Genomic DNA, 41,740 nt, shown 5'->3' on the forward strand with positions numbered 1-41,740 from the left:
CGTCAGTTCCCTGTTCATCATCGGCCAACGTCCCAGCGCCTCGGATGGCGTCTCGATCGCGCTGATCCTGCTGGCGCTTGCCGTCGGCATGAAGAAGGGCCGCATCCTGCCGGCAAGGCAGCCCGTTTAGCGCTGGCCCCTTGAAAGCCGAGTCGCAATGAGGGAGCCTTGAGCGGCGCCGACCCGGCCCGGAACGCGCTCGGATCTTTTGACTTCCGAGGTCTGAAATGCGCTATGCGCATTGGCAAGTTCCAGTTGCCTTGCATCGCGATGTGCGTCAGTTTACAGGACATTGTCATCCAGCATACTGGACACCCATGGACATCAACAATCTCATCGCCCGGCGCGTGCGAACGCTGCGCGACGCCCAGGGCTTCTCGCTGGCCGCCCTGGCTGAGCGCAGCGGCGTGAGCCGCTCCAACATCTCCTTGATCGAGCGCGGCCAGAGCAGCGCCACGGCCACGGTGCTCGACAAGCTGTCCGCTGCGCTGGGCGTCACCGTGGCGTCGCTGTTCGAGGACAGCACGCCGCAGGCCGAGCCGTCGCCCATGGCCCGTGCGGCGGAGCAGCCGGTGTGGACCGATCCCGCCTCCGGCTATATCCGTCGCAACCTCTCCCCGGCGGCACCCTCGCCGATCCAGCTGGTCGACGTGGTCTTCCCGGCAGGCAAGCGCGTGGCTTATGAAACCGCCGCGCGCGAAGCCGATATCCAGCAGCAGGTCTGGATGATCGACGGGGTCATGGAAATGACGGTTGGCGACCAGCACTGGCGCCTGGAAACCGGCGACTGCCTGTCCATGCGGCTGGACCGCCCCATCGTCTACAAGAATCCCACCCGCAAGCCCGCGCGCTACGTCGTGGCGCTGGCCGCAATGCCCTTCACGCCAACCAGGAGAAACGCATGACCGGGAGCACCGGGATGACCGAAGCTATCACCGTGCGGCGCGTCGGCGCCGGCGAAGCCGCCGCTTGCATCGAGCCGCTGGCCGATGTGCTGATCGATTGCGTGGAGGGGGGCGCGTCGGTGAGCTTCATGCTGCCGCTGCCGCGCGAGAAGGCCGTGAAGTTCTGGCGCGGCGTGGCCGATGGCGTCGCGCGCGGCGAGCGCGTGCTGCTGATCGCGCAGGACGGCCAAGGGCAGATCCTTGGCACCGTCCAGATCATCCTGTCGATGCCTGACAACCAGCCCCACCGGGGCGACGTGGCCAAGATGCTGGTGCACCGCAAGGCCCGCCGCCGCGGCGTGGCGCAGCGGCTGCTGGCGGCCCTGGATGATGCCGCGCGCGAGGCGGGCAAGTCGGTGCTGGTGCTGGACACGGTGACCGGCGGCGATGCCGAGCGCCTGTACCAGCGCGCGGGATGGCAGCGCGCCGGCGTGGTGCCGAAGTACGCGCTGATGCCGGATGGCGCGTTCTGCGGGACGACGTTCTTCTACAAGCACCTCTGAGCGCGTCGGCGCCATCCGCACGACCGGCGCTTCAGATCATGACCTTGGCTGGCGGCGCCACCGCCCGCATGGCCTGCGCCGCGATCTCGAAGGAGCGCAGGCGGGCCTCGTGATCGTGGATCTGCGCGGTGAGCATCAGCTCATCCGGCTGCAGGTCCTCGATGAAGGCGCGCAGGCCGTTGCGCACGCCGTCCGGATCGCCCACCACCGAGCACGCCAGCGAGCGCCGGATATGCGTGGCCTCGGTCTCCGTCCACATCAGCTCGATGCTATCCACCGGGGGCCGGATCGGGCCGGGGTTGCCGCGCACCAGCGCCAGGAACTGCTGCTGCAGCGAGCTGAACAACCGGCGCGCCTGCGCGTCCGAATCCGCTGCGAACACGTTGAGCCCCAGCATCACATGCGGCTTGGAGAGCTGCGCCGACGGCTGGAAGGTCGTGCGGTACAGGTCCACCGCCTGGCGCATGAAGCCCGGCGCGAAGTGCGAGGCAAACGCGAAGGGCAGGCCCATCGCCGCCGACAACTGCGCGCTGAACAAGCTGGAGCCGAGCAGCCACAGCGGCACCTTCAGGCCTGCGCCGGGCACCGCCCGCAGGCGCTGGCCGGGACGCGGGTCGTCGAAGTAGGCCTGCAGCTCTTCCACATCCTGCGGGAAGGCATCGGCGGCGTCTTGCGTGGCGCTGCGGCGCAGCGCGCGGGCGGTGGACTGGTCCGTGCCGGGCGCACGGCCCAGGCCAAGGTCGATACGGCCCGGGAAAAGCGAGGCCAGCGTGCCGAACTGCTCGGCCACCACCAGCGGCGAATGGTTGGGCAGCATGATGCCGCCAGAGCCCACGCGGATGGTGGACGTGCCGTTGGCAACGTAGCCGATCAGCACCGCCGTGGCAGCGCTGGCGATGCCAGGCATATTGTGATGCTCGGCCAGCCAGAAGCGCTGGTAGCCCAGCCGCTCGGCGTGCTGGGCAAGCGCGAGCGAATTGCGCATGGCCTGGCCGGCGTCACCGCCTTCCACGATGGGCGACAGGTCAAGCAGGGAATAGGGGATCATGGCGAGCGACTGCGGCGCAGCAATTTATTGAACGATCACTATACTAATCACCACTGGCGTCACTGGCAACGGAAAAATATAATGACCACTATGAAAAAGAGTGTTTCCGGTGCGGGCCGCGGGCGGCCCAGGCAGTTCGATCGCGACGAGGCGCTGGGCCAGGCCCTGTCGCTGTTCTGGCGCTATGGCTATAGCTCCACTTCGATCTCCGCGCTCACCGAGGCCATGGCCATCACCGCGCCCAGCCTGTACGCCGCGTTCGGCAGCAAGGAGCAATTGTTCTACGAAGCCGTGGACCGCTATGCGGATACCCACGGCGCGCTGCTCTACGCGCCGCTGCAAGGCGCTGGCAGCGCGCATGACGCCGTGCAGGGCCTGCTTGCCGGCGCGGCCGCCTTGTTCAGCGCCAAGGGCAACCCCGCCGGTTGCTTCCTGATGACGGGCACCAGCTGCTCGGCCGACTGCGCCTATATCGAAGACACGCTGCGCCAGCGCCGCAAGGACAAGGAGCAAGCCCTGCAGGCCTGCATCCAGCAGGGCATCCGGCGCGGCGAACTGCCGGCCGGCACCGACGCACCAGCACTGGCCAAGTTCTTCAACACGGTCATGCAGGGGATGTCGATGCAGGCGCGCGATGGCGCGTCGCGCGCCGCGCTCGAAGCGCTGGCCGCTACCGCGATGCTGGCGTGGCCAGCGAAGGCGGCAAAGAAGGCCAGGCCGCGGGAAACCCAGGCGGCGTAGCTTGCGGGTGCGGCATCAGGGCGCCGGTTCGGGCCGGCGCCACAGCCACGCCAGCACGCACGCCATGCAGGCAATTGCCCCATGGGCCAGCCAGGGCCGATGCATGCCGAACAGCAGCACGGCGCTGCAGATGCTCATGGCCGCCGTGGCGCTCCACTTGGCGCGGCGGCTCACCATGCGGCCGTTGTGCCAGTTGTAGAGCATCGGGCCAAACACGCGATGGCCAAGCAGCCACGCATGCAGGCGCGGCGAGCCCTTGGCCGCGGCCCAGGCGGACAGCAGGATGAACTCGGTGCTAGGCAGGCCGGGCACGAACAGCCCGAGGATGGCCACCCCCAGGCTCAGCAACGCCAGCGCGGTCAGCAGCGCGCGTGCCGTGCGGGTACGCGCCAGCCGCAGCGGCGGATCGCTCGGGTTGGCGCCCGGCATCGGCGAAGCCGTATCGGCATCATCCAAGACTGGTCACCACGAATGTCGCAGTTGGCGCACAGCGGAAGCGGCGCCGCGGCAGCGAAAGCCTGCAGGCGGCGGCAACCGCTACAGCAACGGCAGAAGGCATGTGGCAGTTCTCTAGGTTCTGGCAAAGGGCACGACTGGCCCCATTGTCCACGTGGGAGACGCGGGTGGTCAACGCCTCTCATAGCGGGACGAACCGGAAGACTTGCCAGGTACCGGACAGCGGGCAAGACCCGGCCGCTTGCAAGGTCATCGTCCCTTCGCCGGCAGACAATATATACTCCCCCATACTATATTTGGGGCGAAGCCGTGAGCCACACAATCCGCGAGAAACAGAAGTTGCTGAACCGGGTGCGCCGCATCCGGGGTCAGATTGATGCCATCGAACGCGCACTCGAGGAGGAGCAAGGCTGCGTGGGCGTGCTGCAGCAAATCACGAGTTGCCGTGGGGCCATGAACGGCCTGCTGGCGGTGGTACTGGAAGACCACATCCGCACGCACCTTGTTGAAGCCGAGCCAGCCCATGGCGAGTCCGAAGGCGACGCCAGGGAGCAGCTCATCGAGGTCGTGCACAGCTACTTCAAATGAGTAGCCTGGCTCACTCAGTTTTTTGCCCGCTTCACGCTCGAATCGCCACGAAACTGCTCAAGCCTGCGGCTATTTKGGCAACAACCAAGCAGATCGACCATGCATACACATGACATCACCCCGTGGACTCATACCCACGTATTCGACTCAGGCAACAAGGCCGCCGAGCGAGGAACGCGCCTTGTCATGCTGATCACCGCTGCGATGATGGTTGTGGAAATCGCCGCTGGCCTCTGGTTCAACTCGATGGCGCTGCTGGCTGACGGCTGGCATATGAGTTCCCACGCGCTTGCCATCGGATTGAGCGCCTTTGCCTATGTTGCAGCGCGGCGCTATGCGCATGACCAGCGGTTCGCGTTCGGCACCTGGAAGATTGAAATCCTGGCGGGATTCGCCAGTGCGATTTTTCTTCTCGGCATCGCAGCCTTGATGGTCTTCGGGTCCGTTGAACGGATCTTCAGTCCGCAGGCAATTCACTACAAGGAGGCCATGGCAGTCACGGTCATCGGGCTTCTTGTCAATATAGGATGCGCGCTGATACTGGGCGATGCGCATGACCTCGGCCACGAACATGGGCACCAACATGGGCACGAGCATGGCCATGGCCGCCATCACCAGCATGACCTGAATTTGCGCTCGGCATACGTCCATGTGCTGGCAGATGCCGCGACATCGGTGCTTGCCATTCTGGCACTCGCCGGAGGCTGGCTGCTCGGGTGGCGTTGGCTCGACCCGGTGATGGGCATCGTTGGCGCCGGGCTGGTCGGCACATGGGCCTTCGGCCTGCTGAAACAAACCGGCGTCGTTTTGCTCGATCGCGAAATGGACCATCCGGTCGTCGATGAGGTGCGCGAAGTGTTGCAGGCTTTCGATCATGGCGACGAGGGTACCCGTGTCGCCGACCTTCATGTCTGGCGAGTGGGCAAGGAGAAATTCTCCTGCCTTGTCAGCCTGGTGACTCACGACCCTGCCCTGACGGCAGCGCGCGTCAGGAGCGCCCTTGCAGTGCATGAAGAGCTCGTGCATATCACGGTGGAAATCCACCGGTGCGCGGATTAAGCCGAAACGGACGAGACGGACAAAGCGGATTGCGCGCGCATTCAACGTTCGCGCCCCCCGCATCTGACGGTCCTTGCAGTGCCGCGTCGATGGGCCACCGCGGCGTCCCGGCATGAAGCCCGCGAGGGGCCGTGCACGCGCAAAAAACCCGCCGCGCGCGGCCCCACTCGGTATACTCTGAGGCACGTTTATCTCATGCCTGCAGACCGCCCATCGTGCCCAACTCCTCCGCGCGCAAGACCGCCGCGCAAAAACCCGCCGCCGCCGACTACGATTTCACCGAGCAAGTCGGGCACCTGCTGCGGCGCGCCTACCAGCGCCATGTGGCGATCTTCCAGCAGACCATTGCCGACTCGCAGCTGACCGCGGCGCAGTTCGTGGTGATGTGTGCGGTCAACGAGCGCGGCTCGTGCTCGCTCAGCGAAATCGTGCGGGCCACCGCCATCGACCAGGCCACCGTGCKCGGCATCATCGAGCGCCTCAAGGCGCGCGAGCTGGTGGCCGTCTCGCACGACACCAACGACCGCCGCAAGGTAGTGGTCACGGTGACCCCGGCCGGCCATGCCCTGATCGAGGAAACCGTGCCGTTCGCGCACAAGATCTCCGAGCAGACTTTCGGCGACCTCAATCCCGCCGAGCGGGTGGCGATCACCTACCTGTTGCGCAAGATGAGCGAGTTCGACGACCGCGACGAGCGCGGCAACGCACCGGACGGCGAGCCGGAGTAAGCCCGCCTCAGGCGGGCTGGCCGGCCAGCGCCGCGAGCACCGTCTCCGGCGTGAAGGGCGCGCGCCGCAGCCGCACCCCGGTGGCATCGAACAGCGCATTGGCAATGGCCGGCGCGCCGGGCAGCGACGCGGATTCGCCCGCGCCCATCGGCGCTTCCTCCTGGCGCGGCATCAGCAGCACTTCGATGGGCGGCAGCTCGGGAAAGGTCAGCAGCGGATAGCTGCCCCATTCGCGGCTGGCGACCCCGTTGGCGTCAAAGCGCACCTGTTCCTTGAGCACGCGGCCAAGCGCCTGCACCACATTGCCCTGCACCTGGTGGCGCACGCCGTCGGGGTTKACCATCAATCCGGTGTCMTGCGCCACCACCAGCCGCTCCACCACGATCTGGCCGGTATCGGGCGCGACCGTCAGGTCCACCACCCAGGCGGCCCATGCGGCGCCGAAGCCCGGGAATTTGCTGTGAATATAGCGGGCATAGGCCACGCCGCGCCCACGCAACAGCCCATCCACGCCCGGCTGGCCACGCGTGCCGCGTGCGCCTTCGCGCCAGCCGGCATGCGCCGCCAGCGCGCGCAGCAGGTCCGTGGCGCGCGCGTCGGGCAGGTGGCGCAGGCGGAAGGTCAGCGGATCGGCGCCGGCCTCATGCGCGAGCTCGTCGATAAAAGACTCGTGCGCGAACACGTTCGGCAGCGCGGACACGCCGCGCAGCCAGGAGGCGCGCACGATGGCTGGCGTGTCGTCGCAACCGATGCGCGTGGCGGCGTACTGGTAAGGCGGCACCGCGGTGCGGTCGCCCATCTGCAGCATGCGCGGCGCGTTGTCGACCACGCCGGTCAGCAGCAGCGCCAGCGTGGGCGCGTCGTTGGACGGATAGCGGCTGACGAAATCGTAGGCCAGCAACTCGCCGTCGGGGCCGATGGCGCCGCGCACGTCCATCAGCTGCGCCGCGCCCTTGGGCTCCCAGAGATGTTCCTGCTCGCGGCTGAGCTGTACCCGCACCGGGCGCCCCACCGCGCGCGACAGCAGCACCGCATCGGCGCAAACGTCATCGGCGCAGTTGCGGCCATAGCAGCCGGCGGCTTCCATCCGCACGATCTCGATGCGGCCCTCGTCCAGGCCGGTCAGGCGCGCCAGGTCGATACGCAACACATGCGGGTTTTGCGTGCCGGTCCAGACCGTGAGGCCATCCTCGCGGTAGTCCGCCACGGCGCAGGACGGGCCGATGGAGCCGTGCATCTGGTAGGGCCACGCGTAGCCGCGCGACAGTATCCGGTCCGCGGAGTCAAAAGCGCCTTGCGCATCGCCCTCTTCCACCAGCGTGCGGCGTGTCGCGGGATTGGCGCGCAGCGCGGCCTCGGTGTCTTCCGGCTCGCTGAGCGGGGGCAACGGCGGTGCCGGCTTCCAGTCCACGCGCAGGCGGCGCGCCGCCTGCATGGCCTGCTCCTCGCGCTGCGCCACCACGCCGATGAAATCGCCCTGCACCACCACGTCAATGACACCGCGCACATCGCGGATCGACGCGCGGTCGACGCTGTGCAGGCTGGTGCCGACAAAGCCGCCGCTATCGCGCCCGGCGTAGGGCGGGCGCACCACGCGGCCGTGCAGCATGCCGGGCACGCGCACATCATGCACAAAGGTGAGCTGCGCCGTGGCCTTGGCGGGAATGTCCACACGTGGCGCGGCACGCCCGACCACGCGGTATGCGCTGACCGGCTTGGTGGCAATAACGTCGGCCAGCGGCAGCTCGATATGCTCGCCGGCCAGCAGGTCGCCGTAGGCCAGGCCTTCGGCGTTCTCATTGCCTTCGCCGCGCAAGCGCAGGCGGCCATCTTCGGCGATCAGCGCTTCGGGCGCCACGCCAAGGCGCTGCGCCGCGCGCTCGCGCAGCCAGGCCATGGCCTGCGCCGCCGCGCGGCGCAGCGGCAGCGCCGAGATCTGGATGGTGGCGCTGGCAATGGTGGGGCCCTGGTTGGGCGTTGCCTCGGTATGGCCCAGCGTCATCGCCACGCGCGCCGCCGGCACCTCCAGCTCCTCGGCCACGATCTGCGCCAGCGAGGTGCGGATGCCGGTGCCCAGGTCAACATGCCCGTTGAAGGCCAGGATCTCGCCGGTGTCGCGCACCGCCACGAAGATGTCGGGCTGCGCGGCGATGTAGTCGGAGGCCGCGCCGGGCTGGCCGGGCGCGGGCCGCGGCGCGGCTTGCGGTGCGCGCGTCACCAGCAGCACGCCGCGCGCCTGCAGCAGGGCGTCGCGCTGCGCGCCCGGGGACATCGGCGCCGATGCGGGAAGAGAGGCGGACCGGGGTCCGGTGCCGGGTGTCGTTTCCATTCGTTCCATGTCTCAGGTAGGCACGCTGGCGGCCTGCCGGATTCCGGCGCCGCCCGCCCTGGCCGTTATACTGCCAGGCTCGAACAAGCAATACGTATCAAACATATGAGCACCCCGACCGCTAAGAAAAGCGCGGCAGCCGGAACCCGGGCCCGGCAAGCTCAGGACACCCGAGCCAAGATCCTCAAGGCCGCCATCAAGGTCTTCGCCTTGCGCGGCTACGAAGGCGGGCGCGTGGAGAAGATCTCTTCGCTGGCCAAGACCTACGACCGGATGATCTATTACTACTTCGGCAGCAAGGAAAAGCTGTTCGTCGAAGTGCTCGAAACCATCTACATCCAGCTCAACGAGGCCGAGCAGGCGCTCAAGCTCGACCCCGAGGATCCGGTGCGCGCGCTGACCCAGCTGATCGACTTCGTCTGGGGCTACTACCTCGATCACCCCGAGTTCGTCGCCATCCTGTCCAGCGAGAACATGAGCCAGGGCAAGCATGCCAAGAAGTCGAGCCGGCTCAGGGAGATCTCCAGCTACGCCCTGTCTGTGCTGGACGGCATCCTGGCGCGCGGCAAGGCTGCCGGGCTGTTCCAACCCGATGTGCTGGCCCGCGATATCTACCTGGTGATCGCGTCGCTGGGCTACTTCTACAACTCGAACCATCATACGCTCAGCGCTTTCCTGGGCGAGCCCATGATGAGCAAGCCGGCGCTGGAGCACTGGCGCGATGTGATCCAGCGTACGGTGCTGAGTACGGTTTGCGTGCCGGGCACCGGCATCTCCCCGGCTGGCGAAACGCCGAGCGAGACGAATGCGGCGGCACCCGCCGCCCGCAAGAAGCCGGCACGCGCCAAGCGCGCGTGAGCCTCGCATCCGGCGGTCATCGCGCATCGCCGGATGCCTTTCCCTTAAGCCGTGGCCGTGGCCGTGGCCCGCGCCAGCATCGCGAGCGCTTCGTCGCGCGGCATCACGGTGGCGTTCTTCTGCGCCATGTCGAACAGGTTGGCATCGTGCGGCCCGATGGCGCGGTCGCCCACGCAATCGGACAGCACCAGCGGGCGGAAGCCGTACGACATGGCATCGACCACGCTGGCGCGCACGCAGCCGCTGGTCACGCAGCCTGCCACCAGCAGCGTCTGCACGCCGCGCTGATTCAGCCACGCGGCCAGCGAGGTGCCGAAAAAGGCAGATGGCACGGTCTTGCGCACCACCAGTTCACCCGGGCGCGGCGCCAGCTGCGCGACGATGGCGCTGTTATGGCTGTCTTCCTTCAGGCCCAGCAGGCCGGGCACTTTCAGCGTGAAGATATTCTCATCGCTGTCGTCGTCGGCAAACACGATGCGGCTGTGCGCCACCGGCCAGCCCTGCTCGCGCGCCGTGGCCAGCAGGGGCACGGTGTTGGCGATGGCCTGGGGGATATTGCCGCCACCAAAGACGGCCGGGTCGGCGAAGCCGTTGACGAAGTCGATGATCAGCAGGCCGTAGGGTGCCTTGGGTTCCAGCGCGGCGCCGAAACCCTGGCGCTGGTAGGTCTTCACTTCGTCATGCATGGATGGCTCCCTTGGCGTCTCGTTGCTGCCTTTGCTGCTCTTGCTGCTCTTGCTGGTACTCGTGATCCAGCACCTTTCCTTGTTCGACCACCGCCTCGCCGTCCAGCCGCACCGTGCAGTGGCGCACGGGAATATCGATATGGCAGGCCGTGGCGCGGCTGCCGCCGGCTTCGTTGTTCGGGCCGAAGGAGCACAGGAAGTTGCCCTCGAACGCGCGCGCATCCATGCCGATGGTGGCCTCGCGGTCATACATGGCGAGCGTGGACCAGCGCGCGCGCGGCTGCAGGCCCCAGCCGATATGCGACATGGCGTAGGCCTCGGGGTCGTTGAACGAGGCCATGTAGTCGCTCAGCAGCTCGGCATCCAGGCCGCCTTCGATGCTGGTGACGTAGCCCTTGCTGACCGTGATGTCGATCGGCTCCTGCACATAGGACTTCATCGGCAGCAGGATGTCGCCGCGATCGAGCACGATGCGCCCGTTGGTACCGCCCTCGTCCGGCCAGGTCAGCACGAAGCCGCTTGGCCAGTGGTCCCAGCGGCCCGGCTCATCGACGAAGCCATACTCGCTGATGGCGGGAAACTCGCCCAGCGCGCAGCGCAGGTCKGTGCCGGCATCGGACGTGATGTGCATCTCCCGCGCGCGCGCCAGCCGCGCCGTGGCGGCTTTCACCCGGGTGCGGTCCCCTTCGGTGGGCACCAGCCGCACCAGCACCTCGGGCGGCTCCACCGCCAGCAGGATCTTGGTGCCGCCGGAAAGGATCTCGTGCTGCTCGGGCGAGAACAGCAGCGTCATCAGGTCCAGCACCAGGTCGCTGGCCTTGAGCGCGGCGATGGCGGCCGGGTTGCCCGTGAGCGGCGTGGTGCCGAGATACGCCAGCGCGTCTCGGCTCAGCGCCGTGAGCACCTGGCGCCAGGCCTGGGTCAGGTCGTGATCGCTTACTGGCATGTTCTCTCCTTTTCGGGTGAAGCAGGCGGATCAGCCGGGTCAGGCCGCAGCCTGGTCCTGCAGCAGCGGCGCACCGAGGAAATCGCCGAAGGCGCGGTAGAAACCCGCCTCGTCGTCCCACGGGATCATGTGGCCGGCATCCGGCACGCGCGCAACCTGCACGGCAGGCAGCAAACCGCGAATCTCCTCGATGTCTTCGGCGCAGATCACGTCGCCGCGGCCGGCCACGATCAGCAGCGTGGGAACCCGTACCGACGGCATGTCGGCATGCACGTCATCGCGGTGGAAATCCTCGAAGCTCGTCACGATGGCGCGCTCGTCACAGGTGTGCAGCCACTCGGCGCGCAGGCGCAGTTGCTCATCCGTCCACGTGGGGCAGAAGCGGCGCATGCCCTCGGCGTCGATACCGTGCCGCGCCAGCCGGATCGAATCCACATACCAGGGCAGTTGCGACGGATAGGCGCGCCGTCCCGGGCCCGACACGGGCGGGTCCACCATCACCAGCCGGGTCAGCCCGGCGGGATTGCCGCGCGCGGCGCGAACGCCGATACGCGCGCCCATCGAATGGCCGACGATGGCATAGCGCGCCAGGCCGAGCGCCTGCGCAAAGGCGGCCACATCCGCCGCCTGCGCGTCCAGGCCGTAGTCCAGCGCATCGCCGGCCTCGGACAGGCCGCGTCCACGCACATCCAGGATGTAAGTATCGAAGTGCTTGCCGAACTGCTCGCCGACAAAGCCCCAGGTGACCGCCGGGCTGGTGATGCCGGGCACGATCACCACGGCATCGCGCTGCGCGCGCGCGCCGGTACTGCCGCCGTAGCGCAGGTAGTGCTGGCGGATGCCATTGGCGAACACATTGCCGCCGTGGAGAAACTCGCTCATTGCTGGGCTCCCTTTACCGAAGGCGTGATCAATAGGCACCCGACAGCAGCGCACCGGCGCCSGGCACSACSGGYTCCAGGYCGAGCTGCTTGAGGATSGCGTAGGTGGTGGCRATGGCGGCCGTGATCACCGGCTTGCCGGTCATGGCTTCCACCTTGGCCACCGCCGGCAGCGACGGCATCTGCACGCARGCGGACAGCACGATGGCATCCACATCCTTGGTGTTCATCTGCGCGACGATGCCAGGCAGCCTGGCCGGGTCATGGCGGCCGACTTCGAGGTTGTCGGGGATTTCCAGCGCGCGCCAGTCCACCACCTCGTAGCCTTCGTTGCGGATGTAGTCCACCACCAGCTCGGTCAGCGGCTTCATGTACGGCGCGACCACGGCGATGCGCTTGGCGCCGATCACCTTGAGCGCATCGATCAGCGCGCCGGCGCTGGTGATCACGGGCGCGTCAGCGCCGTTGGCTGCGGTATGGGCCTGCAGGCGCTGTTCCGAAACGCGATGGTAGCCGTGGCCCATGGCCATGATGGCCACCAGGCAGGCGTAGCCCAGCACGTCGACGCGAGCGTCGCTCAGCTCCAGCGCGCAGCGGTCGGACTCGGCATCCATCGCGGCCAGCTCCTCCTTGACCACCTTCTTCATGCGCATGCGGCTGGAATGGAAGGTGAAGCGTTCGGGGCGCACCTGCTGGCGCAACGTCAGCATCGCCGGGATCTCGGTTTCCATGGTGGTGTTCGAGCTCGGCACGATCTGGCCGATACGGAAAATTTTCTGCACTGTCGACTCCGTCATCTGTCTGTTCTGTCCACCCGCCCTGGCGCCCGCCTTAGCGGAGAAGCGCCCTGCACGGCCGGACCGGAGCCTTCAGCGGTCTCCGTGTCCTGCGAACGATTGTAGTGTACACACGCTATTTGCACAACAAGACGTTCGACCGGGCATGACGCACGATTTCAGTGCCTGCTTCATGAATCAACCTCTCATATGGTGCTTGTTTTCACGGTTTATGGGCATTGAATCGAGGCAGTCACTTTGGCATCAGGGTTTTCCATAGGAATGGCATGTCATTTCTTTACAAGCAAATTTCTAGTGTGTACACTCGATTTACCGATTGGCCAGACGGCCACTTCAGACCCACATCACACCGCCAGGAGAAATATCGTGCAAGGCAAACCACGGATCGCAGTGATCGGCGCCGGACTGGGGGGGACGGTTGCGGCCGCCCTGCTGCAGCGCGCCGGGTTCCAAGTCAGGCTGTATGAGCAGGCTCCGGCGTTCTCGCGCCTGGGCGCCGGCATCCACGTCGGGCCGAATGTGATGAAGATCATGCGCCGGCTGGGCCTCGAGGATGCGCTCAATGACATGGGCTGCCACCCGGACTTCTGGTACAGCCGCGACTGGSAAAGCGGCGAAGTGATCGCCCAGATCCCGCTGGGGCGTTACGCGCTGTCGCACTACGGCGCCAGCTACCTGACCGTGCACCGTGGGGATTTCCACGCCCTGCTGACCGAGGCGGTGGCGCCCGGCACGCTGCTGTTCGACAAGAAGCTGGCCAGCGTGGAAGACCTGGGCCACGTGGTGCGCCTGAGCTTTGCCGACGGCACGGTGGACGAAGCCGACATCGTGATCGGCGCGGACGGCGTGAACTCCCGCATCCGCGAGACCCTGCTGGGCGCCGAGCCGCCCAAGTACACCGGCTACGTGGCGCACCGCGCCGTGTTCCCGATCGCGCGTGTCAAGGGCTTCACCCATGACCGCTGCACCAAGTGGTGGTCCGACGATCGCCATATGATGGTGTACTTCGACACCAGCAAGCTTGACGAGATCTACTACGTCACCGGTGTGCCCGAGCCCACCTGGGACATGACCAAGAGCTGGCTGCCCAGCAGCATCGAGGAAATGCGCGCCGCGTTCGACGGCTGGCACGAAGGCGTGCAATCGCTGATTGAAGGCACCGTGGAAGTGACCAAGTGGCCGCTGCTGGAGCGCGATCCGCTGCCGGTGTGGAGCCGCGGCCGCCTGGTGCTGCTGGGGGACGCCTGCCACCCGATGAAGCCGCATATGGCGCAGGGCGCGGCCATGGCCATCGAAGACGCGGCCATGCTGACCCGCTGCCTGCAACAAACCGGGCTGTCGGACTTMAGCGCCGCGTTCTCGCTGTACGAAGCCAACCGTGCCGAGCGTGCCGGCAAGGTGCAACGGGTCTCGCACAACAACACGTGGCTGCGCACCAACGAGAACCCGGACTGGTGCTTCGGTTACGATGTGTTCAACGAGCCGCTGGTGGAAGCCGGGCGCGTGGCCGCCGCAGCCTGAGCCACGCCCCAGCCAGACCGCCGGGTGCCCCCCGGGCCCCGGCCCCGAGCGAGTGATGTTCTAAAAACGCCCCCAGCCCCCGATGAACACGCCCCGCCCCCTGTGCCTCCGGGTCAACCGGACCACGTACCAACTCGATGCCGAGGTCGATCCCGACACGCCGCTGCTCTACATCTTGCGCAACGACCTCGCCTGCAACGGGCCAAAGTACGGCTGCGGGCTGGGCCAGTGCGGCGCATGCGCGGTGCTGGTGGACGGGGTGGCGGCGCGCTCCTGCGTGATTCCCGTGAAAGCGGTGGCGCAACGCGCCATCACCACGCTTGACGGGCTGGCCACCGGCGGGCAGCCCGACCCGGTGCAGCAAGCCTTTATCGATGAGCAGGCCGCGCAGTGCGGCTATTGCCTGAACGGCATGATCATGACCGCCAAGGCACTCCTCGCGGAAAACCCCGACCCCGACGAAGCGCAGATCCGCGAGGCGCTGCGTTTCAACCTTTGCCGCTGCGGCACGCACGTGGAGATCCTGCGCGCGGTGCAGCGCGCTGCCGTGCTGCTGCGCCAGGCCGCCGGCCAGGATGGCGCGGCATGAGCGGGCGCGACGACCTCGTCATGGCGCAGGCCGGCCCCGGCGCATGGCAGCCGCCGCCCGAGCGGGAGTGGCTGGCAGGGCACGTTATCCGCCCGCCCGTGCTGGCATGGCAAACAGGCACGCTGCGCAGCGCCCGCCTGATCGACTGCGATGAGACGGCCGCGCGCGCCCTGCCTGGCGTTGCCACGGTATTGCGCCGTGGCGACTTTCTCGGCATTGCAGCCGATGCCGCGCCACAGGCGCTGCAAGCCGCCAACGCGCTGCGCGCCCGCTGGCAGGCACCGCCGCAAGCGGCAGCGTCRCGCATGCCGCTTACCCGTTCACTTGCCCGCTCACTTACCCGCCGTATCGTTGCGCAACACGGCGACGCCGAGCAGGCCATGGCGGATGCCGCTGGCCGCAGCGCGCAGGACTATCAATGGCCACTCGCCGGCCTGCAAGCCGCCGGCTGCACCGCGATTGCGGACTGGCGCGACAGCGCCCTGCGCGTGTGGCTGCCCAGCCGCCGCCCCGGCGCGTTGCGGGCCGAACTCGCCGCCCTGCTCGGCATCGGCGAAGACCGCATTACCTTGATCTGCTGGCAGGCTCCGGGCAACGACGAAGATCCCCTGTACGCCCACCACGCCGCCGCCGATGCCGCCCTGCTGGCGCATTCGGCAGGGCGTGTGGTACGCGTGCGCGTGGAGGCCCATGAACTTGGCGCCATGCAGGCCGTGGTCAACACCCATATCGAAAGCGCCTGGACGCGCGATGGCGAAATCGCCGCCTACGCCGTCAACAGCGCCGTGGACGCGCGCGGCAGCGCGGCGGTCATGCACGCGCCGCCGTTGGCTCTGTGGCTAACGCACACGCCAGCGCCGGTCTGCGAGATCGAGCCGGACGCATCCGCCCTGCACGGCGCAGGCGACGCGGGCGACGATGCCATCCTGCCACCCTACCGCTTTGACAGCCTGAGCGTCGCGCAGGCCGACCTGCCAGGACAGCCCCGCACGCCGAGCACGCCGGCGCAGGCAGCGCGCGCCCACGTGTTCGCGCATGAGTCGCACCTGGACGAGGTGGCCGCCGCAAGCGCGCAGGATCCCGTGGCCTTGCGGCTGCGCCATCTCGACGACGCGCGCGGCGCTGGCCTCGTGCGCCGGGTCGCGGCGCAGGCCGGCTGGCAGCCACGCGGCGAACGCGCGCAAGTGCTACAGAACGTACGGCGCGGACGCGGCTTCGCGTACGCCAGCACCATCGAAGCCGGGCTGGCCGATGGCGGCCAGCCCGTGCACAGCTGGTCGGCCTGGGTAGCGGAAGTCGAAGTGGATGCCACCACCGGCGAGGTCAGCGTCACCGGCGTCACGCTAGGACACGACAGCGATGCGGGCGAACAAGGCGGCGCCAATGCGGTGGCCTTGCAGCACGAAGCCGCGCGCGCTGCACAGCAACTCACCGTCGACGGCGGCCGCTTCGATAGCTGGCCCGCCGCCAACCTGCCCGCGGTACGCGATGCCAGCGTGCCGGCGCTTGCCGGCGCGCAACTGCCGGAAGTGCCTGAAGTGCRCATTGCCGGCGCGCTGAGCCCCGCCAGCGCCACGCTCGGCACGAGCGCGGCCGCCACCCTGCCCGCCGCGCCGGCCGTGGCCAACGCCATCTTCGACGCCACCGGCGTGCGCCTGCGCGAGCCGCCCTTCAGCGGCGAACGCATCCGGCTTGCGCTGGCCGCGCAGGCCAATCCCGATGACACGCCCAAGCGCGGCGCCGCCCGCAAGCGCAACTGGCTGCTGGCCGGCGCCACCGCCGCGGCCGGCTTGTTCGCCACGGCAATGCCATGGCGTGCGCCCATTGCGCCCGTAGCCCCGCCCGAAGCCGGCTTCTACTCGGCCGCCACCATCGAGCGCGGCCGGCTGGTAGCGGCGGCCGGGGATTGCGCGGTCTGCCACACGGCGCCCAACGGCGCGCGCAATGCGGGCGGGCAGGCGCTGGACACGCCGTTCGGCACCATCTACAGCACCAACATCACACCCGATGTCGAGACCGGCATCGGCAACTGGTCCTACGCGGCGTTCGAGCGCGCCATGCGCCAGGGCATTCATCGCGATGGCCGGCATCTCTACCCGGCGTTCCCCTACACCGCCTTTGCCAAGACCAGCGATGGCGATCTGCAGGCGCTCTACGCTTACCTGATGGCCGCCGAGCCGGTGCGCGCCAAGGCGCCCGAGACCGCGCTGGCCTTCCCCTACAACCTGCGCCCGCTGATGGCCGGGTGGAACCTGCTGTTCCACAGCCCCAAGCCCTTCGAGGCCAATCCGGCCCGCTCGGCGCAGTGGAACCGCGGCGCGTACCTCGCCGAAGGCCTGGGCCACTGCAGCGCCTGCCATTCGCCGCGCAACGCGCTGGGCGCCGAACAAGGCGGCCGGCGCTATCTTGGCGGCGGCGAGGCCGAAGGCTGGGAAGCGCCCGCGCTAGGCAAGCTGTCGCACGCGCCGGTGCCGTGGACGGAGCAATCGCTGTTTTCCTACCTGCGCACCGGCTACGCCCCGCATCATGGCGCGGCGGCCGGGCCGATGGCACCGGTGATCGAAGAACTGGCGCTGCTGCCCGAGGATGATGTGCGTGCCATCGCGCACTATGTGGCATCGTTCGGCGACGCGCAGCCCGATGCGGCGGCGGCCAGCGCACAGGCGCAGCAGCTCGAGCAACGCAGCGCCGAAGCCGCGCGCACGCTTGGCGGACCCGCCGCGCGCCTGTACCAGAATGCCTGCGCGGTCTGCCACCAGGGTGACCAGGGCATCAGGCAATTCGGCATCAAGCCGTCGCTCGCGCTCAATACCAACCTGCACGGCGACAAGCCGGACAACCTGATCCGCGTGCTGCTGGATGGCATTCCCACGCCGGGGACAAGCGATCTGGGCTATATGCCAGCCTTTGGCGAGAGCCTGGACGACCATCAGCTGACGCAACTGGTGCACTACCTGCGCAAGCGCTTCGCCCCCGACAAGCCCGCCTGGGACAACGTGGACGATACGCTCGCGCGGCTGCGCGCGGCTCCCGCTCACCAACCCACTCATTAATCAGGCACTGAACAATACCAGGCCGGCCTGAAGCCATCAGTCCGCCATTTTTCCCGGCAAGCCACCTTGCCGCCGCCCCCTGCCGCGCGCACCCAATGCATACGCCGCGCGGCACGGGGAAAACCCCGAGGAGAAAACCACCACCACGCTCTTGCTAGCTTGTTTTATGTAGCTTACGCTGAACGATCATGTAGCAGGCACTACATGAGTGCCGGATGAAGGAAAGCGGTGCCGCCCCTGCACAAGGACGGCGCGCAACACCCCGGCCAGCCCGCCGGAAACCATAAAAAACAGCCCATCCATCACTGAACAGGCCTGGCCCGCTGCTTGCATAGCAAACAGCACAAGCCAGCCGAGCGCAGCGGTGGAAAAGACACACACACGGTAGACAACGGTAAACAGTAAAGGAGTGAACATGTCGTATCAGTATCAAGACGGCGCGGCGGGCGTACTACCCGCGGCGGCCGAGCCAGACATCTACCGCAAGGTGACCTGGCGCCTGATTCCGTTCTTCTGCGCCTGCTATCTCGCCGCCTATCTCGACCGCATCAACGTCGGGCTGGCCAAGCTGCAGATGCTGGACGACCTGCACTTCAGCGAGACGATCTACGGGCTKGGCGCGGGCCTGTTCTTCGTGGGCTACATCCTGTTCGAGGTACCCAGCAACCTGGTGCTGCAAAAGGTGGGCGCGCGCCTCTGGATCGCCCGCATCATGGTGACGTGGGGCTTGCTGTCGGGGGCGACCATGTTCGTCACCACGCCAACGCAGTTCTACGTGCTGCGCTTCCTGCTGGGCGCGGCCGAGGCCGGCTTCCTGCCCGGCGTGCTGCTGTACCTGACCTACTGGTTTCCCACCCACAAGCGCAGCAAGATCATCGCGCTGTTCATGATGGGCCTGCCGCTTGCCAGCATGATCGGCAGCCCGCTGTCCGGCTGGATCATGACCGCTTTCGCCGGCATGCACGGCTGGGCCGGCTGGCAGTGGCTGTTCTTCCTGGAGGCCATCCCCTCGGTGCTGCTGGGCGTGATGGTGTTCATCTACCTGCCCAACGGCATCAAGGACGCCAAGTGGCTGCAGGCGGACGAAAAGCGCACGTTGCAGCGCAACCTGGATACGGACGTGCTGGTGGAAAACAACCACTCGCTCATGGCCGCCTTCGCCGATCGCCGCGTGTGGATGCTGGGCCTGATCGACATGTGCCTGCTGATGGGCACTTACTCCATCGGCTTCTGGATGCCCACCATCATCCGCGACTCCGGCGTGGCCAGCCCGCTGCACATCGGCCTGCTCACCGCCATCCCGCACGCCGCGGCGGTGATCGGGATGCTGCTCAACGGCGCCCACTCCGACAAGACGCGCGAGCGCCGCTGGCACATTGTGCTGCCCACCCTGGCAGGCGCGGCCGGCCTGGTCGGCAGCACCTTCGTCACCGGCTCCACCTCCGCCACCTTGGTAATGCTGACAGTGGCCAACGTGGGCATCGTGGCGACCTTCCCGGTGTTCTGGTGCCTGCCATCTACCTTCCTGAGCGGCACCGCGGCCGCCGCCGGCATTGCGCTGGCCTGCYCCATCGCCAACCTGGGCGGCTTCGCGGCCACCTACCTGCTGGGCTGGCTGAAGGACACATTCCACAGCCCGAGCGCTGGCCTGATCCTGTTTGCAGGCTGCCTGGTGGCGAGCTGCTTCCTGGTGCTGGCGATGCCGGCCAAGGTGGTCAACCGGTAGTGTTTGGCCTGGCCGTCCGGCTCCGTGCGATGCGGGCACAGCCGGGTTAAGCGCGAAAGCAAGGGGCTCCCGAGGAATCGGGAGTTTTTTATGGATTTTTGCGCACTTTTTCACCGAATTCGCTCGGCAGGCCTGCTGAACAACTTACCGCCCGCGGTAGCGGAAAAAGACATCCACATCACCGATGCGCTGATTGCACTCGCCAAAATCCGGATCGTGCACATCGCACATCGGCAAGAGCGCAGGAAGGGAGATACGCGCCCGGCTCGGGTAGCACTGAAGAGCCAGCTTGTCTTTGCCGGCGGCACCTGCCTGTCGAAAGCCCACGGCTCATCGAACGGATGTCGGAAGACATCGACATCGAGGTTCTGCTGGAAGACGCTCCGGATGGCTATGCGCTGCCGAAAGGTCATTCGACGCGCAAGCGCCTGGGCGACATCCCGACCGAACTGGAGGAGCGCCTGACCCGGGTTGGCTTCGTCTTTACGAAAATCGAAGACAAGAACAACCCGTTCTCCAACGACAACCGTCGCTACTACAGGCTTGCGGTTGAGTATGGTCCGCAATTCAAGGATGTCTCCGGCGTCTTGCGTCCAGAGTTGAAAGTCGAACTCATCCATCGTCCGCCCAAGCTCCCGGTCGAAGCGCTCGATATGGGCTACCTGCTGGATCGTTTCATTCCCCGCGACACGCCGGTTCGTTTCCAGATGCTTGCGATCTCGATCGCGGAGACCCTCGCGGAGAAGGTGCTTTCGCTCTTGCGACGCTGCGCCTGGAAGTGGGATGGGCACCAGCGTGGCGACTCCGACCCGGCGCTGGTTCGCCACGTCTATGACGTCTGGCGTATCCACGCGGCACGGCCAGACGCAATCGAGCCGGCTCGTGCTGTCTTTGCCGCGCTCGTGGCAAAAGACGTTGAAGAGTTCAAGGGCCAACATCACGGGTTCGATACCAAGCCCTACGCCGTCCTGAGCAACGCGCTGGATCGCGCCCGTAGCGACGAAGGCCTGCGCCGAGATTTCTCGCAGCGCCTGCTCCCTCTTCTGTTCGCAAAAGAGAAGCCAGTTTTCGAGACCTGCTTTGCGTCTTTCGCCGCAATCGCAGAGCACTTCCTGACAACGGCAAGTACGACGAGGTCCGGCTGGCGCCCCCCGCCACCGTGCCTTCTCGACAACAAAGATTGAGCCGCGCGCCGCTTATCCGTACCATGCCGCCGATGCAAAGCAGGATCAAGGCAGGATAACGGTATGACTCTCAAGACTCTCGACGGCGCGCTGGCCTTGCTGACCTACTTCACGGTGCGCCAGCCCACCTGGGGCGTGCGCGAGCTGGCCAAGCACAGCGGGGTGCATCACGCGGTAGTGCACCGCGTGCTGGCCACCTTTGCCGCCAACGGTTTCCTGCTGCAGGACGCGGCCAGCGGCAAGTATTCGCTGGGGCTGCGGCTGTTCGAGCTGGGCCAGGTGGTGCGCAAGACGTTCTCGCCCGCCGAGGTGGTGCAGCCCGTGCTGGAAAAGCTGGCCGCGCAAAGCGGCGAGACTGTCTTCCTGTCGTGGCTGGACGGCCATGAGGGGCTATGCGTCGGCATGGTCCAGAGCYAGCATCAGTTGCGCTTCTCTATCGAGCTTGGACAGCGCTTTGCGCTGCACGCGGGCGCGCACGCCAAGGCCATCCTGGCCTTCCAGGACGACGCCTTCCGGGCCCGTGTGCTGGAGAACGCCAGGCAGCGCGGCGAGGCCGCCGCCAGCGTGGCGGGCCTGGCCCTGCCGCTGTGGTCGCGCGACCAGGCCGAGGTAGTTGGCTCGCTGGCCATTGCGGGCCCGCAGCAACGCCTGAATGAGGAATCGGTCCCGCGCATGCTGGAAGCCCTGCGCGAAGCCAGCCGCCGGCTGGAAGAGGTGGTGGGTTTCGGGCGCTAGCGCGCCCACAAGGCGCGCGCCACCGCATCGCCGCCGGGGCCGCCGCCGAACACAAGCTGACCGATGGAGAACCCCAGCTCGCGGTAGCTCTCCCACTGCGCTTCATTGAAGAACTGCTCGATCGTGGGTTCCTGCGGAAATACCGGATGGCCGGCGCGGTACTGCTGCACATCAACCGGCGCCGAGGCAATCGGGCAGGGCTTGAGCAGCACGATGCGCGATACGGGACGGCGCGTGGCGGCGGGCTCAAGCGCGCGGTACACGTTCAACAGCAGCGCGCACTTGTTGGCCGCCGCCCGGTTCTGGCGTGCCGCCGGCAGAAAATCCTCCGGCGTGCCGAACACGCTGCCCAGCACGGCATCGCCGGCGGCCGCGGCATCGACCACGATCTCCAGCCCCATGTCGATACGAGCCAGCCGGATCAGGTTGGCCAGGTCGCCGAACTGGTAGTCCGGGTCCGCTCCGCAATCGCACAGCACGACCAGCCCCACCCCGCGCTCGGGCCGCAGCAGCTCATACACGGCGGTGTTCTCGAAATGCCCGCCGTCCGACAGGTATTGCCAGCCGCGCCGCGTGCCGTGAAAGCGCGCGCTCAGTTCGCAGGCCAGGTAGTACTGCGTGCGCAACAGCGTGATAAACCCGCCCAGCCAGGGCGACCCTGGCAGGTCCGCTTGCACGCGGTTGCGGTCTGCGCCGCCGGCGCGCGGCGCGCTGCCGGCATCCAGCGGGTACGACGGCCACCAGGTGCCCAGGCGCAGGTTGGCCAACCCTAGCAGCAGCGATGTGCCCAGCGTGGTGGAGCGGCCCAGCCCGGTCGAGACCACCGCGCCCGAGGTCGCGATCCAGTCGCCCAGCGTGCGCGATTGCGAGAGCTCGCTGCCGCCCGCCTTGTGCGTTTCCGGGAAATAGCGCTGCCCGTCCACGGTGAAGCACACGAAGGAATCCTCGGGCATGGAGCGCGAGGCCGTCGCCGGCAGCACGAAGGGTCCTGGCGCCACGCATAGCGGCTTGCCCTTGCGGTCGCGYTGCACCAGCTGCTCGGCGGAATCCACGGTGAGGTTGAGCGTGACATTGATCAGGTGCAGCGGCGCCAGCATGACGGGATCGTAGTAGGTGTTCAGGCTGAGCGCGTCACCGTCCGCTGGCTCTGCCACGCTCAGCCTGGCGCGCTGGCTGCCGTGCTGCTGCGCGGGCGCCGCGCCACTGCCGGGCATGAAGCGCTTGCCGTTGGAGGCGCCAAGGTAGGCGCGGGTCAGGCGGGCCGAGTAAAACGGCTGCAGCGTCGACAGGTTCAGGAAGCCGGCGAAACGCCCCGCGATCATGGTCAGCCCGAGCGCCAGCACGATCAGCGTGCACAGCACCGGCGTGGTGTAGGCGTTGCCGAAGGTGAACCAGTCGAGCGGCTCGCCGCCATTCCAGCGCACCCACAGCACCAGCCACGACCACAGCACGAAGACCAGCAGCGCCACCACGGCGGCAGCAATGCCCGCCAGCAGCGACGCCGGCAGGCGCGCGCGCCACATGCGGCCCTTGCCATTACCGGCATTACCGCCCTTGCCGTCGACCAGCGCCGCGCCATAGCGGATCAGCCAGACCAGCCCACCCAGCGTCGCCGCCAGCCCGAGCGTGCGCCAGGGCTGATGGGAGGCCTGCGTGTAGAGATAGAAGGTGCGCGCCACGGTGTCCGCCACGCCCAGCGCCGCGAGCCACAGCGCAATGCCGATGGCCTGGCTCAGCAGGCGCGTGGCCCGCACCCGGTAGTCCTGCACGGTAGCCGGCGGCATCCGGCACAACACAAAGCAGCAAGCCACGCCTGACAGCGTCAGCACCGCCATCGCCAGCAACAGGCACGACAGCACCAGCCCCGGACCGAGGTGGTGCAGGACCGCGGCCATGACCAGCATCGCCACGCCGGCCAGCGCGGCCAGGCGCGTGGCGAGGCTGTCAAAGCGCAAGGCCGCCTTGCCATCGCCGCCGCGCGGATAGACCAGCCAGTACGCCACGCCTGGCGGCACGGCAAACAGCAGAAGCGCCGCCAGCGGCAGCCACAGCAACTCGCTCCACCAGATCGCCAGGCCGCCCTCATTGAACACCTGGCGGGCATCGTGCAGCAGGTCCATCTCGTGCCGGCCCAGGTCGAGCCAGGTGCCGATGGCGAGATGGCGCAGCAACGCCAGCACCGCCAGCAGCAACAGCAGCGCGCTGCCGATCACGTACTGCATGGCGAACCAGTTGCGCACCACCAGCGAGGCCGCGTAGAGCGAATCGCCGGCGCCGGTCGGCGTCAGGTAACGGCCGTTCTCGCGCAGCCACGCCATCGCGGCGCGCCCCGGGTCGGGGCCGTAGGATGCCGACGAGCGGATGCGCTCCGGCGGCTCATGCTGCAGCGTGCGGTAGGCGAGTGCCGCGGCCTCCGGCGGCGTGGTGCCCGGCTTCAACCGGCCCGGCACAAACAGGCTGCAGAAGAAAGCACCGATGTAGCCGCCGCCGCTGACGGTGGACAGGTAATCGAACTGGCCAAGCAAGGAGGTGGTGGCTGGCGCGGGGGCAGGGTTGATGGCATCCGGTCCGTCGCCTTCCTGGATGGCATCCGACGGCGCCTCCTTGGCAACTGCATGCAGCGCGGGACCGGCCACCGGTGGTGCAGGCGCCTTGGCCAGTGCCTGCATCACGCCCAGGCAGAACGTCGCGCTGCGGATCCCGCCGCCCGAGAGTGCCAGCGCCCAGTTGCTGTCGCCATCGCGCACGCGCCGGGCAATGCCGAGCTGCCGGCGCCGGCGCGCAATGCGGGCCAGTTCGTCATCCGAAGGCTGCTCGTGGACTGGCATGCGGGGCCCCTTCCTTTGCACATTCCCGCCCAAGTATAGGCGGCGTCATGGTGTGGCGAAGCACACATGCGTGCGCCGTTGCGCGGCGGCGTTCGGTGTTTACCCTGATTGTTCGATGCCACGGCCAAGCCTGGCATTTTACAAATGCAGCGACACCGTCTCTTATATAGAGACACAAAAACGGCAAGACGCAAAGATCGCATGCTCAAGACCCTCAACGGCACCCTAGGCCTGCCGACGCATTTCAGCGTGCGCCAGCCGAGCTGGGGCGTGCTGGATCTCACCGCCTACGCCRTGCAGAAGCTCTGCGCCGTCGCTGGCCTCGAACTCTACGGCCCATCCGATGCCGCCGACCGCATCGGCATCGTGCCCTTCAATGTGCGCGGCGTGAACCCGGCGAGAATCGTAGCCGCGCTGGAGCAGCAGCAGTGCATCATCGAAGCCGGCAACTTCATGGCCGATGCCATCCTGGCGCGCTACGGCGTGTCCACCATGGCGCGCGTCTCGCTGCATTACTTCAATACCCATGAGGAAATCGACCGCGTGGCCGAGCTGATCGCCGCCGCCGTGGCCTGAACCTGACATCACGACTGAACTACCGGAACCCGACATGAACCAACGCATCTTGCTGATGAGCAGCTCCCGCAAGGACAACCTCGGCTACCTCGAACACGCTGACGCGCAGATCCATGCCCTGCTCAAGCACGAGCCGCGCAAGGTCCTGTTCATCCCCTTCGCCGGCGTGACCTTCAGCTTCGATGCCTATGAAGGCATGGTCAAGCCGATGTTCGAGCGCCTGGGCTACGCGCTGGCGTCCGTCCACCACAGTGCCGACCCGCGCCGCGCGGTGGACGAGGCCGAAGCCATCGCGGTTGGCGGCGGCAACACGTTCGCGCTGCTCAAGCGCCTGTACGACGCCAATCTCGTCGACGCGATCCGCGCCAAGGTGCAGGCCGGCACGCCGTACGTGGGCTGGAGCGCCGGCAGCAACGTGGCCAGCCCGACCATCCGCACCACCAACGACATGCCCATCGTGCAGCCGCCCTCGCTGCGCGCGCTGCGCCTGGTGCCGTTCCAGATCAACCCGCACTTCATCAGCGGCAAGCCCGCCGGCCATAACGGCGAAAGCCGCGAGGAGCGCCTGGCGGAGTTCCTGCACATCAATGCGCCGGAGCAGGTCTTCGCGCTGCCGGAAGGCTCCGCGCTGCTCTCCGACGGCAGCAACGGCACCGTGCTGGGCGAACGCCACGCGCTGCACTTCACTGCCGAGGGACAGGTACAGACGCTGCGCGAGGGCGAGACCTTCCCCCTGTCACGTATCACCGGGCCGGCCGGCATGGACGGCTGGCAAGACTTCCGGGCCTGATTTCCGGATCTGAACCCCGGCGCCTCCCGGCGCTGAACCACCCACGCCACACCCCGACGCAGGGCGAAAGACCCCTGCGCGGGCCCCCCATTGCCCTTGGAGGAGGAAACACCATGACTAACAAGCACCGGCTTGGCGCACTCGCATTGAGCCTGCCCGCCGCCGCAATGGCGCAGAGCGGCGTCACGCTGTACGGCGTGATCGACACCGCGCTCACCTACCAGACCCATTCGGACCCCAACGGCAGCGCGCTGGCTGGCCTGCAACAGGGTGGCGAGGGCTTTCTGTACGGCAGCCGCTTCGGCCTGAAGGGCAGCGAAGACCTGGGCGGCGATCTGTCGGCGGGCTTCGTGCTCGAAAACGGCCTGCTGGCGGACACCGGCAAGCTCGACCAGCAGGGCCAGCTCTTCGGGCGCCAGGCCTATGTGAGGATCGGCAGCAAGCGCTACGGCGAGGTGGCGCTGGGCCGGCAATACACCACGGCCAACACCATGCTGTACCACGTGGACCCGCTCGGCGTGGGCGCCGCGCCGTCCAATGCGTGGATGGTCTTCCTGACCGGCCAGCGCTATGACAATGCGATCAGCTACACCGGCAACTACGGCCCGGTGGCGCTGATTGCCGAGTACGCGCTGGGCGAGACCGCGGGCAAAGGCGCCGCGATGTCGTCGGTCTCGCTGGGCGTGAAGTACGCCTCGGGCCCGCTCGTGGCCGTGGGCGACTTCCAGCAGACCCGCGACAGCATGAGCCGCGCCGCGCGCATCTACCTGGCCGGGCTGAAAGCCTCGGCGGGCCGCGCGAGCCTGTTCGCCAACTATATCTACAGCGACCGCGACGCTGGCTTCGACTCGTCCAAGGGCGGCACCGATACCGCCACCATCACCAGCATGTCGACCGCCGCCACGGCCACTAACCGCGCCGCGTTCAACTCGGTGTTTGGCAGCAGCCGGCGCGACGACTTCTTCACCGTGGGTGCCAACTACACGGTCACCCCCGCCGTCACGCTGACCGCAAGCGTGATGCACGACCGCACCCGCGCCGACGCCTTCAGCAAGCGCACCGACGTGTATCTGGCACTGGCGTACGACTGGGTACATGGCGACTGGTCCGGCCTGTTCGGCAACGCAACGACCAACTGGACCGGCGACAGCGGCAAGAAGCTGGACGGCCGCAACAACCAGACGACGGTGATGCTGGGCATGCGCCATTTGTTTTGAAGGTACGGCAGGTCAATGCGGATTGGCATGACGGCGGCATATCGGTCGCCCGCCCTCTCCCCCATCCCCTCTCCCGCAAGCGCGGGAGAGGGGAGCCAACCAGCGGCAAGATCAACCAACTGTGGCAGCCGTGTTTCCCGCCCGAGGGGCGGGAAACACCCCAGCGCGATGCGAAGCGAGCCGTCAAGGTTTACCTATGCCGTATGGGGCGCCTCGGGCTTCGACGAAAAGAGCGGAAAAGAGGGACCCATGTCTGAGTATCGCCCTAAGGCGATACGAGTTTGGGTCCCGGCCGCTCTTTTGATTCGGCGAAAAGGGCGGAAAAGAGGGACCCATGTCTGAGTATCGCCTTAAGGCGATGCGAGTTTGGGTCCCGGCCGCTCTTTTCGTCGAAGCCCGAGGGGGTAGTCGCCCCATCCGGCGCGCCTTCTTTGCCTACTTTCTTGGCAWGACAAGAAAGTAGGTCGCCGCCCCGCAGAGGTGGTGAAACTGCCTTTGACTCTAAGCCTTTGACTTTAAGCCTTCGACCTTAGGCCTTTGAAGTTGACTTTGAAGTTCGCTTCAACCCACCCAATCCAAGGAGAACCCCATGCCCCTGCAACAAACCCTGGTCATCCACGAAGCCCTGGACAGCCCTAACGCCAACGGCGCAGTTGTCCGCGAACTGTTCGACGCCTACACCGCCGCCGGCGTAACGGTAGACGTCGTCAGCGCCCGGAGCTGGTAGGCCTGGTGTCCGATGCGGACGGCCCGATCGGCAGCCTGGCCGTGGCGCTCAAGCTGGCGCCGATGAAGCACAAGGGCGACCACCTGGCCGGCGACGTCATCGTGACCACGCACTTGTCCACCAACGTGTCGATGCAGCCGCACGATCCGGTGCCGTTCATGGGCATGCCGGTGTCGTCGGACACCATGAACGCGTACCAGGTGCTGCCCGAGATGGACGCGATCCTGTCGCTCGATGCCTCCAAGGGCAACAGCATCATCAAGCACCGCGGCTTTGCGATCTCGCCCACCGCCATGCAGGGCTATATCCTGCGCGTGAGCCCGGACCTGGTGGCGGCGATGGAATCCACCACCGGTTGCCCGGCAGTGACCTTCCCGATCTCGCAGCAGGACATCACGCCCTATCACAACGGCCTGTACCACTTCAACAGCATCATGCAGCCGCATGTGGCCACCGCCGCCCCGGTGGTAGGCGTGGCGCTGACGGCGCAGTCGGTGGTCTCGGGCAGCGCCACCAGCGCCAACCACGAGATCGACATCGCCGAAGCGGTGCGCTTCTGCGTGGAAGTGGCCAAGCGCTTCGGCGCGGGCAAGTGCCAGTTCTTCAACGTGGTGGAATGGGGCAAGATCCGCGCGATCTATCCCGACATGACAGGTTTCCAGCGCGCCGGCGCGGCGCACTGAAACCAGGCGCGGCGGTGCCCGGACGTGCGGCAAGCCACACKCGGGCATTCTCAGCGGGCGCGCTTCAGTGTATGGTTGCGCTCCTGACGTAGTCGCCGCCTTAGCGGCTATTCTTGCAACATGCTCCGCCTGAACGACACCGACAGCCCCGCGCTGTCCCGCTGCCTGTCCACCCTCGCCGCCTGCGCCGCGCTAGCCGCGCTGCCTGGCTGCGAACGCAATGAACCGGCGCCGGCCACCTCCGCCACATCCTCATCCGCCGCCGCCGCCGCATCGGATGCGCAGGCAACGCGCGCCGACGATGCTGCCCAGCCGGACGACGGGCCCAGCTTTGCGCCCGCGCCGCTGGCCCGCCCGCTGGTCGCGCTGCGCGGGCTGACCAGCATGGCGGACGTGCAGGCGGCGTGGGGCAAGCCGCCGGACATCACGCCCAACCAGGATGAATGCGGCACGGCGCTCGACGAAGAGCACCTGATGCACTACCACTACCCCGATGCGCTGATCGAAGTGGRCCGCAGCGGCGACGCCGTGATCCGCGCGCTGCACGGCATCCCGGCCGGGCTGACGCTCAAGCTGGAAAGCCAGGACATTACCGCGGCCTCCACGCTGGCGCAGCTCAACACGGCCATGCGCAAGAACCCGCGCTGGAAGATGGCGGAGGCGCCAGGCAAGGTACGCAGCCCGTCCGACCGCGACGAGGGCGACCCGCTCGAACAGCTCGCCTACACCACGCTCTACACGCTGGACGGCGACGGCGACCAGTACCGCCTGTATTTCCTCGGCGACCGGCTGGTGGGCTACGCCTACTGGGTCGGCTGCTGACCCCGTCGTGCGGCGCTAGCGCAGCGCGCCGGGACCACCCGTGTGTGGCGCAAGCGCCGCTGCGGCATCGTCCTCGATGGCAGCGGCCTGCGATGCCTCGCCATGCAGGCGCTTCCATTCGTCGAAGCCGCCGGCCAGCGCCCAGGTATTGGCGTAGCCGGCCGCCTTCAGGCGTTCCGCCAGCACCGCTGCCGACACCTCATGCGGGCAGGCGCAGTAAACCACGATGTCGATGCTGGTCGGATGCTCGGAGAGTAATTCCAGCGGCGCATTCAGGTCGATGATCATCGCGCCGGGGATCCGCTCCACCGCGTCGCTGCGCACGTCGAGCACCAGCGGGAAGCGATCGCCTAGCCGGCGCGCTTCCAGTTCCCCCACCGACATGCGGGGCACACGCCGGGTGCGGCGCAACAGGCGCACGCGCCGCCAGAACTTCCACGCGACGAAAGCGGCGAATGCGCCCAACACCACCATGACGGCCACCGGGCCATAAGTGCTGAAGGCGTTCAGGATGACTTCGACAAAATCGGTGAACACCACGCCAACCAGCAGCGCGCCGCCGGCCCACACCAGCGCCCCGATGGCGTCGTAGAACAGGAACACCGCGAACGGCGTGGAGGTCATGCCGGCCATGGCGGTGGACAATGCGCCCGCGCCTGGCAGCAGCTTGGCGAACACCAGCGAGCGCGGGCCCACGCGCAGGTACAGCGACTGGGTCTGGCGGATGCAGCTGTCGGGCGAGATGGAAACGCGGCAGATGGTGCGCAGCATGGGTTGCCCGAGCCGCTTGCCGGCGAAGTACCAGGCCGTGTCGGCAATCAGGCAGGCCAGGATAACGGCCGCCAGCACGGCTCCCAGCGCAGGGCCGCTCTCGCGCATGCCGAGCGCGCCGGCAACGAACAGCATGGGAACGGCCGGCACCGGCAGCCCGGCCTGCTCGGCCAGCACATTGAGAAACACCAGCATCACGCCGTGGCTCTCCAGCAAGGACTGCAATTCACCCACACCGGTCTCCGCACTATGGCCGTTTTCGCCCCTTCAAGGTAATCGGCGCGAGCGAGGATGCTCGCGCCGGCGGGCATAGGCAGTAGTGTGCCACCAAGGCGGCGCGGTGCAGTGCATTGACTTGCATGCGAACGTCAAAAACCCTGAACGAGGCGCCTGCGAGGCTGCAGGCCAGCACTTCGGCTATCACCCTGGCGATCACCCCGGTTATCGCTCCGATGGTCAGGCATGCGCGCCGTCCTGATAGGTGTCGAACCTACGCGCCGGATCCGCGGAAGGGCCGCTGCGGTCCATGCCGGCCAGCTTCTGCGCCCCGTCCTGGAACGGATCGACCGTGCGCGCCGGGTCCGCTGAAACGCCGCCGCGGTCCATGCCAGCCAGCTTTTGCGCCCCGTCCGAGAACGGATCCGGCTTGCGCAGGCGGCTGGCGTCCGCGCCCATCGCCGGCGCGGCGGCCGGGTCCAGGCGAGCGCCATCGCTATAGACATCGAAACGCGACGCATGGAAGACGTAGCCGTAGCGGTCCCCGGACACGGCACTGTCCTTGGGGCCAGCGGCTTGCGCCGGAACCGCCGTGGCGGCAATGYCGGCAAGTGCGGCCGAAGTCATCAACGACTTGAAGAAATGGCGGGTCATGGCAATCTCCTTCTGGGCGATCGGCGGATCGCGGCTGGCTTGCAGGGGAGCAGCGCCTTGCGCTGGTCCGGCCACACGTGAATCGCGCGGTTAAACCAGATACGCGGCGAAGCGCGCTGTGGATGCACACACTGGATGCGTGCGAGCCGCGCGCAAAGACCACACGGGGCTCAGGGCTGCATGGCCGCGGCCTCGCAGGTCATTCGCCGCATCGCCGTGGCAACTGCGGCTTCCACCTGCACCTCGGCCTGCGCAATCGAGGTAGCCAGCCGCTCGCCGCCGAACTCGTCATACTCGATAGCGACCTCCAACGCGTCATCGATACCGATGTAGCCGAACGCCGCACGCAACGCCGGGGTGACATGGTCGAGCCGGGCCAGGCGGCCACCGTAGCCATAGTCGCCGCGCGCGGTCAGCAGCACCAGTTGCTTGCCGCGTCCCGCCAGCATCGGCCAGTAAGGCTCGCCCGCGCGCTCTCGATCAAAGCCGAAGGTCTTGCCCACGCGCACGATATTGTCGATATACGCCTTGAGCTGCGCAGGCACGCCAAAGTTGTACATCGGCACGCCGATCACCAGCACGTCGGCGTGCTCGATTTCCGCAACCAGGCGATCGCTTTCGGCCAGCACCGCATCCATCCACCGCTCGCGCCGCGCGCTCGGCGTGAAGGCGCTGCGGATCCAGTCAGCGTTGACCGGCGCGGGCGGTTGCTGGCCCACATCGCGGTAAGTCAGCGTGTCCGCGGGACGCGCCGCTTGCCAGAGGCTGACGAAACGGTGCGAGAGACGGCGCGTGTGCGAGCCGTGGGCGTCGGTGCCGKAGCGTCCCGGGCGGGCGCTGGCGTCGATATGCAGGAGGTGAGCCATGTTGTTCTCATTTGCGGTTGGTCATGCCTGAGCCGTTCTCATGGGTCAGCACATGCGGTTGAGGGTGATGGCAATGTAGACTCGCCATAGTCTGCTCACAACCGATCCTTTCTCCGCCTCATGGCTGAAGATTTCTCATCTGAAACCACACCCCGCCGCCTGCCGCCGCTCACCGCGCTACGCGCGTTCGAAGCCACCGCGCGGCACCTGAGCGTCAAGCACGCCGCACAAGAGCTGTCGGTCACGCCGACGGCGGTGAGCCATCAGCTGCGGCTGCTGGAACAGGTGCTTGGCGTGACACTGTTTGAGCGCCTGCCGCGCCGGCTGGTGCTGAGCGCGCACGGCGCCGCACTGTACCCGGGCACGCGGGAGGGCTTTGATGCGCTGGAGCGGGCCGTGGGTAAGCTGCGCGCGCCGCCATCGCGCAAGACGCTCACGGTATCGGCCACACCGGCCTTCGCCGCACGCTGGCTGCTGCCGCGCGCACCGAGGCTGCGGGCCGTGGCGCCGGAGTTCGACCTGCATGTGCATGCCTCGCTGGATGCCGTGGACCTGCATGCGGGCCACGCCGACGCCGCCATCCGCTACGGCAGCGGCAAATGGCGCGGGCTGGACGCCGAGCTGCTATGGCGTGAGCGCTTTGCCCCGGTCTGCAGCCCGCTGCTAGGCGTGAAGAGCGCCGCGGGGCTGCGCCGCCAGACCTTGCTGCACCACCAATGGCGCAGCCACGCGCGCCGCCCCATAACCTGGGCCCTGTGGCAGCAGGAGGCCGGCCTGGACCGGCTGGATGCGGCCAGCGGCCCCGTTTTTTCCGACGAGACCCACGCCATCCTCGCGGCGCTTGGCGGCCAGGGCGTAGCCTTGCTGAGCCTGACACTGGTGGCGGAAGAATTGCGCAGCGGCGCGCTGGTGCAGCCCTGCGGCCCGGCCATCGAGGGCGACGGCTATTACCTGGTCTACCCGGCACACCGGCGCGACGACGACGCGGTGCGTGCCGTGCGCGCGTGGATCGGTCCGCAGGCGGATAACGCGATGCGCTGAGCCTGCGGAGTAGCTTTCGCGTGGTTGCTGGTTGCTTACCGCGCCGGCAAGCGGGCATGATGGCGGCTACCGATCCCGGAGCGCCGCGCATGCCTGCCCAACCTGACTCGCAACACCAAGACAAAGACAAAGACCAGCTGATCCAGCGCTTCGGCCTGCAGCCGCATCCGGAAGGCGGCTACTACCGCGAGACCCATCGCGACGGCGCGCGCGTGTCGCGTGTGTCGCATCTGTCGCGTGAAGGGGCAGGCAATCCCGCCACACATGCCGCCTCCACCGCGATCTACTACCTGCTGTGCGACAGCGCTTACTCCGCCTGGCACCGCATCCGCTCCGACGAGGTGTGGCACTTCTACGCGGGCTGCCCGCTCAACGTGCATGTACTGGAGCAAGACGGCAGCCTCACCACGCACCGGCTGGGCAACGCGCTCGCCGATGACGATGCGGTGTTCCAGGCGGTGGTCAGGGCTGGCTGCTGGTTCGCCGCCGAACGCAGCGATCCGGATGGCTTCTCGCTGGTCGGCTGCACCGTGGCGCCGGGCTTTGAGTTCAGCGAGTTCGAGCTGGCCGATGCCGGCAGCCTGCTGGCATCGCACCCGCGCCATGCCGCACTGATCGCGCGGCTCGCCCCTGCGCCACAACACTGATGCGCTGATGCGCTAAAACGCCAGACCGCCCAAACCCCTTCCCGTCTTTGCTCTTTCCGAGATCCCTGCCATGAAATGGTTGTCCCTTGCCGCTGTGGCGCTGGTAGCGCTGGAACATGTCTACATCATGGTGCTGGAGATGTTCCTGTGGGATAAGCCCAAGGGCATGCGGGCCTTCGGGCTGACGCACGAGTTCGCCGTCGCCACCAAGGCGTTGGCGGCCAACCAGGGGCTGTACAACGGCTTTCTCGCGGCCGGCCTGCTGTGGGGCCTGGCCACCGCCGCGGTGCCGGTGCAGTTGTTCTTCCTGTGCTGCGTGCTGGTGGCCGGCATCTTCGGCGCCTGCACGGCCAGCCGCAAGATCCTGTGGGTACAGGGCTTGCCGGCGGCGATCGCCATCGCACTGGTGCTGCTGGCCTGAGGCGGCCGGCAGGCTTGGCGTCGTACTAGCTCCGCGGGGCGTCCGCCATGGCACAGTCCGGGCGGCGGTTCCTGGCCGCTCAGCGCGGCTTGCGGTACTCGTTCTCGATCCAGTCCGCGGCGCTGGCCTTGCTCAGCTTGAAGCCCGGCGACACGCGCACCTGGGCCAGTTCGTCGCCGAGCTCGTCGGTGGCGCGCAGCACCGCGAATGGGTTGTCTTCGTCGGGCACGATGTCGAGCGTCACGCTGATGCGCGCCGTATCCGTGTCGACGATCACGCTCTTGTGCAGCATGGCGTGCAGTTGCTGCTCGTGCCGGCGCAGCACTTCGGAGGCGGTCTTGACCAGGGTCGAGAAGGCGTTGGTGTCCAGCGGCTTGGGATTTTTCTTGTCGCGGCCCATGGTCCAGGGGCCAACCAGCGCGGGTTCGGGCTCGCCGTCCTTGATCATGGCAACGGCCCAGCCGTCGTCGTCCTCGTTCTTGATCACGCGGGCGGTCCAGCCGTCGGCACGCCACAGGCGCGGCTCCTGGATCTTTTCTGCGTTGTCCCCGGCGGCGTCCGGGTCGTCGGCTTCGGGGGAGAGTTCAGGCTGATGGGTCATGGCTGGCTTCAATTCGGGGCTGCGCGGTGGGCTGCGGGCGCTGGCCTGGCCGCCACGCAATGCTTGGCGGGGGCGGACCGGGACGGCGGCGGCATCAAGGGCGCGATTTTACCCGCCTCGCCGCGGCGGGGGGCGCCAGGTGCCACGCGCGCCCGACTGCGCAGACATGGCGAGACATGAATCCCCTCGGAAGTTGTATTTAATGTCTGACCACCGCCTCCTATGCTGGACGTGTCGCCGGGACCCCCGTCTTGATGACACACCCTTCCAGTCGCCGTGCCCTTGAGACGGCGACGTTTTTTTGCGGCCGGCCCTATCCCCGCACCAAAACGGGGATCGGCCGCAACAAAAGCGCTGGCCCGAGGCGCCCAGCCGGTTTAAGATGCGCGATTATCGAACAACCCGCGCGCACTCGCCCACATGGAAGCCCCCATTCCCAGCAGCCCTGGCCAGGCAACGGCCGCCACTGTCCGCGTCGCCCGCCCCCAGGCCGACCTTCTCAACAGTTTTGCCGGCGACCCGAATTTCATGCTGTCGCTGGCGCGCGGCTTGAGCGTGCTCGAAGCCTTCTCGGAGCGTAAGCGCCCGCTCACCATTTCCCAGGTGGCGCAGCGCACCCAGCTCTCGCGCGCATCGGTACGGCGCTGCCTGTACACGCTGGAGCAGCTTGGCTACGTGAGCCAGCAAGGCGGCCAGTTCGCGCTGCGCCCGCGCGTGTTGCACCTGGGCCACGCGTATTTCTCGTCGACGTCGCTGGTATCGCTGGCCCAGCCGATCCTCGACGCGCTGAGCACGCGCATCCAGCAGACCTCGGCACTGGCCATCCTGGACGACACCGACATCCTTTACCTGGTGCGCTCGGAAGTGCAGCGGGTGCTCACTTATTCGCTCGGCATGGGCAGCCGGCTGCCGGCGTACTGCACGTCGATTGGCCGCATGCTGCTGGCCCACCTGGCCGAGCCGGCGCTGGAAGACTTCTTCGATCACGTCGACCTGCGCCCGCGCACACTGCAGACCAAGATCTCGCGGCCCGAGCTGGAGGCCAGCTTTGCGCATGCGCGCGAGCTGGACTATGTGCTGATCGACGAAGAGCTGGAGCCCGGCCTGCGCGCCATCGCGGTGCCGGTGCGCGGCATCTCGGGCAGTGTCATGGCGGGCATCAGCGTCAGCGTGCGCGCGGCGCAGGTATCGGAAGCGGAGATGATTTCGCGCCTGCTGCCGCCAATGCGCGAAGCAGCAGTGGCGATCGGCAAGCTGATCGCCGCCTGAGCCGCCCGAAATCAAGATCGACAGGGAACCGCGGATTCATGGCGCAAAGCCCCCTTAACCCGACGGCAGGCAAGGGCATGCGTTTCGTCCGGCGGCTCTACGCCATGCGCGCCATCGGCCTGGCGATCGGGTTCTTTGCGGTGGCGGCGGCCATGCTGGAGGCGGGCACGCCGCGCAGCACGGCCCGGCGGCCCGAGGCGAAGCGCGGCAATGCCTGGTGGAGCGATACGGCGGCGAGGAGTTTGGCGTGCTGCTCAGTGGCGCGAGCCTGACGCAGGCGGTGGAAATGGCCGAGCGGCTTTCGCGCTCGCTGCAGCCGGGCGCGGCTTCCGGCGCGGCCACACCGCCAGCCTTGGCGTCGCCGCCGTCGATGCCGGCATGGCGGGCCACCACGAATGGCTGGCGCACACGGACCGCGCGCTTTACGAAGCCAAGCGGGCCGGCCGCAACCGGATCCGCATCAGCACGGGCTGAGCGGAAACGACATGAACAACAGCCAGATGCGCTTAGCCGCGGCTGGCAAGCTCCAGCGCAAACACCAGGCGCTGCAGGAAATTCTCCATGCGGCCATCGAGGTTGGAGAACGCACAGCCGAAATGATGGATGGCGCTGTCATCGCGCCCGGCCAGCCAGTGGCCCACCACTTGCAGGCTGAGGTCCAGCTTGCCCAGCGCACCAAAATCCAGATGCACGCCGGAGATGGTGGTGCCCACCGGCAACTGCGTGGCGTCCACGGTCTTGGAGCGCAACCCGACKCCCGAGAGCGAGAGATCTGCAATGTCGAGCTTGAGCACGGTGCCGTCGCTCATCTTGATGGTGCAGACATAGCCCTTGGTGACCAGCGTGCGCGCGCGGAAATGACGGCGGCGCTGGAAGTGATAGAGCTTCTCCGGGAACGGCGCGGAAAATGCCGGGCCACCCTGGAACTGGGTGATCCCGGGCGTGCCGATCATGAAGTTCACGGGCACCCCGCGCAGCGATGCCGAGAAGGCATTTTCGTTGGAGGCCAGCAGCGCCTGTCGCTCGGGCTCGGTGGAGCACCAGTCGAAGACAAAGGTGCGGCTGGCCGGATCCACATGCAGCACGGACGTGACCATCTCGTGAGCGCTACGCGCGCGCACGTTCAGGATGCACTTCTGCCAGGCGAGGTCGCGCAGCACGGTGCCGATCTGCGAGGAATGGGTAAGGCGATAGCGGTCGTCTGGCAACGCGCCGGCGTCAAGCTCGGATTGCTCCGGGGAATCTTGGAGACTCATGAAAATCACGCAAACGTCTGAGAGAGGCCTGCGTCGCGCCAGACTGGCTTGCGACGGGGGAATTCGGGCTGCCCGCGTACCCGGATGCAAGCGGGGGCGAGCGGCTAGCGCCGCATGTTAAGCGCGGCGCCTGCTGCTGCGCAAGCTCTTGTTTGAACAACGGCGAAGTGTGGCAAAACTTGAGCCAGACTTCCGTGGGGTAGCCCACCGGGGCGGGTTTGCGCCTCATTTGCCGTCTTCACGCCCACGTCGTTTTGCCGCGCCCTTGGCCCCGCGCGCTGGATGTGGCGATGCGGCCACCTGGGCCGGATCCGCGCCGAGCGATGCTTGCGCCTCCTGGCATAGCCAGTCCCTTACCGCCCGACGCCGCGCATCGTGCTCGAACGCCACGGGCGAGAGCAACTGATAGCAAGATCCGTCGCGCACGAAKCCCCGCGGCGCGGCGATGCGGCCGTCGGCGAGCTCGTCGGCCACCATCAGGCGCGACGCGATCGCGCAGCCAAGCCCGGCCGCGGCAGCCTGGATGGTCAGGTAGAAATGCTCGTACCAGGCATCGGCGCCAAAGCGCTGCGCACCGCCGGCAGCCTTGGCCCAGCGCTGCCAGGCATCCGGGCGCGAGCGCGTGTGCAGCCGGTGGGACGACGCCCCGACGCTAGCCCCGGCGCGGCAGACCACGCCCACCCATTCCTCGGCAACTTCATGGGCATGCAGCTCCGGCCCCACATGAAAATCGTTGCGGCGCAGCGCCAGGTCCACGCCGCTGCGCGCGAAGTCCACCGGACCGCCAGCGGCCATCAGGTGCAGCGTCACCTCCGGATGCGCCGCGCTAAAGCGCGGCAGGCGGGGAATCAGCCAGCGCATGGCAATGGTGGGCTCGCACGACAAGACCAGCGCCCTGGGCTGGGCATGCGCGCGGATGCGCTGCGCGGCCGCGCCCAGCACTTCCAGCGACTGCGTGGCGGCGGCATGCAGGATGTGCCCCGCCTCGGTCAGGAACACGGCCCGGTTGCGGCGCTCGAACAGCGCCACGCCAAGCGCCTCCTCCAGCTGGCGAATCTGGCGGCTGACCGCGCCGTGGGTCAGGTGCAGTTCGTCCGCAGCCCGCATGAAGCTCTGGTGCCGCGCCGCGGCCTCGAAGAAACGGATCCCGCCCAGCCAGTGCATGCTTGCCTTGATGTGTCAGTTTTTCTCACGGATTTGCACGAGTATAAATCGGTTGTGGCGCTACCTATCAACACAGAGAATGCAGAGAATGCTTGGGACACCGCCTCTATCCCGTCAAGGATACTCACACGATATGCACTCTCTCACTGAACTGCTGGCCGTCGCCACCATCACCGTGCTAGCCGTGATCAGCCCAGGCCCCGACTTCGCCATGGTGATGCGCAACAGCTTCGTGCATGGCCGCAAGGCCGGGCTGCTGTGCGCGCTCGGCATCGCCCTTGGCGTGCAGGTGCACGTGTTCTACACGATGTTTGGCGTGGCGTTGTTGATGGAGCACGCGCACAAGCTGTTGACGGTGGTGAAGCTGCTCGGCGCGGCCTACCTGATCTGGATCGGCATCCAGACTTTGCGCAAGCGCGCGCCGGACCCGAACGCGCCGCCGCTCGGTGCGGATGCTACGGATGCTGGCACACCTGCGCTGACAGCGCTCGGCGCGCTCAAGATGGGCTTTCTCACCAATGCGCTCAATCCCAAGACCACGTTGTTCGTGGTCAGCACCTATACGCAGGTGGTGAATGCGCAAACGCCGCTGGCAGTGCAGTTCAGCTATGGCCTGTTCATGTCGCTGGCGCACCTGGCCTGGTTCGGCCTGATTGCGTGCTGCTTTTCCACGCCCGCGTTGCGCGCCGCCATGCTGCGGCGCCAGCGCTGGCTGGATCGGGTGATCGGTTCGGTGTTGCTGGCGCTGGGGGTGGCGCTTGGCCTGGGCAACCTGGCATGACGCTGGCCGTTGCCGGCGGCATCAGCGTGCCGCCGGATCCAGCCCATACGCGTGCCGGCACGCATGCTGCGCGCCGCCCGCGCGCAGATGGCTTTGGTACAGGATGAAGCGCTCCACAGGGAACGGCTCGCACACCAGCATGGCCTGCGCGTCGCGCCATGCCTGCAGCGCGGTATCCGCCACGGCAGGCCCGCAGCGCGCCAACGTGATGTGGGGATGGAAGCGCGCACGCGCCGGTGCGTCAGCGTCCGCCAACAGCGCGCTCCCGCATCCGGCAAGCGCCTGCGCCATCTCCCCATGCAGGCTGTCCAGCGCCGCATTGGGCGCCACGCCCGCCCACAGCACGCTCGCCCGCCGGCCCCGAAAATAGCCAGCCTCTTTCACCGTGAGCGCAAAGGCCGCGCCGCAGACACCGTCAAGCGCCCGCTCGATACATGCCRCCGTGGCGTCGTCCTGCTCGCCGAGGAAGTGCAGCGTGAGATGGACCTGATGCGGCGCCGCCGCCCGGATGCCCGCCACGCGCGGCACGCGAGCCAGCAACGATGCCGCCAGCGCCGGCGGAACCTCAATCGCCACGAACAAACGCGCCATCGGTCTCACCTCCCGTAACGGCCTGGCGCGGACGGTCACGCACGGCGGTGCGATGCCGCTTGCTCAAAATGCCAACGCCGACTGACGCAGTATAGGCAGTGCCATAGCCGCGGCCGTGCCTTCGAGCCGGAGCAGCGCGCGCTTGCGGTCGGTGCCACCGGCATAGCCGGTGAGGTCGCCGCTGGCGCCCAGCACGCGATGGCAAGGCACGATCACCGACAAAGGATTGCGCCCCACCGCCCCGCCGATCGCGCGCGCATGGGTGGGGGCGAGGCCCAGCCCGGCGCCCAGTTCGCCATATGACGTGGTCTCGCCGAACGGGATCTCGCACAGTGCCTGCCACACCGCATGCTGGAACGGGCTGCCGCCCAGCACCATGGGGACGGTGAAGACCTGCAGGCGCTCGGCGAAGTAGTCGGCCAGTTCATCGGCGGCCTGCTCGAAGACAGGCTTCGCGGCGGCGGGCACGTTGGTGTCCGGCGTGGCCGCCGCCGGGTAGTACTTCTGCCCCGAGAAGAACAGCCCGCTCAAGCGCGCGCCGTCGACGCGCAGCAACACTTCGCCCAACGGGCTGGCGACGATGCGGTATGCAATCATGGTGCGTTCCTTGATGTGTCCCTTGCCTTGTCGTCTCGTACCGACTTGTCCGGCTTGTCCAACTTGTCCAACTTGTGGTCCTCGTAGCGCCGCCACAGGTGGATGGCGGCGTAGGCGCGCCACGGCGCCCACTGCGCGACATGCTGGTTCATGCCTCGCACGGTAGCGATGCCGAGCACCTTGCGCAAGACATAGTCGGTGCCAGGGAAGGCATCCGGCCAGCCCAGCGCGCGCATGGCCACGTATTGCGCGGTCCAGTCGCCCACGCCGTCGACCTCGCGCAGGCGCGCCACGGTGTCTTCCGGCGCGGCGTTGGGCTCCAGCCTGAGCTCGCCCGACGCCACGCGGGCAGCGATGGCATGGATGGCCCGGCCCTTGCCCAGCGGGATGCCGATCTCACGCAAGGCCTCGGGCGGCACGCCAGCCAGCGCAGCCGCGCCGGGGAACGTCACCCGCAGCGCCGGCGTGGGCTGCGCCAGCGGCAGACCGTGGCACTCGGCCAGCCGCGCCAGCAGCGTGCGCGCGTGCTTCACCGAGATCACCTGGCCCACCACCGCGCGCACGGCGATCTCAAAGCCATCCACCGCGCCCGGCAAACGCATGCCGGGCGCTTCGGCAGCCGCGGGCCCAGATGCTGATCGACCACATCGGGCCGGCAGCCCAGGTCGCACAACCGCCGCACGCGGCCCAGCGCTTGCGGAATCACGTGCGCCAGCGAACCGGACAACGTCACCTTGATCACATGGCGGCGTGCAACGTGCTCCAGCCGCAGCCAGCCCAGATGGGTGCGGCCGCCGCTCTCGATCGCCAGCGTGCGCGCATAGGTGCCATCGCCAAGCTGCTCGATGCCATCCACCGCGCGCACGCCCAGGAATTGCAGGAACGCGGCCCACGCCATCGGCGGGCGGTAGCCCAGCTCGAACACCAGCTCGTCGGCCACGTTGTCGGCGGCGCGCTTGCGCATGGCCATAGGCGTCAGCCCGTAGCGCGTCTTGAGCACATCGTTGAAGCGCCGCACGCTGCCAAAGCCGGCGGCGTGCGCCACGTCGGTCACGGTCAGCCCCGTATCGGTCAGCAAACGCTTGGCCAGCAGCAACCTCTGCGTCTGCGCATACTCCAGCACCGAGACGCCGAACTGCGCATCGAACAGCCGGCGCAGGTGGCGCTCGGTAATGCCGATGCGCGCGGCCAGCCCGGCCACGCCAGCATCCACCATGAAGCCCTCGTCGATCAGCGTGGCCGCGGCCTGGGCCAGGCGCCCCGACAGGTCAGCCAGCCCGTGTCCCGGCGCCAGCTCCGGCCGGCAGCGCAGGCAGGGCCGGAAGCCTTGCTTCTCGGCCGCGGCGGCACTGTCGTAAAACGTGCAGTTCTCGCGCTTGGGCGTGCGCACTGCGCAGATCGGCCGGCAGTAGACGCCGGTGGACGACACGCCCACAAAGAAGCGCCCGTCGAAGCGGCGGTCGTGCGAAGCCACGGCCTTGTAGCAGGTATCCGGATCGAGTTTCATAGCCAGCATGCTACTCCGTTGCGAGGGCAGAACTAGCTGGATTCGGACATTTGCCTCGGCGGCGTGTTTTGACCCGCCACTGCGACACGAAGACCTCCGGCACAGCGGCAGCACGGCAGCGCGCTCGCGTCATCCATCGTCACCCTCGCCCTCCGGCTCATCCATCGCGGCGGCCAATTCGCTCAACACCAGCGTCTCATGCGCAAGCACGGCCACCAGCGAAAGCAGATGGGCCTGGGTTTCTTCACCGAGGTTGCAGAAGGTGCCGCCCGCCGCGTTCTCGACGGCAACCGACAACAACGCATTGAGCTGCGCGGTTTTTTCGGCAGCGAGGCTTAGTGGG

General features: G+C 67.5%; 44 protein-coding genes and 1 pseudogene (1 of these 45 only partly in view). 26 read left to right on the top strand and 19 right to left on the bottom strand.

Features of this window, described 5'->3' with window-relative positions; genetic code table 11:
- The 3 genes from AC1DS3_RS06250 to AC1DS3_RS06260 all read left to right on the top strand — a co-directional run.
- Positions 1–130 carry the 3' portion of an EamA family transporter gene (locus tag AC1DS3_RS06250; RefSeq protein ID WP_441636211.1) on the top strand. Its footprint begins 749 nt before the window's first position, so only the last 130 of its 879 coding nucleotides appear in the window; its start codon lies beyond the left edge, outside the window; it ends in the stop codon at positions 128–130.
- A 187-nt stretch (positions 131–317) separates the two neighbouring features.
- The gene (locus AC1DS3_RS06255; RefSeq protein ID WP_477126856.1) at positions 318–905 is read left to right on the top strand and encodes a helix-turn-helix domain-containing protein; all 588 of its coding nucleotides are present in this window, start codon (positions 318–320) and stop codon (positions 903–905) included.
- Positions 906–919: 14 nt separating this feature from the next.
- Complete coding sequence (locus AC1DS3_RS06260; protein WP_441636263.1) at positions 920–1,447, top strand: GNAT family N-acetyltransferase; 528 nt, start codon at positions 920–922, stop codon at positions 1,445–1,447.
- Positions 1,448–1,478: 31 nt separating this feature from the next.
- Here AC1DS3_RS06260 and AC1DS3_RS06265 read toward each other — a convergent pair whose 3' ends face one another.
- On the bottom strand, positions 1,479–2,495 hold the full coding sequence (locus tag AC1DS3_RS06265; protein ID WP_441636215.1) for an LLM class flavin-dependent oxidoreductase: 1,017 nt from the start codon (positions 2,493–2,495) through the stop codon (positions 1,479–1,481).
- A gap of 81 nt (positions 2,496–2,576) precedes the next feature.
- Here AC1DS3_RS06265 and AC1DS3_RS06270 point away from each other — a divergent pair, with 81 nt between their 5' ends.
- Positions 2,577–3,236 carry a TetR/AcrR family transcriptional regulator gene (locus AC1DS3_RS06270; protein ID WP_441636217.1) on the top strand — a complete coding sequence of 220 codons (660 nt, stop codon included), beginning with the start codon at positions 2,577–2,579 and terminating at the stop codon, positions 3,234–3,236.
- Between the two features lie 15 nt (positions 3,237–3,251).
- On the opposite strand, the gene AC1DS3_RS06275 is transcribed toward AC1DS3_RS06270, so the two are convergent.
- Positions 3,252–3,692, bottom strand: a complete 441-nt coding sequence (locus tag AC1DS3_RS06275; RefSeq protein ID WP_441636219.1) for a YbaN family protein — start codon at positions 3,690–3,692, stop codon at positions 3,252–3,254.
- Between the two features lie 309 nt (positions 3,693–4,001).
- Here AC1DS3_RS06275 and AC1DS3_RS06280 point away from each other — a divergent pair, with 309 nt between their 5' ends.
- The 3 genes from AC1DS3_RS06280 to AC1DS3_RS06290 all read left to right on the top strand — a co-directional run bounded on the left by AC1DS3_RS06280 (position 4,002) and on the right by AC1DS3_RS06290 (position 6,067).
- Positions 4,002–4,280 carry a metal/formaldehyde-sensitive transcriptional repressor gene (locus AC1DS3_RS06280; RefSeq protein WP_006157644.1) on the top strand — a complete coding sequence of 93 codons (279 nt, stop codon included), beginning with the start codon at positions 4,002–4,004 and terminating at the stop codon, positions 4,278–4,280.
- 99 nt (positions 4,281–4,379) lie between these two features.
- On the top strand, positions 4,380–5,339 hold the full coding sequence (dmeF, locus tag AC1DS3_RS06285) for a CDF family Co(II)/Ni(II) efflux transporter DmeF (RefSeq protein WP_441636222.1): 960 nt from the start codon (positions 4,380–4,382) through the stop codon (positions 5,337–5,339).
- A gap of 215 nt (positions 5,340–5,554) precedes the next feature.
- Positions 5,555–6,067, top strand: a complete 513-nt coding sequence (locus tag AC1DS3_RS06290; RefSeq protein WP_477126857.1) for a MarR family winged helix-turn-helix transcriptional regulator — start codon at positions 5,555–5,557, stop codon at positions 6,065–6,067.
- A gap of 7 nt (positions 6,068–6,074) precedes the next feature.
- Here the strand turns inward: AC1DS3_RS06290 and AC1DS3_RS06295 are convergent, their stop codons facing one another.
- The gene (locus AC1DS3_RS06295) at positions 6,075–8,339 is read right to left on the bottom strand and encodes a xanthine dehydrogenase family protein molybdopterin-binding subunit (RefSeq protein ID WP_477126871.1); all 2,265 of its coding nucleotides are present in this window, start codon (positions 8,337–8,339) and stop codon (positions 6,075–6,077) included.
- A gap of 162 nt (positions 8,340–8,501) precedes the next feature.
- On the opposite strand from AC1DS3_RS06295, the gene AC1DS3_RS06300 reads away from it, so the two are divergent.
- A complete protein-coding gene (locus AC1DS3_RS06300) occupies positions 8,502–9,254 on the top strand; it encodes a TetR/AcrR family transcriptional regulator (protein ID WP_441636226.1) in 753 nt (250 codons plus the stop codon).
- Between the two features lie 44 nt (positions 9,255–9,298).
- On the opposite strand, the gene AC1DS3_RS06305 is transcribed toward AC1DS3_RS06300, so the two are convergent.
- The 4 genes from AC1DS3_RS06305 to AC1DS3_RS06320 are packed head-to-tail and all read right to left on the bottom strand — an operon-like array spanning position 9,299 to position 12,549.
- On the bottom strand, positions 9,299–9,940 hold the full coding sequence (locus AC1DS3_RS06305; protein ID WP_441636228.1) for an N-carbamoylsarcosine amidohydrolase: 642 nt from the start codon (positions 9,938–9,940) through the stop codon (positions 9,299–9,301).
- Entirely contained in the window at positions 9,933–10,886 is a 954-nt protein-coding gene (locus AC1DS3_RS06310; RefSeq protein WP_477126858.1) for a 2,5-dihydroxypyridine 5,6-dioxygenase NicX family protein, read from the bottom strand. Before AC1DS3_RS06310 ends, AC1DS3_RS06305 begins: the two co-directional genes overlap by 8 nt.
- Positions 10,887–10,925: 39 nt before the next feature.
- Positions 10,926–11,768: an alpha/beta fold hydrolase gene (locus AC1DS3_RS06315; RefSeq protein WP_441636232.1), complete on the bottom strand. Its 843-nt coding sequence runs from the start codon at positions 11,766–11,768 to the stop codon at positions 10,926–10,928.
- Positions 11,769–11,796: 28 nt separating this feature from the next.
- Positions 11,797–12,549, bottom strand: coding sequence for a maleate cis-trans isomerase family protein (locus tag AC1DS3_RS06320; protein WP_477126859.1), 753 nt, complete (start codon positions 12,547–12,549; stop codon positions 11,797–11,799).
- 381 nt (positions 12,550–12,930) lie between these two features.
- Here AC1DS3_RS06320 and AC1DS3_RS06325 point away from each other — a divergent pair, with 381 nt between their 5' ends.
- The 3 genes from AC1DS3_RS06325 to AC1DS3_RS06335 all read left to right on the top strand — a co-directional run bounded on the left by AC1DS3_RS06325 (position 12,931) and on the right by AC1DS3_RS06335 (position 17,727).
- Complete coding sequence (locus tag AC1DS3_RS06325; RefSeq protein WP_477126860.1) at positions 12,931–14,085, top strand: FAD-dependent monooxygenase; 1,155 nt, start codon at positions 12,931–12,933, stop codon at positions 14,083–14,085.
- Between the two features lie 82 nt (positions 14,086–14,167).
- Positions 14,168–14,674 (top strand): (2Fe-2S)-binding protein, encoded by a 507-nt coding sequence (locus tag AC1DS3_RS06330; RefSeq protein ID WP_441636237.1) that lies wholly within the window; start codon positions 14,168–14,170, stop codon positions 14,672–14,674.
- Positions 14,671–17,727: a c-type cytochrome gene (locus AC1DS3_RS06335; protein ID WP_477126861.1), complete on the top strand. Its 3,057-nt coding sequence runs from the start codon at positions 14,671–14,673 to the stop codon at positions 17,725–17,727. Before AC1DS3_RS06330 ends, AC1DS3_RS06335 begins: the two co-directional genes overlap by 4 nt.
- Before the next feature lie 186 nt (positions 17,728–17,913).
- Here the strand turns inward: AC1DS3_RS06335 and AC1DS3_RS06340 are convergent, their stop codons facing one another.
- On the bottom strand, positions 17,914–18,144 hold the full coding sequence (locus AC1DS3_RS06340; protein WP_441636241.1) for a hypothetical protein: 231 nt from the start codon (positions 18,142–18,144) through the stop codon (positions 17,914–17,916).
- Between AC1DS3_RS06340 and AC1DS3_RS06345 the strand changes: the two genes are divergently transcribed.
- From AC1DS3_RS06345 to AC1DS3_RS06355, 3 genes are all read left to right on the top strand, one after another.
- Positions 18,143–19,453 carry an MFS transporter gene (locus AC1DS3_RS06345; protein ID WP_477126862.1) on the top strand — a complete coding sequence of 437 codons (1,311 nt, stop codon included), beginning with the start codon at positions 18,143–18,145 and terminating at the stop codon, positions 19,451–19,453. The two genes, AC1DS3_RS06340 and AC1DS3_RS06345, sit on opposite strands and share 2 nt — an antisense overlap.
- A gap of 341 nt (positions 19,454–19,794) precedes the next feature.
- Complete coding sequence (locus AC1DS3_RS06350; protein ID WP_441636245.1) at positions 19,795–20,637, top strand: nucleotidyl transferase AbiEii/AbiGii toxin family protein; 843 nt, start codon at positions 19,795–19,797, stop codon at positions 20,635–20,637.
- Between the two features lie 63 nt (positions 20,638–20,700).
- Complete coding sequence (locus tag AC1DS3_RS06355) at positions 20,701–21,372, top strand: IclR family transcriptional regulator (protein ID WP_477126863.1); 672 nt, start codon at positions 20,701–20,703, stop codon at positions 21,370–21,372.
- Here the strand turns inward: AC1DS3_RS06355 and AC1DS3_RS06360 are convergent.
- Positions 21,369–24,200, bottom strand: a complete 2,832-nt coding sequence (locus AC1DS3_RS06360; protein WP_441636249.1) for a hypothetical protein — start codon at positions 24,198–24,200, stop codon at positions 21,369–21,371. The genes AC1DS3_RS06355 and AC1DS3_RS06360 overlap by 4 nt on opposite strands.
- A gap of 201 nt (positions 24,201–24,401) precedes the next feature.
- Between AC1DS3_RS06360 and AC1DS3_RS06365 the strand changes: the two genes are divergently transcribed.
- From AC1DS3_RS06365 to AC1DS3_RS06390, 6 genes are all read left to right on the top strand, one after another.
- A complete protein-coding gene (locus tag AC1DS3_RS06365; RefSeq protein WP_477126864.1) occupies positions 24,402–24,776 on the top strand; it encodes an aminotransferase class V-fold PLP-dependent enzyme in 375 nt (124 codons plus the stop codon).
- A 34-nt stretch (positions 24,777–24,810) separates the two neighbouring features.
- Complete coding sequence (gene pepE / locus AC1DS3_RS06370; RefSeq protein WP_441636253.1) at positions 24,811–25,566, top strand: dipeptidase PepE; 756 nt, start codon at positions 24,811–24,813, stop codon at positions 25,564–25,566.
- Between the two features lie 113 nt (positions 25,567–25,679).
- A complete protein-coding gene (locus tag AC1DS3_RS06375; RefSeq protein ID WP_441636255.1) occupies positions 25,680–26,783 on the top strand; it encodes a porin in 1,104 nt (367 codons plus the stop codon).
- Between the two features lie 589 nt (positions 26,784–27,372).
- Positions 27,373–27,510, top strand: a complete 138-nt coding sequence (locus AC1DS3_RS06380; protein ID WP_441632833.1) for a hypothetical protein — start codon at positions 27,373–27,375, stop codon at positions 27,508–27,510.
- A gap of 5 nt (positions 27,511–27,515) precedes the next feature.
- Entirely contained in the window at positions 27,516–28,193 is a 678-nt protein-coding gene (locus AC1DS3_RS06385) for a DUF1177 domain-containing protein (protein ID WP_441632831.1), read from the top strand.
- Positions 28,194–28,313: 120 nt separating this feature from the next.
- On the top strand, positions 28,314–29,015 hold the full coding sequence (locus AC1DS3_RS06390; RefSeq protein WP_477126865.1) for a hypothetical protein: 702 nt from the start codon (positions 28,314–28,316) through the stop codon (positions 29,013–29,015).
- A 15-nt stretch (positions 29,016–29,030) separates the two neighbouring features.
- Here AC1DS3_RS06390 and AC1DS3_RS06395 read toward each other — a convergent pair whose 3' ends face one another.
- The 3 genes from AC1DS3_RS06395 to AC1DS3_RS06405 form a co-directional block, all read right to left on the bottom strand.
- Entirely contained in the window at positions 29,031–30,020 is a 990-nt protein-coding gene (locus tag AC1DS3_RS06395; protein ID WP_441632827.1) for a VTT domain-containing protein, read from the bottom strand.
- Positions 30,021–30,242: 222 nt separating this feature from the next.
- The gene (locus AC1DS3_RS06400) at positions 30,243–30,656 is read right to left on the bottom strand and encodes a copper resistance protein CopQ (RefSeq protein ID WP_477126866.1); all 414 of its coding nucleotides are present in this window, start codon (positions 30,654–30,656) and stop codon (positions 30,243–30,245) included.
- A 170-nt stretch (positions 30,657–30,826) separates the two neighbouring features.
- On the bottom strand, positions 30,827–31,522 hold the full coding sequence (locus AC1DS3_RS06405; protein WP_477126867.1) for an FMN-dependent NADH-azoreductase: 696 nt from the start codon (positions 31,520–31,522) through the stop codon (positions 30,827–30,829).
- 120 nt (positions 31,523–31,642) lie between these two features.
- Between AC1DS3_RS06405 and AC1DS3_RS06410 the strand changes: the two genes are divergently transcribed.
- The 3 genes from AC1DS3_RS06410 to AC1DS3_RS06420 all read left to right on the top strand — a co-directional run bounded on the left by AC1DS3_RS06410 (position 31,643) and on the right by AC1DS3_RS06420 (position 33,631).
- Positions 31,643–32,563, top strand: a complete 921-nt coding sequence (locus tag AC1DS3_RS06410; protein ID WP_441632821.1) for a LysR substrate-binding domain-containing protein — start codon at positions 31,643–31,645, stop codon at positions 32,561–32,563.
- Between the two features lie 89 nt (positions 32,564–32,652).
- Positions 32,653–33,210: a cupin domain-containing protein gene (locus AC1DS3_RS06415; protein WP_441632819.1), complete on the top strand. Its 558-nt coding sequence runs from the start codon at positions 32,653–32,655 to the stop codon at positions 33,208–33,210.
- A gap of 70 nt (positions 33,211–33,280) precedes the next feature.
- Positions 33,281–33,631, top strand: a complete 351-nt coding sequence (locus AC1DS3_RS06420) for a DUF1304 domain-containing protein (protein WP_441632817.1) — start codon at positions 33,281–33,283, stop codon at positions 33,629–33,631.
- A gap of 79 nt (positions 33,632–33,710) precedes the next feature.
- Here the strand turns inward: AC1DS3_RS06420 and AC1DS3_RS06425 are convergent, their stop codons facing one another.
- Positions 33,711–34,232, bottom strand: a complete 522-nt coding sequence (locus tag AC1DS3_RS06425; RefSeq protein ID WP_416051208.1) for a hypothetical protein — start codon at positions 34,230–34,232, stop codon at positions 33,711–33,713.
- Positions 34,233–34,652: 420 nt separating this feature from the next.
- Between AC1DS3_RS06425 and AC1DS3_RS06430 the strand changes: the two genes are divergently transcribed.
- Positions 34,653–35,501: an IclR family transcriptional regulator domain-containing protein gene (locus AC1DS3_RS06430; protein WP_441632814.1), complete on the top strand. Its 849-nt coding sequence runs from the start codon at positions 34,653–34,655 to the stop codon at positions 35,499–35,501.
- A 38-nt stretch (positions 35,502–35,539) separates the two neighbouring features.
- Positions 35,540–35,773: a hypothetical protein gene (locus tag AC1DS3_RS06435; RefSeq protein WP_441632812.1), complete on the top strand. Its 234-nt coding sequence runs from the start codon at positions 35,540–35,542 to the stop codon at positions 35,771–35,773.
- Positions 35,774–36,007: 234 nt separating this feature from the next.
- Here AC1DS3_RS06435 and AC1DS3_RS06440 read toward each other — a convergent pair whose 3' ends face one another.
- Both AC1DS3_RS06440 and AC1DS3_RS06445 read right to left on the bottom strand, forming a co-directional pair.
- Positions 36,008–36,757, bottom strand: a complete 750-nt coding sequence (locus AC1DS3_RS06440) for a flagellar brake protein (protein ID WP_441632810.1) — start codon at positions 36,755–36,757, stop codon at positions 36,008–36,010.
- A gap of 225 nt (positions 36,758–36,982) precedes the next feature.
- Complete coding sequence (locus tag AC1DS3_RS06445) at positions 36,983–37,921, bottom strand: LysR substrate-binding domain-containing protein (RefSeq protein ID WP_441632808.1); 939 nt, start codon at positions 37,919–37,921, stop codon at positions 36,983–36,985.
- A gap of 133 nt (positions 37,922–38,054) precedes the next feature.
- Between AC1DS3_RS06445 and AC1DS3_RS06450 the strand changes: the two genes are divergently transcribed.
- The gene (locus AC1DS3_RS06450; RefSeq protein ID WP_441632806.1) at positions 38,055–38,702 is read left to right on the top strand and encodes a LysE family translocator; all 648 of its coding nucleotides are present in this window, start codon (positions 38,055–38,057) and stop codon (positions 38,700–38,702) included.
- Positions 38,703–38,723: 21 nt separating this feature from the next.
- Here AC1DS3_RS06450 and thpR read toward each other — a convergent pair whose 3' ends face one another.
- From thpR to AC1DS3_RS06470, 4 genes and pseudogenes are all read right to left on the bottom strand, one after another.
- Complete coding sequence (thpR, locus tag AC1DS3_RS06455) at positions 38,724–39,293, bottom strand: RNA 2',3'-cyclic phosphodiesterase (RefSeq protein ID WP_477126868.1); 570 nt, start codon at positions 39,291–39,293, stop codon at positions 38,724–38,726.
- A 63-nt stretch (positions 39,294–39,356) separates the two neighbouring features.
- Positions 39,357–39,890 (bottom strand): methylated-DNA--[protein]-cysteine S-methyltransferase, encoded by a 534-nt coding sequence (locus tag AC1DS3_RS06460; RefSeq protein WP_441632802.1) that lies wholly within the window; start codon positions 39,888–39,890, stop codon positions 39,357–39,359.
- Positions 39,887–41,397, bottom strand: a pseudogene (locus tag AC1DS3_RS06465) (AlkA N-terminal domain-containing protein). The gene AC1DS3_RS06460 and the pseudogene AC1DS3_RS06465 overlap by 4 nt, the downstream one beginning before the upstream one ends.
- Before the next feature lie 129 nt (positions 41,398–41,526).
- Positions 41,527–41,740, bottom strand: a 214-nt coding sequence (locus AC1DS3_RS06470; RefSeq protein WP_477126869.1) for a hypothetical protein, incomplete at its 5' end; no start/stop codon positions are given.

The organism is Cupriavidus sp. 01L46 (assembly GCF_056399905.1).

Coding starts and splice junctions, on each gene's coding strand:
- AC1DS3_RS06255 (WP_477126856.1), top strand. CDS start 318: ATGGACATCAACAATCTCATCGCCCGGCGCGTGCGAACGCTGCGCGAC.
- AC1DS3_RS06260 (WP_441636263.1), top strand. CDS start 920: ATGACCGAAGCTATCACCGTGCGGCGCGTCGGCGCCGGCGAAGCCGCC.
- AC1DS3_RS06265 (WP_441636215.1), bottom strand. CDS start 2,495: ATGATCCCCTATTCCCTGCTTGACCTGTCGCCCATCGTGGAAGGCGGT.
- AC1DS3_RS06270 (WP_441636217.1), top strand. CDS start 2,577: ATGACCACTATGAAAAAGAGTGTTTCCGGTGCGGGCCGCGGGCGGCCC.
- dmeF (WP_441636222.1), top strand. CDS start 4,380: ATGCATACACATGACATCACCCCGTGGACTCATACCCACGTATTCGAC.
- AC1DS3_RS06300 (WP_441636226.1), top strand. CDS start 8,502: ATGAGCACCCCGACCGCTAAGAAAAGCGCGGCAGCCGGAACCCGGGCC.
- AC1DS3_RS06305 (WP_441636228.1), bottom strand. CDS start 9,940: ATGCATGACGAAGTGAAGACCTACCAGCGCCAGGGTTTCGGCGCCGCG.
- AC1DS3_RS06315 (WP_441636232.1), bottom strand. CDS start 11,768: ATGAGCGAGTTTCTCCACGGCGGCAATGTGTTCGCCAATGGCATCCGC.
- AC1DS3_RS06330 (WP_441636237.1), top strand. CDS start 14,168: ATGAACACGCCCCGCCCCCTGTGCCTCCGGGTCAACCGGACCACGTAC.
- AC1DS3_RS06340 (WP_441636241.1), bottom strand. CDS start 18,144: ATGTTCACTCCTTTACTGTTTACCGTTGTCTACCGTGTGTGTGTCTTT.
- AC1DS3_RS06350 (WP_441636245.1), top strand. CDS start 19,795: ATGTCGGAAGACATCGACATCGAGGTTCTGCTGGAAGACGCTCCGGAT.
- pepE (WP_441636253.1), top strand. CDS start 24,811: ATGAACCAACGCATCTTGCTGATGAGCAGCTCCCGCAAGGACAACCTC.
- AC1DS3_RS06375 (WP_441636255.1), top strand. CDS start 25,680: ATGACTAACAAGCACCGGCTTGGCGCACTCGCATTGAGCCTGCCCGCC.
- AC1DS3_RS06380 (WP_441632833.1), top strand. CDS start 27,373: ATGCCCCTGCAACAAACCCTGGTCATCCACGAAGCCCTGGACAGCCCT.
- AC1DS3_RS06410 (WP_441632821.1), top strand. CDS start 31,643: ATGGCTGAAGATTTCTCATCTGAAACCACACCCCGCCGCCTGCCGCCG.
- AC1DS3_RS06415 (WP_441632819.1), top strand. CDS start 32,653: ATGCCTGCCCAACCTGACTCGCAACACCAAGACAAAGACAAAGACCAG.
- AC1DS3_RS06420 (WP_441632817.1), top strand. CDS start 33,281: ATGAAATGGTTGTCCCTTGCCGCTGTGGCGCTGGTAGCGCTGGAACAT.
- AC1DS3_RS06425 (WP_416051208.1), bottom strand. CDS start 34,232: ATGACCCATCAGCCTGAACTCTCCCCCGAAGCCGACGACCCGGACGCC.
- AC1DS3_RS06430 (WP_441632814.1), top strand. CDS start 34,653: ATGGAAGCCCCCATTCCCAGCAGCCCTGGCCAGGCAACGGCCGCCACT.
- AC1DS3_RS06435 (WP_441632812.1), top strand. CDS start 35,540: ATGGCGCAAAGCCCCCTTAACCCGACGGCAGGCAAGGGCATGCGTTTC.
- AC1DS3_RS06450 (WP_441632806.1), top strand. CDS start 38,055: ATGCACTCTCTCACTGAACTGCTGGCCGTCGCCACCATCACCGTGCTA.
- AC1DS3_RS06460 (WP_441632802.1), bottom strand. CDS start 39,890: ATGATTGCATACCGCATCGTCGCCAGCCCGTTGGGCGAAGTGTTGCTG.